Source organism: Polyangium fumosum (genome assembly GCF_005144585.1).
Classification (GTDB): domain Bacteria; phylum Myxococcota_A; class Polyangia; order Polyangiales; family Polyangiaceae; genus Polyangium; species Polyangium fumosum.
On sequence record NZ_SSMQ01000024.1, the window covers coordinates 115344 to 159730 of the forward strand.

43 protein-coding genes and 1 pseudogene (1 of these 44 only partly in view) are annotated in these 44387 nt (G+C 69.5%); 22 read left to right on the forward strand and 22 right to left on the reverse strand.

All coding sequences use genetic code 11. The features are described from left to right. Together E8A74_RS23250 and E8A74_RS23255 are read left to right on the forward strand one after the other, a co-directional pair. On the forward strand, positions 1 to 203 hold the 3' end of the coding sequence (locus tag E8A74_RS23250; RefSeq protein ID WP_136931245.1) for a hypothetical protein. Its footprint begins 511 nt before the window's first position; only the last 203 of its 714 coding nucleotides appear in the window; the start codon falls outside the window, past its left edge; its stop codon occupies positions 201 to 203. Positions 204 to 252: 49 nt separating this feature from the next. Next, on the forward strand, positions 253 to 1425 hold the full coding sequence (locus E8A74_RS23255; protein ID WP_136931246.1) for a hypothetical protein: 1173 nt from the start codon (positions 253 to 255) through the stop codon (positions 1423 to 1425). Between the two features lie 4 nt (positions 1426 to 1429). Here E8A74_RS23255 and E8A74_RS23260 read toward each other — a convergent pair whose 3' ends face one another. The 3 genes from E8A74_RS23260 to E8A74_RS23270 all read right to left on the reverse strand — a co-directional run bounded on the left by E8A74_RS23260 (position 1430) and on the right by E8A74_RS23270 (position 4998). Then, positions 1430 to 2386: a DUF3105 domain-containing protein gene (locus E8A74_RS23260; protein WP_136931247.1), complete on the reverse strand. Its 957-nt coding sequence runs from the start codon at positions 2384 to 2386 to the stop codon at positions 1430 to 1432. 42 nt (positions 2387 to 2428) lie between these two features. Further along, positions 2429 to 2890: a TraR/DksA family transcriptional regulator gene (locus tag E8A74_RS23265; protein WP_136931248.1), complete on the reverse strand. Its 462-nt coding sequence runs from the start codon at positions 2888 to 2890 to the stop codon at positions 2429 to 2431. Positions 2891 to 3000: 110 nt separating this feature from the next. After that, entirely contained in the window at positions 3001 to 4998 is a 1998-nt protein-coding gene (locus E8A74_RS23270; RefSeq protein ID WP_136931249.1) for a hypothetical protein, read from the reverse strand. 102 nt (positions 4999 to 5100) lie between these two features. Between E8A74_RS23270 and E8A74_RS52575 the strand changes: the two genes are divergently transcribed. Further along, on the forward strand, positions 5101 to 5826 hold the full coding sequence (locus E8A74_RS52575; RefSeq protein WP_170229310.1) for a hypothetical protein: 726 nt from the start codon (positions 5101 to 5103) through the stop codon (positions 5824 to 5826). On the opposite strand, the gene E8A74_RS23285 is transcribed toward E8A74_RS52575, so the two are convergent. The 3 genes from E8A74_RS23285 to argC form a co-directional block, all read right to left on the reverse strand. Beyond that, positions 5792 to 7030 (reverse strand): NAD(P)/FAD-dependent oxidoreductase, encoded by a 1239-nt coding sequence (locus tag E8A74_RS23285; protein ID WP_136931252.1) that lies wholly within the window; start codon positions 7028 to 7030, stop codon positions 5792 to 5794. The two genes, E8A74_RS52575 and E8A74_RS23285, sit on opposite strands and share 35 nt — an antisense overlap. Before the next feature lie 14 nt (positions 7031 to 7044). Then, a complete protein-coding gene (gene argJ / locus E8A74_RS23290) occupies positions 7045 to 9171 on the reverse strand; it encodes a bifunctional glutamate N-acetyltransferase/amino-acid acetyltransferase ArgJ (RefSeq protein WP_136931253.1) in 2127 nt (708 codons plus the stop codon). 61 nt (positions 9172 to 9232) lie between these two features. Continuing rightward, positions 9233 to 10279, reverse strand: a complete 1047-nt coding sequence (gene argC / locus E8A74_RS23295) for an N-acetyl-gamma-glutamyl-phosphate reductase (RefSeq protein ID WP_136931254.1) — start codon at positions 10277 to 10279, stop codon at positions 9233 to 9235. A 153-nt stretch (positions 10280 to 10432) separates the two neighbouring features. Here argC and E8A74_RS23300 point away from each other — a divergent pair, with 153 nt between their 5' ends. The 3 genes from E8A74_RS23300 to E8A74_RS23310 all read left to right on the forward strand — a co-directional run bounded on the left by E8A74_RS23300 (position 10433) and on the right by E8A74_RS23310 (position 12997). Further along, on the forward strand, positions 10433 to 10825 hold the full coding sequence (locus E8A74_RS23300) for a hypothetical protein (protein WP_136931255.1): 393 nt from the start codon (positions 10433 to 10435) through the stop codon (positions 10823 to 10825). A gap of 28 nt (positions 10826 to 10853) precedes the next feature. Next, on the forward strand, positions 10854 to 11336 hold the full coding sequence (locus E8A74_RS23305; protein WP_136931256.1) for a hypothetical protein: 483 nt from the start codon (positions 10854 to 10856) through the stop codon (positions 11334 to 11336). 80 nt (positions 11337 to 11416) lie between these two features. Continuing rightward, complete coding sequence (locus E8A74_RS23310; RefSeq protein WP_136931257.1) at positions 11417 to 12997, forward strand: protein kinase domain-containing protein; 1581 nt, start codon at positions 11417 to 11419, stop codon at positions 12995 to 12997. A 62-nt stretch (positions 12998 to 13059) separates the two neighbouring features. Here the strand turns inward: E8A74_RS23310 and E8A74_RS23315 are convergent, their stop codons facing one another. Together E8A74_RS23315 and E8A74_RS23320 are read right to left on the reverse strand one after the other, a co-directional pair. Then, positions 13060 to 13362 (reverse strand): hypothetical protein, encoded by a 303-nt coding sequence (locus E8A74_RS23315; RefSeq protein WP_136931258.1) that lies wholly within the window; start codon positions 13360 to 13362, stop codon positions 13060 to 13062. 20 nt (positions 13363 to 13382) lie between these two features. Next, on the reverse strand, positions 13383 to 13829 hold the full coding sequence (locus tag E8A74_RS23320) for a hypothetical protein (protein WP_136931259.1): 447 nt from the start codon (positions 13827 to 13829) through the stop codon (positions 13383 to 13385). An 853-nt stretch (positions 13830 to 14682) separates the two neighbouring features. Between E8A74_RS23320 and E8A74_RS23325 the strand changes: the two genes are divergently transcribed. Continuing rightward, a complete protein-coding gene (locus tag E8A74_RS23325; RefSeq protein WP_136931260.1) occupies positions 14683 to 15963 on the forward strand; it encodes an agmatine deiminase family protein in 1281 nt (426 codons plus the stop codon). 4 nt (positions 15964 to 15967) lie between these two features. Here the strand turns inward: E8A74_RS23325 and E8A74_RS23330 are convergent, their stop codons facing one another. From E8A74_RS23330 to E8A74_RS23345, 4 genes are all read right to left on the reverse strand, one after another. After that, the gene (locus E8A74_RS23330; protein ID WP_136931261.1) at positions 15968 to 16792 is read right to left on the reverse strand and encodes a carbohydrate-binding family 9-like protein; all 825 of its coding nucleotides are present in this window, start codon (positions 16790 to 16792) and stop codon (positions 15968 to 15970) included. A 12-nt stretch (positions 16793 to 16804) separates the two neighbouring features. Then, complete coding sequence (gene ffh, locus E8A74_RS23335) at positions 16805 to 18469, reverse strand: signal recognition particle protein (protein WP_136931262.1); 1665 nt, start codon at positions 18467 to 18469, stop codon at positions 16805 to 16807. Positions 18470 to 18550: 81 nt separating this feature from the next. Then, a complete protein-coding gene (locus E8A74_RS23340; protein WP_136931263.1) occupies positions 18551 to 18964 on the reverse strand; it encodes a hypothetical protein in 414 nt (137 codons plus the stop codon). Next, complete coding sequence (locus E8A74_RS23345) at positions 18961 to 19506, reverse strand: hypothetical protein (protein WP_136931264.1); 546 nt, start codon at positions 19504 to 19506, stop codon at positions 18961 to 18963. The genes E8A74_RS23340 and E8A74_RS23345 overlap by 4 nt, the downstream gene beginning before the upstream one ends. Before the next feature lie 138 nt (positions 19507 to 19644). On the opposite strand from E8A74_RS23345, the gene E8A74_RS23350 reads away from it, so the two are divergent. After that, positions 19645 to 20361, forward strand: coding sequence for a hypothetical protein (locus tag E8A74_RS23350; RefSeq protein ID WP_232379704.1), 717 nt, complete (start codon positions 19645 to 19647; stop codon positions 20359 to 20361). Positions 20362 to 20370: 9 nt separating this feature from the next. Here the strand turns inward: E8A74_RS23350 and E8A74_RS23355 are convergent, their stop codons facing one another. After that, positions 20371 to 21249, reverse strand: a complete 879-nt coding sequence (locus tag E8A74_RS23355; protein WP_136931265.1) for an alpha/beta fold hydrolase — start codon at positions 21247 to 21249, stop codon at positions 20371 to 20373. Positions 21250 to 21323: 74 nt separating this feature from the next. Here E8A74_RS23355 and E8A74_RS52580 point away from each other — a divergent pair, with 74 nt between their 5' ends. Both E8A74_RS52580 and E8A74_RS23360 read left to right on the forward strand, forming a co-directional pair. Then, positions 21324 to 21494: a hypothetical protein gene (locus E8A74_RS52580; RefSeq protein ID WP_170229311.1), complete on the forward strand. Its 171-nt coding sequence runs from the start codon at positions 21324 to 21326 to the stop codon at positions 21492 to 21494. A gap of 408 nt (positions 21495 to 21902) precedes the next feature. Further along, a complete protein-coding gene (locus E8A74_RS23360; RefSeq protein WP_136931266.1) occupies positions 21903 to 22823 on the forward strand; it encodes a hypothetical protein in 921 nt (306 codons plus the stop codon). Between the two features lie 79 nt (positions 22824 to 22902). Here E8A74_RS23360 and E8A74_RS23365 read toward each other — a convergent pair whose 3' ends face one another. The 4 genes from E8A74_RS23365 to E8A74_RS23380 form a co-directional block, all read right to left on the reverse strand. After that, positions 22903 to 24078 carry a serine protease gene (locus E8A74_RS23365; RefSeq protein WP_136931267.1) on the reverse strand — a complete coding sequence of 392 codons (1176 nt, stop codon included), beginning with the start codon at positions 24076 to 24078 and terminating at the stop codon, positions 22903 to 22905. Beyond that, positions 24075 to 25805 carry a serine/threonine-protein kinase gene (locus tag E8A74_RS23370; RefSeq protein ID WP_170229312.1) on the reverse strand — a complete coding sequence of 577 codons (1731 nt, stop codon included), beginning with the start codon at positions 25803 to 25805 and terminating at the stop codon, positions 24075 to 24077. Before E8A74_RS23370 ends, E8A74_RS23365 begins: the two co-directional genes overlap by 4 nt. A gap of 91 nt (positions 25806 to 25896) precedes the next feature. Next, positions 25897 to 27855: an NADH-quinone oxidoreductase subunit H gene (locus tag E8A74_RS23375; protein WP_136931269.1), complete on the reverse strand. Its 1959-nt coding sequence runs from the start codon at positions 27853 to 27855 to the stop codon at positions 25897 to 25899. 9 nt (positions 27856 to 27864) lie between these two features. Further along, positions 27865 to 28677, reverse strand: a complete 813-nt coding sequence (locus tag E8A74_RS23380) for an ABC transporter ATP-binding protein (protein ID WP_136931270.1) — start codon at positions 28675 to 28677, stop codon at positions 27865 to 27867. Between the two features lie 102 nt (positions 28678 to 28779). On the opposite strand from E8A74_RS23380, the gene E8A74_RS23385 reads away from it, so the two are divergent. Genes E8A74_RS23385 through E8A74_RS23395 form a run of 3 tightly spaced genes read left to right on the forward strand, consistent with a single transcriptional unit; the run spans position 28780 to position 31091 of the window. Next, on the forward strand, positions 28780 to 29493 hold the full coding sequence (locus tag E8A74_RS23385) for a polyhydroxyalkanoate synthesis regulator DNA-binding domain-containing protein (protein WP_136931271.1): 714 nt from the start codon (positions 28780 to 28782) through the stop codon (positions 29491 to 29493). A gap of 30 nt (positions 29494 to 29523) precedes the next feature. Continuing rightward, positions 29524 to 30228, forward strand: coding sequence for a sigma-70 family RNA polymerase sigma factor (locus E8A74_RS23390; RefSeq protein ID WP_136931272.1), 705 nt, complete (start codon positions 29524 to 29526; stop codon positions 30226 to 30228). Beyond that, a complete protein-coding gene (locus E8A74_RS23395; RefSeq protein WP_136931273.1) occupies positions 30225 to 31091 on the forward strand; it encodes an anti-sigma factor family protein in 867 nt (288 codons plus the stop codon). The genes E8A74_RS23390 and E8A74_RS23395 overlap by 4 nt, the downstream gene beginning before the upstream one ends. 114 nt (positions 31092 to 31205) lie before the next feature. Here the strand turns inward: E8A74_RS23395 and ggt are convergent, their stop codons facing one another. Continuing rightward, positions 31206 to 32999, reverse strand: coding sequence for a gamma-glutamyltransferase (ggt, locus tag E8A74_RS23400; protein ID WP_136931274.1), 1794 nt, complete (start codon positions 32997 to 32999; stop codon positions 31206 to 31208). Between the two features lie 114 nt (positions 33000 to 33113). Between ggt and gshB the strand changes: the two genes are divergently transcribed. The 4 genes from gshB (at position 33114) to E8A74_RS23420 (ending at position 35729) form a co-directional block, all read left to right on the forward strand. Further along, positions 33114 to 34064, forward strand: a complete 951-nt coding sequence (gene gshB / locus E8A74_RS23405) for a glutathione synthase (protein ID WP_136931275.1) — start codon at positions 33114 to 33116, stop codon at positions 34062 to 34064. Positions 34065 to 34227: 163 nt separating this feature from the next. Beyond that, complete coding sequence (locus E8A74_RS23410; RefSeq protein ID WP_136931276.1) at positions 34228 to 34542, forward strand: hypothetical protein; 315 nt, start codon at positions 34228 to 34230, stop codon at positions 34540 to 34542. Positions 34543 to 34564: 22 nt separating this feature from the next. Next, positions 34565 to 35053: a 2-amino-4-hydroxy-6-hydroxymethyldihydropteridine diphosphokinase gene (gene folK / locus E8A74_RS23415; protein ID WP_136931277.1), complete on the forward strand. Its 489-nt coding sequence runs from the start codon at positions 34565 to 34567 to the stop codon at positions 35051 to 35053. Positions 35054 to 35105: 52 nt separating this feature from the next. Further along, positions 35106 to 35729 carry a hypothetical protein gene (locus E8A74_RS23420; RefSeq protein ID WP_136931278.1) on the forward strand — a complete coding sequence of 208 codons (624 nt, stop codon included), beginning with the start codon at positions 35106 to 35108 and terminating at the stop codon, positions 35727 to 35729. A gap of 3 nt (positions 35730 to 35732) precedes the next feature. On the opposite strand, the gene E8A74_RS23425 is transcribed toward E8A74_RS23420, so the two are convergent. From E8A74_RS23425 to E8A74_RS56050, 4 genes and pseudogenes are all read right to left on the reverse strand, one after another. After that, a complete protein-coding gene (locus E8A74_RS23425; protein ID WP_136931279.1) occupies positions 35733 to 36137 on the reverse strand; it encodes a CBS domain-containing protein in 405 nt (134 codons plus the stop codon). A 79-nt stretch (positions 36138 to 36216) separates the two neighbouring features. Then, positions 36217 to 37314 carry a mannose-1-phosphate guanylyltransferase gene (locus E8A74_RS23430; RefSeq protein WP_136931280.1) on the reverse strand — a complete coding sequence of 366 codons (1098 nt, stop codon included), beginning with the start codon at positions 37312 to 37314 and terminating at the stop codon, positions 36217 to 36219. Further along, positions 37284 to 38186 (reverse strand): undecaprenyl-diphosphate phosphatase, encoded by a 903-nt coding sequence (locus E8A74_RS23435; RefSeq protein ID WP_170229313.1) that lies wholly within the window; start codon positions 38184 to 38186, stop codon positions 37284 to 37286. Before E8A74_RS23435 ends, E8A74_RS23430 begins: the two co-directional genes overlap by 31 nt. Before the next feature lie 252 nt (positions 38187 to 38438). Continuing rightward, positions 38439 to 38846: pseudogene (locus E8A74_RS56050) on the reverse strand (Hsp20/alpha crystallin family protein); the annotation flags it as partial. 332 nt (positions 38847 to 39178) lie between these two features. On the opposite strand from E8A74_RS56050, the gene E8A74_RS52585 reads away from it, so the two are divergent. From E8A74_RS52585 to E8A74_RS23460, 5 genes are read left to right on the forward strand one after another with little or no spacing between them, the layout of a single operon-like run. After that, positions 39179 to 39856: a hypothetical protein gene (locus tag E8A74_RS52585; RefSeq protein ID WP_170229314.1), complete on the forward strand. Its 678-nt coding sequence runs from the start codon at positions 39179 to 39181 to the stop codon at positions 39854 to 39856. A gap of 38 nt (positions 39857 to 39894) precedes the next feature. Then, positions 39895 to 40563 (forward strand): succinate dehydrogenase cytochrome b subunit, encoded by a 669-nt coding sequence (locus E8A74_RS52590; protein ID WP_170229315.1) that lies wholly within the window; start codon positions 39895 to 39897, stop codon positions 40561 to 40563. A 12-nt stretch (positions 40564 to 40575) separates the two neighbouring features. Then, entirely contained in the window at positions 40576 to 42486 is a 1911-nt protein-coding gene (locus E8A74_RS23450; RefSeq protein ID WP_136931283.1) for a fumarate reductase/succinate dehydrogenase flavoprotein subunit, read from the forward strand. Then, a complete protein-coding gene (locus tag E8A74_RS23455) occupies positions 42486 to 43283 on the forward strand; it encodes a succinate dehydrogenase/fumarate reductase iron-sulfur subunit (protein WP_136931290.1) in 798 nt (265 codons plus the stop codon). The genes E8A74_RS23450 and E8A74_RS23455 overlap by 1 nt, the downstream gene beginning before the upstream one ends. Before the next feature lie 47 nt (positions 43284 to 43330). Continuing rightward, the gene (locus tag E8A74_RS23460) at positions 43331 to 44227 is read left to right on the forward strand and encodes a DUF1152 domain-containing protein (protein ID WP_170229316.1); all 897 of its coding nucleotides are present in this window, start codon (positions 43331 to 43333) and stop codon (positions 44225 to 44227) included. The last annotated feature ends 160 nt before the right edge of the window (positions 44228 to 44387 follow it).

Sequence of the window (44387 nt, forward strand, 5' to 3'; positions counted from 1 at the left end):
TGCTCGTCCGGATCTCCGCCGCGCAAGGCTGGAACGAGGAGGCCGAGGGGTTCTACGCGGCGCTGCTCGTGTGCCGGCCGCTCTGGATCCCGTACATCGTGCAGCTCTCCGAGCTCCAGGCGAAGACGGACCTGAAGCGGGCGTTCAGCACGATCGAGACGGCGAAGAGCCTGCTCGGCGCGGATTTCTGGCTCGCGACCTGAAGGCGTTACGGAGTATAGGGGCCCGCCCTTCCCACGAGCGAGCTCCTCCGTGAAGCACTCTGCCCTCTTCCTCACGCTCGTCCTGTCCGTCGCTTCGGCCTCGGGTTGCCGAAGGCACGGGGCGGACGGGATCAACTTCGAGCACCAGCACGACCTCGCCTACAAGGCCTTCGTCGAGGACGCGCCCCCCGCCGAAGCGTCGCGCGTCGAGATCCACGAGGCCCTCGAGCTGCCGGACGCCTTCTTCTACGATCAGCATGCCGCGACGCCGGAGACGAGGTTCACGGCAGCGCCGGGGTATCCGAGCGAGGAGCACCCCCATCGTGTCGTCGGCATGATCTCCCTGAAGGAGCGCGTCGACGTCTCGGGGTACGACGAAGAGGGGCTCAAGGCCGCGTGGAACAACGAGGCCCTGCGCGCGCGCCGGGAAAAACTCCTCGCCGCGGAGGCGGCGCGCCATGGCGCAAACGCTCTCTACTTGACGAGCAGCGTCACCGATCGCTGGGCTCGAATGCCCGAGCGGAAGCGGACCTATTACGCCGTCTCCCTCGCCCCCGAGTCGCCCAAATACCCCGACGTCGAGACGCTCCTCGGGCGGCTCGCGCTGGCCAAGGACGGCTACCACGAGGTCAAACGATTCACCGCGAAGCTCGAAGACCTCCGCGACCGGGCGCCCGAGACCATCCAGCTCAAGCGCGGGCATTGTTACATGCTGGCGATCGCCTTCCATCCCGAGCCCATCGAGCGGAAGTTCAGCGAGGTCACTTCGATCAACTTCACGTACAAGGTCCCCAATCCGGAGGTCTTCCCCGGCATCCCGCACAACGACGCCAGCGCCGGCGGCTTCAGCAAGCTGCACGACGGGCATAAGGACCGGTTTTACTCGAAGCATTTCCTCGACGGGATCTGGTCACGCACGGGCGCCGGGGATATCGCCTGCCCCGTCTATCGGGCCCAGCCCGCCGAGCTCTCGTTCACGACGTTCGACGGCAGCGCGCTGAAGAACCCGCCCAAATTCGAGGCCGGGCGGGGCACCGCGGATTTCGTGGTCTACGAGCACAAGCTCACCCCCGAGAAGTTCAACGAGAAGGCCTGCATACGCTGCTACGATGTGGCGCGGGAATGCAGCTACCGAGAACCCCTGTCCGCGTGCGCCGATCTGAACAAATGCCTGCAGACGGCAGGCGTGGCGCTCGGCGTCTGCGCCGATCGATATCGCTAATTCGCTAATCTGTGCCCGCGTCCACGGGCGCGACGCCGCAATCGGCCGGGACCCCGCTGCCCGGGGCGAGGACGTCCACGCCGTCGTAGCAGAAATTCTCGGGCCCCTTCGCATAATACGTGTCGAGGAAGGCGCCGAGCGCGGCGGTATCGAGGCAATCGGCGCGGAGGAGGCCGCCCCACGCGGCTGCGGCGAATCGGACGTCGAGCGCGGGATCGGGGACGACGATGATACGCGCCTTCAAGGGCGCGACGCAGAGCGGATCGGCCGGGCGCGCGTCGAGGAATGCCGCGAGGGTCGCGAGCTCGGATTCGCAGCCGCCCTCGCAATGGTACGAGAGGACGACCGCGCCGTGTTCCATCGAATGGACGAGGAAACCACGCGGGACGGGCGCGTCGTACCATTTGAACGCAGCCCACGAGGGGTAATGCGGGCCCGAGGTCGGAGGGTTCGTCGCGTACACGACGGGCGAGCACATCGGGACATGCGGGGCGGGCGCGATGGGCACGGCCATCGTGGTGACGGGGCAGGCGCCGGCATCGCCCGGTCCCGCGTCGGGTTCGCTGCCGCCGGCGCCGCCGACGCCGCCGCTGCCGCCAGCGCCGCCGACGCCACCGCTTCCGCCAGCGCCACCGCTTCCGCCGACGCCGCCGCCAGCGCCGCCGGTGCCGCCGACGCCAGCGCCACCGCTTCCGCCTCCGGTGCCGCCGACGCCGCCGCTTCCGCCGGCACCACCCGCGCCTCCGCTTCCGCCGCCCCCCTGCCCTCCTGCGCCGCTGGACGAGGAGGACGACGATGCAGACGACGAGGACGACGAGGACGACGAGGCCTCCGCGCCCGCATCCACGGGCTCAGGAGACACCCTCTCGTCCGGCGAGCACGCGAACACGACGACGGGGAGCGCGAGCGCGCCGAAGACCACAGCGCTGCGCCCAAACGAGCGTTCTCGGCGGCGAATCACCCCCGAGACTCTATCAGGCAGGCGTCCCCGTCGGACCGGTTTTCAGATGCCGCCGCGCGTACGCGCCTCGCGTTCGAGCTGCTCCTGGTACTCCACGCTGAAGCGCGCCCAGGGCCGCGAGCGCAGACGCGGGAAGCCAATCGGCTCGCCCGTGCCCTCGCACAGGCCGTACGTGCCCTCGCTGAACTTCGCGAGCGCGCGATCGATCTCCGAGAGGAGCTGCACGTCCCGTTCGAGCAAGCGTGAGGCCATCGCCGTCGCGCCCTCGATGTTCGCCTCGTCCATCTCGTCGCCGACCTCGCGGCCGGTGTCGCGCTCTTGCTCCTGGCGCGTCTCGATGCTCGCCAGAATCTCCGCGCGTCGCGTCTCCAGCAAGGTGCGCAGCTCCTCGCGCTGCTCTTGCGTGAGCTCGGGTAGCTCGTCGATCGACTCGCGCGTCGCCGGCCTTGCAACGGGCCTTTGCGGCACGATGCTCCCGATCCCTACTCCCTTTCGAGCGTCCATGGTTCCCTTTGCCGTTCGGCGAGTGTTTTCCGGACGAACGGGCAAAGGACATGCCCCCCGCCCTGCGCACGAATTTCACGTCGCGCCGAAGGACGGGGAGCCTAGCAGGCTCAACGGCGCGCGCCGCCGACCCCGAGCGTCTTGATGAGCCAGCCGATGTCTTCGAGCGCCGCCTTCGAAGCCGTGAGGGCGACCTCACCACGGGGTGCGTCCACGGTGCCCGAAGAGCTCGACGTGATGAAGATGGGGGTATCGCCCTGGTGCGGCATCGTGGCGACCGCGCGCATGAGCTGCTCGACGCGCGCATCCTCACGCGGGCCGAGGACGTCCTTCATGCGCTCCAGGTTCTTGACCAGCGGGGCCATCGACATGAAGCCCGCGCCCATGAAGGTGCCGCGACGAAGCGGCTCGAGATCCGTGCGAGACGCGATCGTCCCCGCGTCGGGCGCGCCGGTCTTCGCCGCGAGCAGGCGCTTGACGAGCCCGTCCGGCTTGCCGCCCCCGAGGGCGAGCCACGTGCGCGACTTGCCGTCCGACATGAGCAGGACGTGCAACTCGAAGGTGACGAGATCCTTCTTCGTGGCGCCCTTGATGTCGAGCAACGGCGCCGGGACGTTCTCCATCCGGATCGAGAGATCCAGCGAATCGGACCCGAGGGCCGCGGGGCCGGGGCCGATCTTCACCTTGGGGATCGCCTTCGAGAGCTCCGGGCCGAGCTCCTTGCGCAGCGGATCCTGAAAACCCTTGCGGTTGTAGACGTCCGCGATCTTGCGGAGCTGCTTGGCGAGGTTCGCCGAGCCCTCCTCGTAGCCCGCGAGGCCCCAGCCGATGTAGCCGTTCATGAGGGCATCGGCCTCTTGTTGCGGCGTGCGCTTGCCCTTGACCTCCGGCACCTCGTTGCGGCCGTTCGCCCCGACCGTCTCGACGTCCTTGCCCATGGGCCAGTCGAAGAGCTCGCCGACCGCGCGATGATCGGCCTCGGAGCCGACGTTCACCTTCGCGAGGACACCTTCGACGAGGAGGCGCGCCGTGCGCAGGAGAGGCTGGAAGCGCTTCGGATCGGAGCCGCGGCCGTAGAAGACGCTCGCGCTGTCCTTGGGCGCGCGCCAGAAGATCGCAGGCGGCGGGCCAGCGCGCTCGGGGCGCTCGCCCATGAGGCCGCTCACCCAGGAGTTTTTCCCGCGCATCGAGAGCGAGGCGCTCGCGCGAAGGCACGTGGCCGGGTCCATGGCCACGTCGAAGGTGAGTTTGTCTGCGTCCGAGGCGAACGCGACGATCTCGTCCGCGAGGCCCGTGGCAGCGTCGACGACCGCGCGGTCGAACTTGGGCTCGCCGAGGGAGAGCTCGGCCTGCGCGATCACGGGCAACCCCTGGACCTGCGTGCGGAGGAGCGAGCCGTAACGGGCCTCGGCCGGCGCAAAGCGCACTTCGAGGTGCATGTCCGAGGCCGCGCCGGCCTGCGTCGGCAAGGTGCGCGTGAGGTAGGGGGCGAGCGTGGTGACGTCCTTCTCCTTCGGCCCGCACACGAGCCGCGCGGGCGTCGCGCCCGCGGACGCCGCGATCACGCACGTCGAGCTCGACCTGCCGCCGATGCGGAACATGCCGGGGCCGAGCTCCGTGACGGGGCCCGCGCCCTCGACGGCCATCTTCGCCTTTTCGATCGAGGTGAGGCCGAGCGAGAAGGCCACGAATGCGCCGGGGCGCTTCGATTGCGTTTCGAGCGAGGCCAGCGCGAAGACCGGCGCGTCGAGCGAGACGACGGCCGCGAGGCTACGCACGTCGACATTGCTCGACACAACGTCGCGCAGGAGCTTGCGGAGCTCGCCCTCGACGCCGCCCATGAGCGGCTCCGGCGAAATGGCCGCGCAGCCCCCGAAAGCATTCAGCGTGGCCGCGGGGCTCTTCCAGCCGAAGAACGCGACGACGTCCTGCGGTTCGGGCACGGGCGAGAGGTCGTAGGCCGTCTCGGTGGGCGTCGCGACGGCGATTTGCGCTGCGCCTTTTTCCTTCGGGGTATCGGCCGGTGTTTTCGTGGGTTCGACGGTCGCGGGCGACGGGCCACACGCGAGGGCAAGGAGGGCAACGGCCGGAAGGAGCGACGTACGCATGGGCCGCCTTATACGGCGGGCGGAAGCGGGCGTCGAGGAGAGCCCGAATCACGCGCAGGCTCGGGCTTGCGTTCCGCGCCGCCTCGTCCTACGCCGAACTCCATGCGCGTACGGACCCGCAAAGACCACCTGCTCCGCATCACGACCCTCGGATGTTCGGCGCTCATCGCCGTCATCGCCGCGGCGTGCGGCGGTGAGCAGACCCCGCCCCCGGCCAAGCCCGAGCCGCCCCCCGCGGCGACGCCTGCGCCCACGCCGACGGAGACCCCGACCGCCGCGCCCGAGACGCCCCCGCCGCAGCCCACGGCGTCCGCGAGCGCCGAGGCGCCGCCGAAGTCCATCGAGGAGCGCCCGCCGGTGCTGATGAGCTCCGAGAAGGAGCTGCAATCGATCTTCACGATGAGCCCGGGCGCGAAGCTCGAGCTCGGCGACGACAGCGGCCGCGCTGTCTTCCGCATCCGCGAAGGCTCGCTGAGCTCGCCGCACATCATCACGTTCAAGATCGATCCGAAGGGCAAGACGACGGGCGTGCCGATCGGGAAGATCTACCGGCTGCTCGTGCAGGTCGAGAACTCGCCGGACCTGCCCACGCTCGAGACCCAGGACAAACCCTTCGAGTTCAGCTTCCCCGCGGGCAACAAGAAGGACGCGAACCTCGCGATCGGCGAGGTGAAGGTCGACGACAAGGGCCGCGAGAAGATCACCTGGACCGTCGTCGCGCCCGAGAAGATCGACGACTCGACGGGGATGGCCTTCTTCAAGATCAAGTCGATCGGCAACTACTTCATGCACGTCACGGCGAAGGCCCCGACCGAGGCGCCCAAGTGAAGCGCGCCTGATCGAGCGCCCAGCCGAAGAGCGCTCCCCCGAGATCGAGCGCGCTCCTGCCGAGCGCGCGCCGATCGACCCGCTCCCCCGCGAAATACTCCATCCCCGCCCGCGCGAGCGCGGGTGAGCGCGTAATCCATCGCTCGATCACGGGGCGCGTGCCGCCGTAGACGAAGCGTGATGCGCGCGCGCGGAGGCGGAGATCCAAGCCGAGGCGGCTCGCGCGGAGCACCGCGGGAAACGAGGTGAACGAGAGGTCGCCCGCTTCGAGCGCGCGCGCGAGGAAGGGGCCCGCGACGGCGCCGTACTGGATCGCCTGCGCGATGCCCTCGCCGAGCGCCGGATCGATGCCCGCCGCCTCGCCCACGAGCAGCACCCGCGGCCGCGCGAAGGGCTCGTGCAAGGCGAGGCCGCGTTCGGCGAAGCGACGCAGCGACGACGCGGGCACGGGCACGCCCTGCTCGTCCGCGCGGGCGAGGAGCCGCTCGCCCGGCGCCGGTTCGGTCGCGGCGCGCTCGGGGACGCCCTCGGCGCGGAGCTCGTAGACGCCACGGCAAACCATCGGGGTTCCGTGGACGAGCGTGGGAAAATCCCACGCGTACCCGGGCAAACCCCGCGCGGCCATGTCGAAATGGAGGACGTCACGAGGGCCGTCGCCGCGGGCCGCGTGTGTGTCGACCTCCACGGCCTGGGCCATGAACGCGCCGCGCGGCAAGCCGAGCGCGCGCCGCACGACGCTGCCGACGCCGTCCGCGCCGACGACAGCGCGGGCGCGAATCTCGCCGATCGAGGTCTCGATCCGCGCGTCGTGGTCGCCGATCACGAGCCCCGTGACCTTCACGCCTTCGCGCACCCGCACGCCGCGCGCCTGGGCCTCGCGCGCAAAAGCGTGATCGAACTCGAAGCGCCGGACGACACGGCCGATCGGCGGTCCCTCGGCGCGCGCGGCGAGCCGGCGGCCCGTTGCGTCCACGGACAAACCGTGGATCGGGACCGAGGGAACGTCGACGCGCACGCCGATCGAAGCGAGCAGCCGATCCGCGCGGGCGCCGATCGCCCCCGCGCAGATCTTCTCCCGCGGATACGTCGCGCGCTCCAGCACGACGATGCGCTCGGCGAGCTGGGGCGCGGCGTGCGCGAAAAAGAGCGCCGTCGAGATGCCGGCGGGGCCGCCGCCGACGATCACGATCTCCGCGTCGAGCATGGCAGAGCGCGGGCTCAGCCCATCGGGAATTCTTCGCCCTCTTTGGGCGCGCCCGCGCGGATCATCGTGCCCACGCCGCGCGAGGTGAAGAGCTCCGCCACGACGTTGTGCGGGACGCGGCCGTCGATGATGTGCACCGTCTCCACGCCGCCTTCGAGCGCGCGCAGGATCGACGCCGCCTTCGGGAGCATGCCGCCCGTGACCGTGCCGTCACGCATGCGCGCGTCGAGCTCCTCCGCGCTCATCTCCGAGACGAGCAGGCCGTTCGAGAGGATGCCCGCGACGTCGGTCAGGTAGATGAGCTTGCGCGCGCCGCACGCGACCGCGACCTCCGCGGCCACCGTGTCGGCGTTGATGTTGTACGTGTTCCCGTCCTTGCCGAGGCCGATCGGCGAGATGACCGGGATGTACCCCTTGCCGAGCAAGAGCTCGAGCACGTCGGGATCGACCCGCGCGACCTCGCCGACGTAGCCGAGGTCCTTGCCGGGCGGCATGTTCATCTTGCGCGCCTCGATGAGGTTGCCGTCCTTGCCGGACAAACCCACGGCCTTCGTGCCCGCGCGCGCGAGCGAGGCGACGACCTCCTTGTTGATCTGGCCCGTCAGGACCATCTCGACGACGCGCAGGCTCGCGGCATCGGTGACGCGCAGGCCGTCGACGAACTCGGTCACCTGGCCCATCTGCTCGAGCGTGCGCGAGATCTCGGGGCCGCCGCCGTGCACGATGATCGGCCGAAGGCCCACGGCCTGGAGCAGGCGCACGTCCTCGGCGAAGCGATCCTTGAGGTCGGCGCGCACCATCGCGGCGCCGCCGTACTTGATGACCGCGCGCGTGCCGGCGAAGCGCTCGATGTACCGGAGCGCCTGCACGAGCGTGTCGGCCTTGAGCTCCGGCGTCTTCCGGTCGAGGCTCGGATCGCGGCGCACGGGGCCGTCGGGCGAGTCGACGAGCACCGCGGCGTAGTCCGCGTTGATTCGTACGTAGTCGTAGGAAAGGTCGCAGCCCCAGGCCGTGGCCTCGCCGAGGCCCGAGCCGACCTCGATGTCGACAAAGACCTCCTCGCCGCGAAGGAGCGCGCGGAGGGCGTCGGCGTCGAACGGCTGCGGTTTGCCCTGCGCGTAGACGAGGACGTTCTGCAGGCGCACGCTCGCGACCCCCGGATCGAAGCGAATGTGCTGCTCGGCGGCGCGCGAGCCGACGGCTGCGAGGACGCGGCCCCAGTTCGGGTCGGTGCCGAAGAACGCGGCCTTCGCGAGGTTCGACTCGGTGACGGCACGCGCGAGCGCGCGCGCCGAGGTGAGATCCTCCGCGCCGCGCACGGTGACCGTGATGAGGTGCTGCGCGCCCTCGCCGTCGGCGGCGATGGTGCGCGCGAGCTCGCGGCAGATGTCGATGAGCGCCGCCGCAAAACTCTGCGCCTCGGGCGAGTCGCGGCGCGTGATCGGGTCGTTCTCCGCCATGCCGTTCGCGAGCACGAGGACCTGATCGTTCGTCGACGTGTCGCGATCGACGCTGACCATGTTGAAGGTCTCGTCCACGGCGGCGTGGAGGATCCCGTCGAGCACGGAGACGTCGATGGCCACGTCGGTCACGAGGAACGCGAGCATCGTGGCCATGTTCGGGTGGATCATGCCCGAGCCCTTGGCGATGCCCGCGATGCGCACGCGGTCGCCGCCGAGGAAGATCTCGCGCGAGGCGAGCTTCGTGCAGGTGTCCGTCGTGAGGATCGCCTCCGCCGCAGGCGTGGGATCCTGGCCGAGCTTGGCGATGAGGGCGGGGACCGCGGCGGAGACTTTTCCATGCGGCAGAGGCACGCCGATGACACCCGTCGAGCAGGTGAGGACCGCGTCGAGGGGGACGCCGAGCGCGTCGGCGACGGAGGCGGCCATGCGCTGGTTCGCCTGAACGCCTTCCTCCCCCGAGAGGCAGTTCGCGTTGCCGCTGTTCGCCACGATCGCGCGCGCGTCCTTGCGAGGCAGCCGCGCGACGTTCCAGTCGACGCACGCCGCGCGCGACTTCGAGCGCGTGAAGCACCCGGCCGCGACGGCGGGCACCTCCGAGAGCACGAGCGCGAGGTCGGAGCGTTTGACCTTGATGCCGGCGGAGGCGCCGGCAAACGAGAAACCTAGCGGAATTTTCACGGGCCACCTCGGGATAGGGGGAGCCGCGGCGCGCGGGCGACGCGGGGGAGCCCTTCGTGGGTCAATGCGGCGAAAGCGGCGGCGCGCCGATCATGGCGCAGAGGTTCTGGAGCGCCTGCGAGGCGGCTCCCTTGAGCAGGTTGTCGAGCGCAGAGGTGACGACGACCGAGCCACGCTCGGCGTCGGCGCGGACGCCGAGGCGCGCATACGGGGTGTACGCGACCTGGGCGAGCGTGACGTCCTCCGGCGCGCGCACCTCGACGAGGTCCGCAGGGGCGTACGCGCGGCGGAAGAGCGCCTCGATCTGCGCGGGCGGGACCGCGCCGGAGAGGCGCGCGAAGGCCGTGACGAGGAGGCCTCGACGCACGGGCAAGAGGTGCGGGACGAACGTCACGGAGGCGCGCGCGCGGCCCGCGCGCGAGAGCGCTTGCTCGATCTCGGGCGTGTGCTGGTGGTTGCCCACGCGGTAGGCCGAGAGGTTCTCGTCGACCTCCATGAACAGGAGCCGCTCCTCGACCTTGCGGCCCGCGCCCGAGACGCCGCTCTTGCCGTCGACGTACATCGACCCCGGGTCGATCGCGCCCGCCTCGACGAGCGGCGCGAGCGCGAGGATCGCCGCCGTCGCGTAGCAGCCGGGGTTCGCGATGAGGCGCGCGTCCTTCGCGCCGCCCGTGCGCGTCGAGGCGGAGGCGACCTCCGGCAGGCCGTAGTGCGCCTCGGCGAGCAGCTCCGGCGCGGGGTGGTCGAAGCCGTACCAGCGCGGATACGCGGCCGGATCCTCCAGGCGAAACGCGCCCGAGAGATCCACGACGCGCACGCCGTGCGCGAGCAGCTCCGGCGCGAGCTTGGCCGAGACCTCGGCGGGCGTCGCGAGCAGCGCGACCTCGCTCTGCCGGGCGACGGTGATGGCGTCGCTCATCGGCGCGACAAGGAGCTTCCCGACGCTCGCGGGCACACGCACGCGCTCGCCGAGCTTCGATCCTTGCCAGCGGTCTGCGGCGACGCCCACGAGCGAAAGCGAGTCATGGTCGGCGACGAGCCGCGCGAGCTCGCTGCCGGCAAAGCCGCTGACGCCGAGGATCGAGACGGGGACTTTGGACGCGCTCACGGGCGCGGTTCCCTACAGAGCGATGGCGCCCTTGTCAAACGGTTGTGCGTGCTCGCCGCGGGATGGCACCTCGGTTGCTCGTCCGAGCCGCAAGCGAGGTGACCTGTGCGGATCCGAAGCAACGTTGGCGCCCCGGACGGACGATATAGGCAAGTGAATCGCGACGGAAGCGGCGCGTGGCTCCTCGCGCCCGTCATCGCATTGTCGATGCTGGTCGCGGGCTGCATCGCGATGTTTTCGAACGGGCCGCCCTCGAACGTGGGCGGCTACGACGTGGCGTATACGGAGGCGGTTCCCGTCGATGTAAGTAAGTACCCGGCCGTCGCGTATCAGGACCGGCTTGCTTACCTCGTCGAGGGGCGCTGGTACTGGCCGACGGACAATGGCTGGGTCGTGTTCGTCGAAGAGCCGCCTGAGCTCGCGAGTTACCGCACGAATGTCCAGACCGCGCCGCGCGCCGTGCCGCCGCCCGCGGTCGAGTACGGCTACCCGCCGGTTCGTCCGACGAAACCGCGCGAGATCCATCGCGAGTACCGGCCGCATTGAGCGGCGAGACACAGGGGGAGGGGTTTCCATGCGCAATTCCATCATCCAATGGGCAGGCCCTTGGGCCTTGTTGCTTTCGCTCGCCCCCGCCGCGATCGGGTGCCAAGCCGAGGGAGCCGTGTTCGTGCCCATCGGCCGCAACACGGGGACGGTGACGCAAAGCTGGTCGATCGGAGGGCGCTTCGACGCGAGCCGCTGCCGCATGTTTGGCGCCGATCGCATGGAGCTCGTCATCCGCGACACGGCCGGACGCACGGTGGCGCGTGCTTATCAGCCTTGCCGAGAGCTGCAAATGACGGTGACGCTGCCCGAGGGGACGTACGTGGGCGACGCGACGCTCATCGGCTCCGACGGGTCGGACGTGAGCACCACGCTCAACCTGCAGCCGTTCCGCATCCTTCGAAACACCGACACGCTCGTCGATACCGACTTCCCGACGTCGTCGATGCTGACGGTGCTCTCCGTCGACGCAGCCGCGACGAGCGCGCCGGTCGACGAAGAAGCCCCCTGATCCAAGGGACGCGCAGCGGAGGCACGAGCCCCGTCCGAGGACAGACGCGTCGGCCTTGATCTGCGTCCCCCCTTTCATCCATGCTCTCCGCGCTCGCCTCCGGCTCCCCGGCAAGGCGGCGCCTCGCCCACGTGCTCGTCCCCGACGTGCTCTTTCACGGCCGCTACCGGGTCCTCCGCTGCATCAAGGCGGGCGGCATGGGCGCGGTCTACGAGGTCGCGGACGAAGCGACGCGGCGAAGGCGCGCGCTCAAGGTGATGCTCCCCGGCACGATCGAGGACCCGGTCCTGCGCGAGCGATTCTCGCAGGAGGCCACGATCACGGGTGGCATCGAGAGCGACCACATCGTGCAGGTCTCCGACGCGGGCATCGACGAGGGCACGAGCATGCCGTTCCTCGTGATGGACCTGCTCACGGGCGAAGAGCTCGGCAGCATGCTCGTGCGCCGCGGCGCGCTGCCGCCGGCCGAGGTCGTGCTCTACCTGGGACAGGCGGCGCTCGCGCTCGACAAGACCCACGCGGCGAACATCGTGCACAGGGATCTCAAGCCCGAGAACCTGTTCGTCACGACGCGCGACGACGGAAGCCCGTGCGTGAAGATCCTGGATTACGGCGTCGCGAAGGTGATGGTCGAGACGACGTTCCAGCGCCGCACCGCGATCGTTGGCACGCCGCTCTACATGGCGCCCGAGCAGGTCCAGGGCGACGGCGCGATCGGCCCGCGCGCCGACGTCTACGCGCTCGGCCACCTCGCGTACACGCTGCTCTCGGGCGAAGCGTACTGGATGAGCGAGGCGAAGAGCTCGCTCTCGCTCTTCGTGCTCTTCAAGCGAATCATGGCGGGCCCGCCCGAGCCCGCGACGACCCGCGCGGCGCGGCGCGGCGTGCGCATCACGCCGCCGTTCGACGCGTGGTTCTCGCGGACCACGAACCTCGAACCGCAAAAGCGCCCCGAGCGCGCGACGCAGGCGATCGCCGAGCTCTGCGAGGCCCTCGGCATCGTGCCTTCGAACGCCACGATCGCCGTGGCCCTGCCCCCGCCGTCGAGCCCGCGCAGCACGCAGGCCATGCCCGCGCGTCCGCCGCCGGTCGCCGACAGGCCCTTCTTGTACGCCGACGCGCCCGCGCCGCCCTCGGTCGCGTCGAAGCCACCCAAAAGCAAGGCGAAGCCCGTCCACGAGTCCTGGGAGGACAACGTCCCGCTCTTCCGCGATCCAGCGACGGGCGCCTACAGCGAGCGCTACTTGCGCCTGACGCTCGACGAGGCGATCGCGAAGGCGAAGATGACGGGCACGAAGTTCTCGATCGTCGTCTTCGAGCTGCCGCTGCGGGGCCTCGATCCGATCCGGGACAAGGCGACGATCGACGCCGACGTGCGCGAGCTGGTGAGCACGTTGCACGGGCTCTATGGGCGAAAGAACTTCCTCGGCCGGTATGGGCCGTCGAGCCTCGTGCTCATCGTGCCGGACGCGGGCAGCAAGTTCTCGCGCGCGTTCGCGAAGGCGCTCAGCGAGAAGCTCCGCGACGAGTTCAGCAAGCGCAAGGAGACGCGGCGGCTCATGCTGCGGCTGCGCGTGGGCGCGGAGCGGGTCGATCCGCTGGAGAAGTCGGCGAGCGATTTGATCGAGCGGGCGGCGCGGGCGGCTTTGGGCGACGTCTGAGGGCGCGTGCAGCACGCATGCTCCCCGGCGAGAAGAACGCGTAGAGGTGCTTCGTCGGGCGCTTATGGTTTTTTGCGGGTTTCGCTCGGAGGAGGCTGCTGGTTCATCTTCGTAGCCAGCTCCGAGAACTTCGGACCATCCAACGGCCCATAGTCGAGGCCCTCGGGAATGAGGTCGGGGTTATCAGAGAAAATGGGGACCACGAGCCTGTCCAGCAGCTCCGAAAGAGCATAACCGACAGCATGCCGAACGACGCGCTCCTCGCCTTTGTCGCAACGAGATTGCGCAATTTCAACCATTTCATTAAAAAGATCAATGCAGCCCCGTGCGCGCACCAAAAGCTGCTCCGCGGTATCTTTATCCATACGTAGCTTCCTTTCTCCGATCAGGAGTGTCGAGGGCATCCATGCCGCTCGAGACATTCTTGTTGGCACAACCGGAACGCCGAGCCATCATCCCCTCTGGGCAACACCGTGTCGGCGCATTCTTCAATACACATTTGTTTGATCTTCTTACAATCTTCCTTGCTCGGCCTGTCATCGTTCAACGACACGGCCGCGACCACGACGAGGACCGCGACCGCGACGACAATCATCGTCCCGCCCGACCCGACGACCACCGGGATCAACCGTATCACCTGAGGCAGTGCCCACGTGTTCGCCAGCATGCCTCGTGTAGGCAAGAGGCCGCCGCGCGAGACCAGCTCGTCAGGGTCCGGCGAAAACCCCGCGTCCGCCATCGTCCGCAGCGCTTCCCTCATGCACTGCTGGACGCCGGTATCGTCGAGCCGCGGGCCCTTGGACTTCACCTCCGTGACGTGGTCGCCCGTCATCTCGACCGCGAACTCGATCTCGTACGCGTTGTGCCGAAGCCGCTGGCCCCCCTCTCTGACGCACGCTTGAAGCGCCTGGACCGTCCTCGGAGGGAGCGCGAGCCCGCTGCCCTGCCTGGGCGCGGCGGCGTGCTCGTCGCGCGCCCCGCATCCGATCGGCACCAAACACACCGCCATGCACGCAGCGACCAAGGTCGCCCCCGCGAGCCGCCGCTTCCTCATGAGCCCCCCTACCCGTCCCGGTGCGCAACCCGTGACGCAGGTGGGCGAAGCTACGGCGCCCACGAGCGCTCGGTCAACCGTTTTCCCGCTGTTTTCCTGGCGTTTCTCGCGTCCACATGCCGCAAGTCGCCCCGCAACGGCTCGACGACACGCTTGGAACGGTCGAACCGCGTCGGCGCGAGGTTCCGCAGGCGCGTCGACCGCGGCCGTTCATGGGTGCAACGTTGCCGCGGCGGCTCGGAGGATGAAGACGAGGCGTCGACGCGTCGCTCCCTCGCTCCCTTTGGATGAAACGCTCCCGCGCACCATTGCCACGGAGGTTCAAGCGTCGTCCGCTCGCCCTACGGAAGCTCACGCCGCGCACCTCCGGCACCGCTCGCGGCGATGCAAGCGCTCCCGCCCCCGGCCCACCCGCCGTCGGCACACCCGTGAACGTTGCGACCCCGTTTCCGCCGCCCCAACCGCCCCCGCAACACGTTGCAACGCCGCTTCGGCCGCCTCGATCGCCCCCGCAAGCCGTCGCCGCCGCGCTTGAGCCTCCCGCGTCGAAGCCGAGGCTCCCGCCGTGGCGGCTTTCGCCGACCGCGACCTCGATGGCCCCACGCAACTCGTGGTACGAGTCACGCCTCCCATGCGTCGAATGGCCCTCGCCCTCCTCGGCTTCGTGATCGCGGCGTGTACGACGCCCCCCGGGGCCGCCGTCCCGCAGGCGGAGCCCGGAACCACGTATTCGTTCCCGGCCGAGTTCGAGCCACATACGTCGATCTGGCTCGCCTGGCCGACCTACGAAAACAAGGCGGGGCACCCGACCGAGCGCGTCGTGGAGGACATCGTCCGCGCGCTCCACGGCCACGTGTCGGTCGACCTGCTCGCCCAGGACGAGGCGGAGGCGGGCGTGATCCGGGAGCGGCTCGCGCAGGATGCCGTGCCGTCCGATCACGTACGCATCCACGCCATGCCACACGCAGACATCTGGCTGCGCGACATGGGGCCGATCTTCGTGAAGACGAGCGGCGGCGGACGCGCGGTCGTCGATTACGCGTACAATGCCTGGGGATATCCCGGTTTTGATCGATCGAGCCCGATGGGTTTGATGGAGGACGCCGTCGATCGAAACGTGGCGGCATTGCGGGGCCTGCCGGTCGTGCGATCGAGCATGTCGAGCGAAGGGGGCAATCGGGAGTCGAACGGCGCGGGGACGTTCATGCTCACGGAGCAGGTGGAGCGGCAACGAAACCCGGGGATGTCACGCGCGCAAATCGAGGCGGAGTTCCGGAGGACGCTCGGCGCCAAAGCGTTCGTGTGGCTGCCCCAAGGAATCGCCGAGGACGACGCGACGTGGGAAGGGCCGCTGCCGGGCGGCATTTACACGCCGCTCACGCCGGGCGGGCACATCGACGAATATGCACGTTTCGCCGATGCCCACACGATTCTGCTCGGCGAGGTGACCGAGGAGGAGGCACGGGCGGATGTGATCCACGCCATGACACGCGAGCGGCTCGAACGGGCGCGCGCGGCGATCGAGGCGTCGGTGGATCAGGACGGCCGTCCATTCCGGATCGTGCGTGTCCCGATGCCCGAGCCGCTCTATGACACGCTCGGCCCCGGCGACGGCGTTTACGAGTCACTGAAGAGAATGCAGTACACGAGCGGCGTGCCCTTTCCGAAGGGCTCGCCGGTGCGGATCATCGTGTCGACGAGCTACCTGAATTTCCTGGTCACGAACGGCGTGGTCCTCGTGCAGGTCTATTCCAAAGAGGGGAGGCCTTCACGCGTGAAAGAAAAAGACGCGGCCGCGCAACGGATCCTCGGGGAGGTGTTTCCCGGGCGGAAGATCGTCCCGATCGACGCCGAGGCCGTGAACCTCGGCGGCGGCGGCATTCATTGCATCACGCAGCAGGAGCCGCGCTGAGCGGCTACTCGCGCACCCACTTCACCCGGCCAAACCGCGCCGCCTTGTGAAAATTCCCCATCCCGAGGATCGGGGACCAGGCGACGCCGCCGTTGTTCTGCATCGCATAAAAATTCATCCGCCAGGCATCCCCGGGCGCGGGCGGTGAGGCTTTTGCCTTGGCGAACGATTTCCAGGGGATCCGCGCCTCCACGGTGTATCCCTCGTCCTTGTCCTCGTCCGCGTCGATCGTGCCGCGGAGGACGACCGCGCTCGTGAGCCCGGCGCTCCAGTCCTGGTGCCCGAAGGGACCTGCGTTTCCGCCCCGAGGACGATTGTAATCGTCGAACTGCGAGTCGAAGACCAGGTTCTGCGGGTTCACCTGGATCTCGTAATAGTCCTTGTTGTCGCCGTCGCCGTCGGGGTCGATCATGACCTCGACGGTGTCGCGCTCCCAGAGGTGCGGATCCAGCGCGTCCGTGGGAAAACCGCCGCGGATCGTCGTGTCTTTCACGTCGAAGGCGACGTAGAGGAACTGGTCGTCCCAGAGGAGACGCGCGTTGCCCTGCACCGGGATCCGCGGGTTTACCGCGCCGGACGCGACGTCGACGAAAGGACCCGTCTCCGTCGCCTTCGCCCACGCAGGCTCGTCGAGCTTGCCGTCGATCGTGATCGTCTCGCCGGACGAGATCGCCTTCACGGTGATCTCTTTGATCACGCGGCGCGGATCCTCACCGGGCGCGCTCTTCGCGCCCGTCCCGCCCGCTTGTTGTTCGGGTTTGCCGCCGCCCGGATCCCGCGAGCACGCGGCGAGGGCGAGCGCGCACGCGACGAAGACGAATCGACGCATGCGCGCTCCTTGTTACTTCCGGCCCTTCTTCCGCGCGTCGCGCTCGCGCTTGCGCTGCGACTTCTTCGCGTTTTTCTCGGCCTGGCTGAGGGTGCGCATCTTCGTCATGCTCGGCCCCTCGGCGCCGCCGCCCGGCATGCCCGGCATGCCCATCCCGGGGAAGCCCGGCATGCCCATGCCCGGGAAGCCCGGCATCCCCATCCCGGGGAAGCCGCCCGGCATGCCCGGCATGCCGCCCATGCCCGGGAAACCCGGCATGCCGCCGCCGCCCATGCCAGCCATGGCCTTCTGCATGTTCCGCATCTGGGCCATCTGCTTCATGCCGGGGATCTTGCCCATCATGCCCATGTTCTGGCCGAGGCCCGACATCATCTGCTTCATGAACAGGAACTTCTGCACGAGCTCCGCGACGGCCTCGGCGTTCGTGCCCGAGCCCTTCGCGATACGCTCGGCGCGCCGCGGCTCACGGATGAGCGCGTAAGGATCCCGCTTCTCGAAGCGCGTCATCGACTGGATGATCGCCTCGATCCGCACGAGCTCGCGGTCGTCGAGGTTCACGTCCTTCGGCAGGCCGCCGGGGAACATGCCGCCGAGCGGGAGCTTGTCGACGAGGTCCTTGAGCGACCCCATCTTCTGGATCATGCGGACCTGCTCGAGGAAGTCGTCGAGCGAGAAGTCGCCCTGGAGCAAGCGCTCGGCGTCCTTCTCGGCCTTCTTCTGATCAACGACCTGCTCGAAATCCTGCATGAGGCCAACGACGTCGCCCATGCCGAGGATGCGGCTCGCCATGCCGTCGGCGCGGAACTCCTCGAACTTGTCCGTCGTCTCGCCGACGCCGCTGAAGAGGACGGGCGCGCCCGTGACCTCCTTGATGCTGATCGCCGCGCCGCCGCGCGCATCACCGTCGAGCTTCGTGAGCACGACGCCGCTGATGCCGAGCCGCTCGTGGAACGAGCGCGCGGTCTTCACCGAGTCCTGGCCGATCATCGCGTCGACGACGAGGAAGATGTTCTCCGGCGCGACGCGCGATTTGATCTCCGCGAGCTCCTGCATGAGCTTCTCGTCGATCGCGAGGCGGCCCGCGGTGTCGTAGATGATGACGTCACGGCCGAGCTTCTTCGCCTCGGCCTCGGCGGCCGCGCAGATCTCGACGGGCGACTTGCCCGAGATGTTGAAGACGGGGATCTTGATCTGGTTGCCGAGCACCTTGAGCTGCTCGACGGCCGCCGGGCGCTGCATGTCGGCCGCGACGAGCATGGGCTTCTTGCCCTGCTTCGCGATGTGCCGCGCGAGCTTGGCGCAAGTGGTCGTTTTACCGGAGCCCTGGAGGCCGACCATCATGAGGCCGGTCGGGCGGCCCGACGCCCACACGATGGGCTCACCCTCGTGCGACATCATGGCTTCGAGCTCGTCGTGGCAGATCTTGACGAAGTGATCACTCGCCGAGACCTGCATGGTCTCGCCTTCGTGTTTCACCTTCGCCTCGAGCGTGCGGCCGACGGCCTTCTGCTTCACGCGGCTGAGGAAGGCCTTCACGACGCCGATCTCGACGTCGGCTTCGAGCAAGCTGAGCCTCACCTCGCGGAGCGCGGGCTCGATGTTGGACTCGGAGAGCTCCGTGAGCCCCGCGAGGCGGTTGCGGGCCTGACGAAAACCTCGGGCGAGCGTGTCGAACATACGGGGGCGCTCTTTAGCACGAGGCGCGCGCGTCCGTACCCCCTCGCGCGCGTTTTCCCTTGCCTGGTTCCCCAGACTCCGTCAGCGGCGGCGAAGGCGCAGCTCGGTCGCCGCTTTTTCGCAGGCCGGCATGGCCTCCTCGCTGCTCTTGCGGATCTTCTCCTCGGCCGCGGCGAGGTCGGCGAGCAGGGTCTTCGGCACCGGGCCCGCGCCGCCGAGCGCGCGCTTGACGGCCTCGGTGCCCTCCTTGCCCTCGCCAAGGAGGCGGTAGGCCTCGACGCAATTGTCCCGGGCACGCTGGGCCTCGGGGCTCGGAGCAGGCTTCGTTTCGAGCGCCGAGAGCAGGTTCTTCCGTCCGGCCAGGTCCTCGGCCGGCGCGTCGCGGAGGGCCTCGATCGCCGCGAGGAGCGCGCGCTCCTGCTCGGCTCCGGCAGACGTGCAGCCGAGGGCGGAGGCGAGGCCCAGGGCGAGGAGGGGCGGGCCTCGGCGGATCAATCCGCGCCCGCGCGCTTCGGCGCCGGGCCCATCTGGATGCGCTCGCCGATGTACGAGCCGACCATCGTGAAGAGCACGCCGATCACCGCGAGGATGACGTACATGAAGAGCGGCAGCGTCCGGACGGTCTGCGACTTCATGAGCTGAAAGACCGTGGGGATCGCGACGAGCAGCGTGGCGACGACCGGCTCGGCCACCGTCTTTCCCGGCGAGATCATGCCGAGCAGGATGCCCCCGACGAACCACACGGGCACCGCGATCATCATCCCGTAGCGGCCCTCGAAGTCGAAGGCGCTGACGACCATCGGCAAACCGACGACGATCGCCGCCGTGAGCACGGCCTGGACGAGCAGCGCGATGCCGGCCCATGCGACGCTGAAGCCGTCGCTGCCGCGCCGCCCTTCACCGCCTTCGTCACGGCCTCGGCCGAGATCCATCGACGCGCCGCACGAGACGCACCGGCCGCTCGGCGGGACGGGCGAGTTCGTCGCTCCGCAGGAGGGGCAGACGACGGAGGAGACCTTCTTCGCGGACGTTGCCACGCGCGTAGGCTAGAAAAGCGAGGGCAAGAGGGCAAGAGATCCCCCGCCCGGCCGCGAGGAACCGGACGGCAGGCAGCGGAAATCCGACGCGAGGACGAAGGAACCCGGACCGCCCGGCGATGTCCGTCGGTTATACTCGTGACCGGACACCGCTACCCGACCCCCACCGCCCTGCTCGTGCCCCGCGATCCGTCGCCCACCCTGACCGCGCCCCGCCCGCCGGCCCTCGACGCCGCGGGGTCGGATCCCGACCTCATCGCGCTGCCCGCGCCGCCGAAACGCGAGCGCACGGCGACGGTGGTGTTGATGGCGCTCACGACGCTCGCGGCCGCCTGGATGGCGTTCGTGCTGTCCGGAGAAGCACGTTACGCGCTCACGCCGGGCCAGCTCATGGAGGTGCCGGACCTCGCGACGCTCACGCCGGGCGCGGATCTGGAGAACCGCTACGTGCGCGCGACGGGCCTGCTCGGCACGACGGGGGCGATCCGCTACGGGCGCGCGGCGGAGGGGGACTCGTTCCGGCTCGCGCCCATCGCGGGCAACGAGAAGATCTGGGTGGAGATCCGCGTGCCCGAGGGCTTCGAGGGTCCCCGCTTCATGCCGCCGACGAGCTTCGCCGGCCGGCTCGTGCCGTTCCGCAAAGCAGGCCTGCGCCACGCGCGCCTGCCCGAATCCGTGCACGCGCAGACGAACAAGGCCGTGCCCGACGACGCCTGGGTGCTCATCGACGGGAGCTCGCCGCGCGCGTCGCGCTGGGCCGTCGCGCTGGTCGCGCTCTTCCTGGGGTTCGCCGCGTGGAACCTCGCGGGCATCGTGCGCGTGCTCGCGCGGGTGCGCGACGGCGAAGCGCGGTAGACGCGCGCGTCAGGGTGCGCCGAGGAAATCGAGCAGGATCGGGTTCACGACCTCGGGTCGTTCGAGGTGCACGAAGTGGCCCGCGCGCGGCACCGTGTGCACACGGATGCCCGCGAGGAAATGTCGCTCCTCCATGCCACGCGCGAGCTCGACGCCGATGCAGCCGTCGTCCTCGCCGTGGATGTGGATCGCGGGCACGGTCGTCTTCGTGAAGAGGAGGCGCCGTGCCTCGCCGAGGAGCACGCGCGACGAGAAGAACGCGCGGTAGTAGCCGATGACTTCGGACACGCGGGGAGCGATGCCTGCCTTGATGAGATCGAGGTCCTCGCGGGACGCGGTGTAGCCAGGAGACCAGTCGCGCCAGAGGCGATCGATGAGCGCGAAGTCGTTCTTCGCGAGGCCACGCTCGGCGACGCCGCGGAGCTGGAAGTAGGCGATGTACCAGGAGCGACGAAGCTGCGCGGGCTGCGCGAGCCTCGGCAACGTGGCGCGGAGGTGCGGCACGGCGATCGTGACGAGATGGGAGAAGCGCGCGGGCGCGAGCGCGGTCGCGGCGTAGGCGGCGACGGCGCCCCAGTCGTGGCCGACGAGGCGCACGGGCGAGCCGGGCGAGAGCCGATCCGCGAGCGCGCAGAGGTCGCGGCCGAGGGCTTCGGCATCGTAACGACGGCTCTTCGGGATGCCGCTCGGCGCGTAGCCGCGCATCGTCGGGCACGCGACGCGGAAGCCTCGCGCGATGAGTGGATCGATCTGAGCACGAAACGAGCGCGCGTCGTCGGGGAAGCCGTGCGCGCAAAGGACGAGGGGCCCGTCGCCGTGCACGGTGCACGAGAGCTCGACATCGCCGAGGTCGATCGTCTTCGTCACGAGCGTCTTCGTCGCCGCCATGGCGAGAGGCTACACGAGGCGCGCGTGACGGGGGGCGAACCGCGCGACGTGCGTCCGCGTGCTAGCGATCAGGGATGAAGCTCGAGCTCGGCATTCCGGTCTGGCTGCTCTGCGGGATCCTCGGCGCTTGGATCGCCACGACGAAGGGTCGCGGCGGTTGCTTCTGGTTCCTCACGTGCGCGGTGCTCGGCCCGATTGGGCTCGTCTTCGCGGCCGTCGTTTCGAAGCGAACGCAGAAGGACTGACGACGGACGCGTACGTCCCGCTCGACTCGCATCGACGTGTCCGGACGCGCGTGCACACGCTCTGGTCGTGGGCGAATAGACGGGGGCAAAATCGGCGCACGCCGGGACGCGCGGGACGAACGCGCGCGAACCGCCGAAGACGGCTTCGATCGTCTCGGGGCGGATGCGGCTCCCAAGCGAGACGATTCGTGGAGAACACGCGCCGCGTGGTCCGAGAATTCCCCGCATGTGCCTCTGCGCGTTCACGCGGGCTGGATGCGCGAGGCCCGAAAGGCCCACGGCCGCTGCCTTGCATTGCGACGTGAGCGAGCGCTTCGACGACGAGCGGACGGCTCGTCGCGAGGCGTCTTCCCCACGCGCGGCGCGAACCGAGCGAGGGCGGCACGCGAGACAAGGAGAGGTATCTCGATGAAGAACTCGATCAAGCTCCTCCTGGCTGCGACGATCGCCACGAGCGCACCCTTCCTGAGCATCGACGAGGCATCGGCGAACGGCGGACGCTACGACGGAAGTCCGCGCTTCGGCGACGTCGACGCCAAGCTCCTCGACAACGGCGATCTGCGGTTCGGCTTCGAGCAGTCGAACATCCGCCGGCAGAACATCCGTTACTCGCTCGACGCCGACCTCCAGGCCACGTACCGATGCAAGGATCGACGCGGGCAGTACGCGGGCGATCCGATCGTCGTGCGCGACTCGTGGAAGGATGCGAAGAGCTTCCAGGCGAACCGGCAGGGCCGCGTCAACGGGGAGTTCATCATGCCGCGCGATCGGTTCCGCGGCGCCGACGCTTGCCGCGGCAGCGGCTACCAGCCGGAGCTCACGCGGGTGACGCTCATGAACGCGCGTCTGCTCGACGAGACGAACAACATCCCCTACTCGCGCGACCGCGTGACCTGCGACGCGCACGGCGCCAAGGACCGCGGCGACTACGGCACGCAGTACGGCGGCGGGGGCGACGTCCAGTACGGCGGCGGGGGCGACACTCAGTACGGTGGCAGGGGCGACGTCCAGTACGGTGGCGACAGCCAGTACGGCGGCGACAGCCAGTACGGCGGCGACAGCCAGTACGGCGGCGACAGCCAGTACGGCGGCGACAGCCAGTACGGCGGCGACAGCCAGTACGGCGGCGACAGCCAGTACGGCGGCGGCAACGATCAGTACGACGATCAGTACGACGCCGGTGCGGGCGACAGCCAGTACGTCCCTAGCAAGGGCGGAAGCCAGTACGTCCCCAGCAAGGGCGGAAGCCAGTACGTCCCTAGCAAGGGCGGAAGCCAGTACGTCCCCAGCAAGGGCGGAAGCCAGTACGTCCCTAGCAAGGGCAACTGAGCATCGCGATCGTCGGCTCCTCCTCCCGATCCCGGGTTTCGGTTCCCCGGGATCGGGGTTTTCTTTTCGAAGCGCGTGATCACCACGAGCCGTCGCGGAGCGGCTCGGCGCCGAAGAGCTCGGCGAGCACCTTGCGGTACTGATCGGCGAGCCGCACGAGGTCGTGGAAGACCGCGGCGACGTCGTGCTCGCTCGCGAACGCGCTCACGGGCTCGAAGAAGGAGAGGACGACGACGTCCCCCGCGAGCGACAGACGACACACGCCCGACGTCTGGTCGTTCGCCGTGAGAAGGAGTCGGTAAAACGGCTCGTGGTTCGCCGAGGGCAAACGCACGAGCGGCACGCGCAGGATCACCTGCAAGCCTGCGCTGTCGAGGCGCACGGTGACCTCGGAGGGCGTCGCGTCTCCGCCGAGCGCGCGGTGCTGGATGCGCCACGCCCGTGGCCCCACGCGCGCCTTGTTCGCGACGATCCCCAGCGCAGCGAGCGCATCACGCACGACGCGCTCGGCCCCGGGGGATTCGCTCTCGTAAGCGTGCGGCAGGAGGATCCCGCACGACTCGCAACGATCGTTGTCCGCGGAGAACGCCTCGGTGCAGCCGGGGCAGCGATGGATGAGCGTGCGCTCGCCGAGCCCTTCGGCCGGCACGTCGAGCGCGCGGAGGTCGCGCGAGAGGAGCCCGACGGGCAGGACACATCGCGATCGATCGAGCGGATCCCGGCCGCTCCGCCGCGCCGTCGTGATCACGCCGATCACGCGCCCCGCCGCGTCGATCACGGGCGAGCCGCCACGACCTGCACGCACGCCGAGATCCGGATCGAGCGCCGCGAGCTCGCCGCCGCGCCCCTCGGCACACACGACGGCCATCGCCGTCACGAGCGTGTCGCCGGGCGCCGCGATCAGCGTCGTGACGGCCTCGCCGAGCCGCGGCAACGGATCGGCGCGGAGCGGCAGCGGCACCACGCCGAGCGCTTCGAGCGGGAGCACGAACGCGAGATCTCGCTCGGCATCCACGGCGACGACGCGCCCCGCCGCGCGCCTGCCCTCCTCTGTCGAGAGCGTCACCTCGGCCTGGAACCCGACCGTGCGCCAGCTCGTCACGATCACGCCGTTGCCGAGCGCGACCCATCCCGTGCCGCTCGACGTCCCCGAGGTCACCGTCACGACACCACGACGCGCGACGCCGAGCACGCTCTCCTCCGCGCCGCCGTGCTGCATGAGTTCCCCGAGCGACGAGGCGATACGCGAGCTCATCCGGACGCGATCCTCTTCAGCGCCGTCATCATCAGATCGAGCGCCGCCTGCTTGGGCACGTCGCGGAGCGCGTGCGCCACGATTTCCTTCAGACGCTGCGACGTCTGCGCCGGCAAGCGCGTGCGCGAGAGCAGCTCCGTCAGCGCGCCGAGCGCGAGAAAGTGGCGGAGCGTCGCGTCCTGGGGCGCGAGCTCGATCTCCTCGACGTACCGCGCGAGGTGCTCGCGCGCTTGCGCCGCCGTCGCGAGCGGCTCGACGATGACCGCGCGCTCCTTCGGGAGCTGCGCGCGCACCGCGACGATCCGCTCCATCGCGAGCAGCGCGGGCTCGGCCATCGGGATCGGCGAGGAAGGACGCTTGCCGGGGGGCGAAGCGCTCGGCCAGATCGCCCGCGTCACGCTCGACGCGTTCCGGTAGAGGTACGAGACCGCGTCGGGCACGGCCTCGCCGAACTCGTAGATCGCGCGGTACACCGCGGCCCGCACGAGCAGGAGCATCGTCGCGGGCCGCTCCTCGTAGCTCAGCGCCGTCGCGAGCGCCTGCGCCTGGTGCAAGAGCTCGCAGAGTTTGTCCGCGGGCGTGAGCGCCCGGCGCGCGGCTGCGTCGTCGAGGTCCGGCGAGCCGGGACGTGTCACGCCATCGACCGCGGGCATCCCCGGCACGGTGCGCCGACGCGCGACGGGCGCCGCGAACGGGAGCGGCGTCGTGAGCGACGGGATCGCCCCGAGGCGCGCGGTTTCCGGCGGCGGCTCGCGGTCCGGCGCAGGCGGCGCGGCGAACGCGGACGTCTGCGGAACCCCGAGCCGCGCTGTCTGCGGCACGTTCTCGGGAGGCGCGAGCACCGGCGGCACCCCGTCCTCGCCGCGCCACGTATCGGAGAGGCGGAACGGCGCGAGCACCGGCGGCAGCTCCTCCTCCGCGGCGGGCCCGCGCGACGGCTCGTTCGCGAAGGCCGGCGCGAGGATCGGCGGCAGATCGTCGTCCGGCGGCGTCGTGTTGTCCGCGGGCCGCAGCGTCGAGGGCGGCGGCGGCACGACCGATCGTCGCTGCGGCGCCGGTTGCAGCGTCGACAGCGTTCGTTTCCTCCCGAGCGACTCCCACCCGCCGCCTCCGCGCGCGTCTCCGTGCGCCGCGGTGCGCGCGTCGAACGACGCCACGAAGATCTCCGCGTACCGCTCCGACGTCGACATCATCTCGCGTATCACGTGCCGCACGAGCGGCGGCGACGCCGCGCCGAGCTGCGTGACGAAGCGCAGGAGGAGCAGATCGTCCCGCAGGCACACGCGCGACGTCATCGCCTCCGCGTCGCAGAGCTCGAGCGAGAGCCGCATCGCGGGGACACGCTGGCTGCGCGGCAGGCGCGCCACCGGCGACTCCACGATCAGATGCATCGACTGCATGTCGAGCGACAGGAACACGCTCGACTCCTTGCCGATGAGCGCCCAGCCCGGCCCCTCGGGCAGGTTCACCGCGCGCGCCGTCAGATTCGTTTCTGTACCAACGACCAGGCCGAGCGCCCGCGCGTACTCGCCGCGCCGGAACGCCTCGGTCGCTCTCTCCAGCCCCGAAGGATCCAGCGACGCGTGCCCGCGCGGCACGAACCTTCGCATCGAGTCTTCGAGCGCCAGCGGAGCGCGGTACTCCCCGCAGGCGTCGCAGCGTGGCCCGTGGACGGGCCATCCGCACACCGTGCAGAACTCCCGGGCCGTTCGGCTCGCGGCTCCCACCGCGCAGAGGATAAAGCGAACGCGGCCCGACGCGGGCACAATGTGCGCGCGCCGTGATCCGCGCCGCCTTTTCCGGGGCCGTTCGCTCCGATCAGATCAGGGGGTTCAGGTGCAGGGGAGACCGCGTTTCCCGCAGATCCACCTGGATTCGTCGCACGAAATGCGCCGCGAAGGCGGCCCAGGTCACGAACGTCACCACCCCGCTCACGAGCCCCGCGTTCCGGCCAAAGCCGATCGTCGTCGTGGCGAGGCCGCCGAGCAGGACAAACGCCGAGGCCACGAGCGCGAGCGGCAAGAACCATCGCAGCGCGATCCGCGACCGCTCCTCCGCGCAGAGCCGCGGCAGCGCCCAGCGCAGCCACACCACCGTCAGCACGAGGCCCCAGCTCTTCAGCAAGAACAAGAGCGCGCCCACGATCTTCAGCGCGCCCGCGCTCTCCTGCGTCGCGCCCGCCACGCCCGGCAGTTGCCAGCCGCCGAGGAAGATCGCGCTCGCGATCCCGCAGGCCACGAACACGTGCGCCCACTCCCCGAAGTAGAACAGAAGCTGCCGCGCGCCGATCTTGGCCGGTGGCGCGAGCTCGTCTCCGTTCGCCTCGGCCTCCCGCAGCGCGCCCGACGCGCGCCCATCGGCCGTGATCATCGACGTCACGTACGCGAGAAACAACACGAACGTCGCCGGGTTTCGGAACACGAACCAGTGCCAGGGCCACCCACCCGCGTCGAACGGCGAGCCTCCCTGCCCGCCCTGCGCCGCGACGATGTCTTCGAGCCGAAGGGATCCCGTGCTCGACACGACGCACACGATCGCCACCAAGGCCGGCAGCTCCTGCAGGAACACGCGTCCTGCACCGCGCAGACCTCGCAGCACGGACCACGCCTGCCCCGCGAGCGATCCCCCCGTCACGAACCCGAGCCCGAGCAGCGCCAAGAGCGCGAGCAGGAAGAGCATCCCCACGTCGAGGTCCGCGCCCACGAGCCGCTGCGAGAACGGCATCACCACGAACGTCGCCGAGATCGCCGCGAACGCGAGCACCGGGGCGAGCTTCGACAGGATCGGATCGGCGTCCGGCGGCGCGATCGCCGAGGCCACCTCGCGATGCACCTCGGAGGCGAGCCGCGCGACCGGCGAACGCGCGAGCGCCTTCTTCCCGTTCCGTTGCGCGGCGAGCCGCGACGCCACGCGCCGCACGAGCCACGCCACGAGCGCGCCGAGCGGCGTCGCGAACACGAGCAACGTCGCCGCAGACAAACCCAGCACGATCGCCGCGCCGAGCAGGTCCGACGGCGCACTCGCGTGGAAGCCCTCGATCGAGATCGGCAGGACCCGCGGCTCTTCGGCGCCGCGCCGCACGGTCGCGAGCGGCGCGCGCTCCTCGCCGCTCGGGATCACGTCGGCCACGCTCGTCACCTTCATGCCCTCGAAGCTCGTGATCACGTCGCCGCCCTCGATCCGCGCCGCGGCCGCGGGGCTGTCCGGACGAACCGCCGCCACCACGATCCCGCTCGACGTGGGCGCGTCCGGAGACACGGTGATCCCCAGGAAATCGAGCGCCCGTTGCCCGTCGCGCTCGCGGGCCAGCGCGATCGCGCGCCGCGGCGCCTTCGGCCGCACGTCGATCGTCACGTCCTTGACCGACCCCGTCACCGGCAGCGCGCCTTCGGCCTTCGTCTCCAGCGTCACCGTCACGTTCCCGTGGAATGTCGTGTGCGCCGCGTCGTCGCCCTGCCCGCAGAACCGCGCCACGAGCGCCTCGCTCACGGCGGCGCTCACCTTGTCGGTCGAGATCCTCGCCTTGTCGACGACGATCGTCTGCCCTTCGATCGGCGCTTCTCCGGGCCGCTTCAACGTCCCGCGAAACGTGATCGTCGCCTCGCGCGCCTCTCCCGTCGGCAGGTTCGTCCCGAGCACCTCCAGCCGATCGCCCGACTCGAGCTCACGCGGCGCCACGTCGACCACCCGCAGGAGGTCGGGCGCGGTGTCGTTCACGTTACAGCCGATCGCCAAGAGGCAGGCGAGGGCGAGCGTGATCCTTCCATGTCCGGGCATGGCCCGGGCTTATCCATCGCGCCGCGGCAAAGGGCCAAGTTGAGGGCGAACCGGCAGGAAATACCGGGCGTTGTCGAGCTCGTTCACGCCCACGTAGAGCTCCGCCTCGAAGACCTCCTTGAGGCGCCGGTACGTCATCACCTCCTCGATCGTCCCGTGCGCCACGAGCCTGCCGGCCTTCAAGAGCGCGATCCGATCCGCGTACTGCGCCGCCGCGTTCAGGTCGTGCAGCACCATCACGCATGCGAGCCCTCGATCCCGCACCTCGCGCCACACGAGCTCCGACAGCGCCAGAAAGTGCCGCACGTCGAGGTGCGCCGTCGCCTCGTCGAGGAGCAGCACCGGCGCCTCCTGCGCGAGCGCCCGCGCGATCGCGACCCGTTGCTGCTCGCCGCCCGACAGCTCCGACACGCGCCGATCCGCCAGCGCTTCGAGCTCGCACGCGGCGATCGCCCTCGCCACGGCCTCTTCATCGTGCCTCGACGCGCGCATCCATGCGCCCTGGTACGGCGCGCGGCCCATCATCACGATCTCGCGCACCACGAAGCCCACCGCCGGCTCCGACGACTGCGGCACGAGCGCGATCTTCTTCGCGATCTCCCGACGCTCCAGGCGCGCGAGTGGCTCGCCGAGAACGTGTACCTCTCCACGCTGGGGCTGAAGCGCGCCCGAGATCACCTTCACGAGCGTCGACTTCCCGGCCCCGTTCGGCCCGAGGATCGCGCAAATCTCGCCTTTTCGCACGGAAAGGTCGATGTTCTCGAGCGCCGCGCCTCCCGATGCGTAGCGAACCGACACCCCGGATAGTTCGATGGCATTCATGGCATCCGCGACATTTCCGGCCCTCGGACGATTCACGCTGTCATCAGCTTGCACATATGAGTTACAGGTGGTCCAATTCAGTCGAGGCGCGAAGGGGAGATCATGGATACGGTGAAGGAGACCTCGGGGGCCAGTGCGACGCCGCGGCGCGTCATCAAGCGGTACTCCAACCGTAAGTTGTACGATACCAAGGACAGCCGCTACGTGACCCTCCAGCAGATCGGGGAGATGGTCCGTGCGGGCGAAGAGGTCCAGATCATCGACAACGCGACCAAGGAGGACAAAACCGAGGTCACGCTGGCGCTCATCATCTCGGAGGACCTCAAGTCCCAGCCGCGAAGCGTGCCCCTCGGGACGCTGCGGGACCTGATCCAGGAGCGCGGCGAGCGCCTGCTCAACACGCTCCGCGAGGGCCCGATCGGTCGGCTCATCCCGGGCGGCGGAACCGAAGACGTCCCCGCGGAGGCGGCCGCGCCGGCCATCCCGGACAAACCCCCCACGCAACCACCGCCGGCGCCTGCCGCCGCCGCTGCTCCGGCCGAGGCGGACAAACCCGCCGCCTCCCATGGCGCGAAGGCGCGTCTGTCCGAGATCGTCGAGAGCTCAAAGCAGACCCTCGACCAGTGGCAGCACGCCGTGGACGAGCGGATCCGTCACATCCTGCCCGGCGTCGGCCTCTTCCGCGACCTTCAGGCCGACGTTCACCGCCTCTCGCAGCGCGTCGAGGAGCTCGAAGCCATCGTGCGCAAGCTCGGTGGTGAGCCGACCAACACGCCCGAGACACCCGAGAAGCCTGAGACCTCGACCGAGGAATAGTCGGGGGGGTGCTCCTGTTGGGAGACCGCGATGGCATTTTTCTTCAGTAAAAAGCCAGCTTCGGTCGCCCAGGACCTGAGCTTCTCCGGCGCTGGGGACGGCGCGCCGGGGGTCGACAATTTCGAGGTGGAGCTGCTTGGCCACCTCGACACGCTGTATGCGGTGAGCTGCCGCATGACACGGAGCACGACCGAGGCCGAGGATCTCGTCCAGGACACGGTCGTGAAGGCCATGCGTGCCCGCGACCAGTTCGAGCCGGGCACGAACCTTAAGGCCTGGTTGCTTCGTATCCTCACGAACACCTTCATCAACCGCTACCGGCGTGGCGGACTCGAGCGCGACATCCTGGAAGGTCCGGATGTCGAGTCGCTGACCGACGGATGGATCGGCGCGACGACGATGCGCGGCATGCGGGATCCCGAGACGGCGGCCCTCGCGCCGCTGGTCGAGGCCGAGGTGCAGCGCGCGCTCGACGATCTGCCGCCGGAGTTCCGCGTCGCGGTCGTGCTCTCGGACATCGAAGAGCTCTCCTACAAGGAGATCGCCGAGGCGATGGGCACGCCGATCGGCACGGTGATGTCGCGGCTGCACCGCGGCCGGAAGCTCTTGCAGAAGACGTTGCGCGACCATGCTGTCGCCCTGGGCATCGTGAGCGAGGGTTCTTCGAACAAGGCCGACCAGGCCCCGACGGACCTCGCGGCGTACCGGAAGCGGAAGCGGAGTGCTGCGGTATGAATGGGCTCAAGGTGATGACCGACGAGTGCTCGTTGTTCTCGCGTTGCACGTCGGCGTACGTGGACGGCGAGCTCGATCCAGGACACGCGGTCGACATGGAGGCGCACGTCCTTCATTGCGGCACGTGCTCCGAGCGCGTGACGTTCTTGCGGGTGATGCGCGCGAGCATGAAGCGCACGGCCGCGAAGCGTGTCCCCGACGCGATGCGCGCGCGCATCCACGCCGCGATGCTCGCCGAGAAGCGTCGCGTGAAAGAGGCCGATCGCGAGGTCCACTCCGCGAAGCTCGTGAGCTGGAAATACGCGGCGACGCTCGCGGCTGCGGCTGGCGTCGCGCTCACGGTGGCGGCCGCGAAAAACCAGAAGGACGTGGTGGTCACGCCGGAACTCGCGCGGATCGGCGCGACGACGGAAATGGCTGCGGCTGGCATGGACTCGCTGCTCGACGATCTCGTCGCGCTCCACGCGCATCCCTTGCCGCCCGAGACGACGAACCCCGAAGAGCTCGTCCGTTTCGACCCGCTCGTCGGCGTGCCCGTGCGTCGGCCTGCGTTCCAGCCCTTCGTGGCGAGCTTCAACGGCGCGCGCGTGCACGCGATGCGTGATCAACGTGCGGCGCTCCTGCAGTACACGGTCGAGGGCAAACACCGCGTCACGGTGTACGTCTTCGATCCGCGCGCCGTGCCGATGATGCGCGTCACGCGGCTCGAACCACGCGTCGTGCGGGAGCGTCCCGTCTACGTGGGCAAACTCCGCGGCTACTCGGTTGCGGCGGTCGAGAAGAGCGGCGTCGGTTACGCGCTCGCGACGGACTTCGACGACGAACGCAGCGCGCAGCTCGTCCTCGCCGCCACGCAGCAGTAACAGCCGCTCGACGCTCGGGGGTACGCTCAGACAAACCGAGCGACGCCCCCAGCCCCCCGAGGGGTTCGCGGGAACGAACCCGACGACCCCCTCCTCGTCCCCGACAAACCCTTCCTACTGCACGAGCCCCGCGCCGCCCTTGCGCGGATCGGCGCCGACGGTGAGCACCCGCGCGCCGTCCGGGCCCTCCTGGATCGACACGGCCTGCACCGCGGAGAAGTTCGGCTTGCTCGTGTCCACGACCTCGCCGCGCTTCTCCAGGTCTTGCAGCACCTCCGTCCCGATCGCCGCGTCGATGAACAACCCGCCCGTCGGCGGCGTCTCGAAGCGCGGCGCGGCCACGGCCTTGTCGACCGGCATGCCGAACACGAGGTGCGACAGGAGCACCTGCGTCGTGCCCGTCGCGATGCGCGTCCCGCCCGACCCGCCGAACGCGAGCACGGGCTTGCCGTCCTTCGTCACGATCGTCGGCGTCATGCTCGACGTCGGCCGCGCCCCGCCGCGCGGATAGTTCGGCCCCTTCGACATGCCGAACAGCTTCTCCACGCGCTCGGCCGTGAAGTCCGCGAGCTCGTCGTTCAGCAAGAACCCGCCTTCCGTCACGAGCTGCGCGCCGAACATGTTGTTCACCGTGGTCGTGATCGACGCGACGTTCCCCTCGGCGTCCACGGTCACGATGTGCGTCGTACCCGCGTCGGTCACCGGGAAGTTCTCGGCCTTCGTCGTCGACGTCATCGAGATCCTCGCGCGCCGCGCCTTCATCCGCTCGGGGCTCACGAGCTTCGCCACGTCCATCTTCACGAACGCGGGATCCCCGAGCAGCCGCACCCGATCCGCGACCGCGCCGCGCATCGTCTCGGCGAGCAGGTGCGTGTACGCCCCCGTGTTGTGCCCGAGCGCCGCGAGATCCGCCTTCGAGTGCATGTGGAGCGTCTCCAGCATCATCACGCCGCCGGCCGAGGGCGGCGGCATCGTGACGACCTCGTAGCCCTCCCACTGCGTCCGCAGCGGCTCTCGATCGAGCACCTTGTAGTCCTCGAGATCCTTCTTCGTCATGCGGCACTTGCCGGCCCGCGCCGTGGCCAGGATATCGGCCGCGATCGCCCCCTCGTAAAACGCCTTCTTCCCCTCGGCGCCGATCCTCCGCAGCGTCGCGGCGAGCGCCGGGTTCTTCACCATCTCGCCCGCCGGCACGATCGCGCCGGCCTTCGCGAAGAGCCCGTACCGCGGCGACGAGAGCAGCCACTTCTCGTTCCACTTCAGCGCGCGGGTCATGTGCGCGCTCACGGGAAAACCTTTCTCTGCCGCGTCCGCCGCGCCGCGCACGAGATCGGCCATCGCGAGCTTGCCCCAGCGCGCGTGCATCTCCGCGATCCCCGCGACTTCGCCGGGCACGCCCGTCATCACGCCGCGGTGGTCCTCGGGCACCGGCCGCTTCGTGAGCTCCGTCGGCACGAGGTCCTTCGGCGCGGTCTCCCGGAAATCGAGGATCCGGATCTCCTTCGTCTTCGCGTCGTACACCGTCGCGAACCCGCCCCCGCCGAGCCCGCTCGACACGGGATGCACGACGCCGATCGCCAGCGCCCCCGCGATCGCCGCGTCCACGGCGCTCCCGCCGCGGGCGAGCACATCCATCGCGATCGCCGACGCCGTCGCGTTCTCCGTCGCCACGGCGTACTTGTGCTTCGTCGGCGCAGCGGGCGCGGCCAGCGCGGGCGCCTGCGCGGTTCCTTGCGGGATCAGGTTCGCGGGCGGCGCGGCGGGCGTGGGCGCGGCGGGCGGCGCCTTCGCCGTGGCCTCGTCCGGCGAGCGCGCGGCCGGCGCGCTGCAACCCGATCCGGGCAAGGCGACCAGCAGCGCGAGGGCGGCGGCAAACGATGCCGTCGAGAGGGCACGGAGAGTTCGCATGGCACAGCTCCATCTGCGCGGGCGCCCCGCGCGTGCGCTAGGATGCCCCGGCCGTGCCGCGGGGATCAACCGTGGCCGGAGAAAGCCCTCGATCCCCGACGGGAGAGCCAAACCATGCGCTTCGTGTTCGTGATGGACCCCCTGACCCGCGTGACGCACGACAAGGACACCACCTTCGCGTTCATCCGCGCGGCGCAGGCGCGTGGTCATCAGAGCTTCCACTGCTTGCCGCAGGACCTCTACGTCTCGCAGGGTTTTCCGTTTGCCACGGCGCACCGTGTCGAGATTCTCCCCGATCCGCCTTACATTACGCTCCGCCGGGACGAAGGCGCGCAACGCCTGCCGCTGCACGACGTCGAGGCCGTCTTCATCCGCAAGGATCCGCCCTTCGACCAGGCCTACCTCTACGCGACGCTCATGCTCGAGCCCGCGCGCGGCAAGACGCTCATCATCAACGATCCGCGCGGCCTGCGGGACGCCAACGAGAAGCTCTACGCGCTCGGCTTCTCCGAGTGGACGCCGAAGACGCTCGTCACGGCCGATCGCGACATGATCCACGACTTCGTCCGCGACGTCGGCGGAAAGGCCGTCATCAAGCCGCTCGACGGCGCCGGCGGCTGGGGCGTCATGATGCTCCGCTCGGACGACAAGAACGCCCGCGCCATCGCCGACATGCTCACCGGCGAGGGCCAGCGGCTCGCCATGGTGCAGGAGTTTCTCCCGGCTGTGTCCCAGGGCGACAAACGTATCCTCCTGCTCGACGGCGAGCCCCTCGGCGCGATCCTCCGCGTCCCGCGCAGCGACGAGATCCGCTCGAACATCCACGTCGGCGGCAGCGTCGTCCCGACCGAACTCACGCCGCGCGAGCGCGAGATCGTCCGCTCGGTCGGCGCGCGCCTCAAGGCCGACGGCCTTTACTTCGTGGGCCTCGATGTCATCGGCGAACACCTCACCGAGGTGAACGTCACGAGCCCGACCGGCATCCAGGAGCTCAGCCGCTTCACCGGCCAGGACCAGTCGGCCCGCGTCATCGAGTGGGCCGAAAAAAACGCCCGTTTGCGTTAGTCCCGAGGGGGACGCCTCGCGTCCCCCTCTCGGCCAGGCAAAGCCCGGCCGATTCACCCCCTCGAGGCGAGCTCGGCAGGCGAGCTCGCAAAGCGCCGAGCGGCGCTCTCCCGTCTCCCCCCAAAATTTGGCCCGCGCGGCTCCCCTCGACCAGGGTTCGTGCATGGCCCCGCCCGCCCACGCTTGCGCCGTCTGCGCCGCCGAGGCCTCGGCGACGACTTCGCTCGTCCGCGTCTACATCGAGGGACGCACGCTCCACCTCTGCCGCAGCCACGCGGCCACCGTCGTCGCTGCGCGCCCGGAGACCTTCGAAGAACTCCGCGCGCTCTTCGTCGGCGTCACCATCCGCGCCGGCAGCGGCATCGAACGCAGGTCGCCCATTCCGCGCCGCTGGGGCGAGGATCGGCGCGCCTTCCCGCCGCGCCCCGAAGGCCGCCGCGCCTCGAATGGCCGCCGCGCCACCGATCCCCACGACTGACCCCGCGCCTTACACGACACACATGCTGCACGCCCGGCGCATCGCCCTCGCCCTCGGCTCGAACCTCGGCGACCGTGCCGCCACGATCGAATGCGCCATCGCCGACCTGCGCGACACGCCGGGGTTTGTCGTGGTCGACTGTTCGCCGCTCTACGTCACGCCGCCGGCGGGCGGACCTCCTCAAGGGGATTACTTGAATGGCGCCGTCCTCGTCTCGACGGCCTTGCCTGCGCGTGACGTCCTCGCGCGGACGCAGGCCATCGAGCGCTCGCTCGGCCGCGTCCGGCCGGATCCCGTCCGCTGGGGGCCTCGCACGATCGACATCGACATCCTCTGGATTGAGGGGGAATGCATCGACGAGCCTGGCCTCGAAGTCCCGCATCCGCGCCTCGAAGGCCGCGTCTTCGCGCTCCGCCCGCTCCTCGACGTCGCCCCCGACGCGACGCACCCGCGCACGGGGAAACGTTACGACGAGCTCCCTGCGGCGCACTTGCCAATGATGCGTGCATAAGACGCACGGAAGCGTCCTCGACATAGCCGCGGGGAGCGGGTATGGTCGCGTCATGCATAAGCTTCGTGTTTCCTTGGTTGGGCTTTTTCTTTTGGGCGCCGCGCAGGTCCTCGCCGCGTGCGGCAGTGACGTCACGAATAACGGGCAAGGTGGCGCGGGCGCGGGCGGCAGCGGCGGCACGGGCGGCGCGGCGCCGGGCGATGCCAGGCAGGTGTGCATGGATTACTGCCACGTCGGCGAGGTCAACAACTGCGGCATGCAGCTCGGCGATTGCAACGCGTTTTGCGACGAGGCCTTCGCCGACATCCCCCCCGAATGCGAGGACCAATTCGGCGCGCTCTTCGCGTGTTACATCCCCGCCGCGAAGGATTGTCCGAACGACCCTCCGCCCGAGTGCAACGACGAGCAGGAGGCCGCGCTGATGTGCCAGATGGCGAACGGCTGCCTCGAAGCAGAATGCTTCGCCGGCGCCGGTCCGAACGGCGAATCGAGCTGCGGCTGCTCCTCGACCTGCAAGGGTGAGCCCTACTCGACGAGCTGCGAGACCCCCGCAAACGGCGGAATGACGACGTGTACGTGCACCACGGGCGACGCGGTCGTCGGCACCTGCACGAACCCCGACGCCGAGACGTGCGGCCCGCAGACGAGCTGCTGCGCCGAGCTCTTCAACCTCTGAGCATCAGCCCACTTCGGGCTCGGGCGGCATCACCTTTTCCACGAAATACCTGAGCACGTCGAGCGGGGTGATGATCCCGACGAGCCGTCCGCTCCGCACCACCGGCAAATGGTGGATCTGCCCCGTGCGGAGGATGGCCATCACCTCGTCCGTCGTGGCGAACTCGTCCACGACGATCGGCGGATGGCTCATCACGTCGCGCGCCGCGGCCCCGGGCGTCTGCCCTTGCAGCAGCGTCGCCATCAGATCCGTCTCGCTCACGAATCCGACCACGCGCTCGTGCTCGTCGACGACCGGGACGCCGCCGATCCGCGCGTCCACGAGCAGGCGTGCGATCTCTTCGAGCGGCGTCCCGAGCGAGACGGCGTCGGCGTGATGCGTCATGATGTGGCGCGCGTGTCCCTTCATGGCCGGGGGTAGAATGGAGCCTCGCGCCCGCCCTGTCCACCCCTCGCGCGCGTCCGTCCCCGCAGGCTGAATTTTTGGTTCAAACGAGGCGGGTTCGTCCGCGCGACTTGAGCGCCGCCACGACCTCTTTCACGTCCTGCGCCCGCGCCCGCGGCACCACGAGCAAGGCGTCGTCGGTCTCCACCACCACGAGGTCCTCCACGCCGACGAGCGCAATCACGCGTTTGCCCTCCTCCGCCCCGGTGCGCAGATCGAGCACCAGGTTCCGCCGCGCGTCGACGAACAGCGCGCTCTGGGGTGCAGCATTCTGCTGCGCGTCCTTCTCGGCGAGGTCGAACGCGGTCTGAAAACTCCCCACGTCGCTCCAGCCGAAATCGCCGGGCACGACCGCGAAATGGTCGATGTGGTCCATCACGCCGTGATCGATGCTGATCGAAGGCAACGTCGGGAAGATCTTGTCGAGCGCGGCTTGCTCCTCCCCCTCCTCGGCGGCGCGGTCGATCGCGTCGAGCCCCTCGGCGAGGGCGGGCATGTGCGCGCGGATGGCGTCCACCATGTCGCGCACCCGGAAGAAGAACATCCCCGCGTTCCAGAGGTGCTTACCGCCGGCCACGAAGGCTTCCGCGCGTGCAGCGTCCGGCTTTTCGACGAATCGCGTAGCCGGAAGCGCCTCCACGCCGCGCGCTTCTCCTTCGAGCTCGATGTATCCATACCCCGTCTCCGCGTGCGTGGGCTTGATTCCGATCGTCGTGATCGTCCCGCGCGCGGCGGAGGCCACGGCGCGCTCCAGCGCGAACCGGAAGCCCGCGACGTCGCGCACGTGGTGGTCACTCGGCAGCACCATCAGCACCGCGTCCGGGTTCGTCCGGGCAATGTGAAAGCTCGCCCAACCAATACAAGGCGCCGTGTTCCGCGCGGCGGGCTCGACGAGCGTGTTCTCGGCGTAGAGCTCCGGCAGCGCCTCGGCCGTCTGCTCCACGAGGTGCTTGCCCGTCGCCACGAAAAGCCGCTCCCAGCCGACGAGCGGCGTGATTCGCTCCGCCGTCTGCCGGATCAGCGGAGACTTCCCGACCAGGGGCAAAAGCTGCTTCGGCCGCGCGGCGCGCGAGGCCGGCCAGAAACGCGTGCCGGCGCCGCCGGCGAGGATCAGGGCGTAAATGGAAGGAGCGGATTGCATGGTTTGTCATCCATGGACATAACGGCCATCGCCGCAGGCGCCGGCGCCTCCCGCGTCGAAGCCTCGCCAAACGAACGGCCGTACGAGACCGTGGCGAAGCCCAAGGGGAGGACCCAGAACGCGAGCCGCGCGAGGGCGTGTTTTTCGAGCAAGCTGCGCGCGAGGCCTATCGCGACCGTCGCGCCGAGGAAAGCCGTCACGAGGCCGAAGCCGATCGCAGGCGCGCCGATCTCCGTGACCTCGGGCCGCGCGCCGAGGCCCGCGACGAAGGACACGAGCAGCGTGATCCCCGTGAGCGCGAAGGCCAGATCGAGCGCCCGATCGGCCTTCGTGCCCATCCACATGGCGATCACGAGCGCCGCGCCCACGTCCGAGCCGCCGGGCAGCGCGCCCGTCCCGTGTACGAGGCCGAGCAACGCGGCGAGCGAGAGCGACGGCGCCTCCACGCGCCCGGCCGGCGCGAGGCTCATCGTGGCCACGATGAGCCCCGTCCAGACGAGGCCAAAGCCGACGGCGATCGGCGCGCCGGTCCAGAGCTCCAGGAACGGCGCCGCGAGCGCGCGCGAGAGCAGGCTCGCGGCCGCCGCGACCACGAGCACGGCCGCGTCGTGCGCGCCTTTCGACGAGCGCAGGAGCGAGGGACGCGCGACGGCCCGGAGCCCCTCGGAGACCGCGGCGACGAGGTGCCGCCGGGCGCCGACGAGCAGCGCGGAGGCCGTCGCGACGTGCAAGATCGATTCGAGCGCCGCGGCGCTGCGGCCTGGATCGAGCCACAGGCGGACGACCGCGTCGTGCCCCGAGCGCGAGATCGGCAGCGCCTCCGCGAGGCCCTGAATCCCGGCCAAGAGCACGACCTCCGCGAGCGGCAGCACGCGGCCAGTGATAGCAGCGCCGCGGCGCTGTTGTCCATCCGGGCCGCTTCGGCGTCAGGCCGCCTTCTCTCGTGAGCCGCCCTGCGTCATGCCCTGTTCACTGCCGCCCGCGCCCGTCGTGGCCTGCGAGGTCCCGTGCGTCCCGGCCGCTCCTCCGCCGGCCGCGGACGTTTGTCCTGCGGTCGTGCTCGCGCCCGTGCCCGACGCGCCGCTCGCCGAAGTTTGTGGACGCACGCTCGATTGCGCGCCTTGCTCCTCGGCGCGGGCTTCTCCGCGCTTCACGCTGATGCGCTTCGGCTCCTCCGCCTTCGATTTCGGGATGAGCACCTCGAGCACGCCGTTCGAGAGGTTTGCGTCGATCCGCTCCGGATCGATCCCCTCGGGCAGCGTGAACGACCGGGTAAAACTCCCGTACGAGCGCTCGTAGGCCCAGTACCGCTCGTTCTCGTCGCGCTGCTCCTCCTCGCGCCGGCCGCTGATCGTGAGCCGCCGGCCGGAGACGTCGATCGAGACGTCGTCCTCCTTCAGGCCCGGCAGATCCGCGCGGATCAAATATCCATCCTTCGTCTCGCGCACCTCCATGTCGGGCAGGAAGGCCCGGCCTTGCGGCAAGAAGGATTCCATTTCGGCGAATGGATCCCACGCGAGCATCTCGCGCATGCGCCGGAATGGATCCCCGTACCCGAGCGAGCGGAACGGATCCGCCGTCGCGAGCCTTTGCTCGCGCCCTGGCTCCCGGGCGCCTGCCTGTGTCATTTCCCTCGATGGCCCCTGCCCTTCTCGACCTTCTCGTCTGCGCATGAAACCAGCCATGACGACCCCCTCCTGTTCGAAACGGATTCGCGCGCGCTTCATGCACGTTTCGTGCGCAGGCCGGACACGGTGACGATTGCACAGCGCCGCGGAGGAGCCTGCCTCGGCGCGTTACGGCCGGGCGTCCTGGAAGGAGGGTCGCGCTCCTTCGCGCATGAAGGTTGCACGGATCGAACGACATGCGCCGTTTGCTCCTCGCCCTCGCGCTCGCCGTGACCGGATGCGGCGGCTCGTATTATTATCAGCCCGCCGAACAAGCCAACGCGACGGTATCGGGATATCCGGCGGCGCGGTACGACATCCCGCCGGGCACGGGCCAAGGAGACGTGCGGGTGAGCTCGTTTGGCGTGACGGACGTGCGCCTCTCCGAGGACGAAGAGCCGGTCCGCGCGCTCCACGTCCGGTTCGTCGTGGCAAACGAGGACGGCGCCGAGCCCTGGACCGTCGATACACGCGAGTTCCGCGTGCAATTCGCCGACATGGCGGGCGAGACCGCGCCCGTGCTCGCGAACGCGACCCACGCGAGCATGCCCGTCGTCGTGATCCCGCGCGGCGAATCGACGACGATCGACGCTTATTTTCCGCTCCCGGACTCGCTCCGGGGCGCCCGCGACCTGCCGCAATTCGACATCGTCTGGCGGGTGCACACCGACGATCGTATCGTCACCCAGCGGACCCCGTTCGAACGGCGCAGCGTCGAGCCTCCCCCGTCCACGGCGGCGTACGGGTTTGGTTATGGCTGGGGCGGCGGGGCATATCCGTATTGGTGGTACGATCCGTTCTTTTATCCGCGCTCGGTGGTCATTCACCGAGGCCCGGCGCAGCCGCGCGTCTATTATTACGGCTATCCGCGCTGAGGAATCCGGATCGTCGTGGTGCAGGGAGGGGGCCCGGGATGGCGGCGACCGTGAAACTCGCGGCGACGAGCGTCGCGAAAAAAGCGCTCATGGCAGCGAGCGGGGTCGTGCTCACGGCGTACGTCGTGCTGCACCTCGCGGGCAACCTGCTTTATTTCGCGGGCCCCGAGGCGCTCGACGCGTACAGCGCGCTCCTCCACGAGAACCCCGCCCTGCTCTGGTCGGCCCGCACCGTCCTCTTCGCGTCGTTCTGCATCCACGTGGTCGTCGCGCTCGACCTCTCCATGCGCCGGCAGGTCGCGCGCCCGATCTCGTACGGCCGCTACGAGCGCGCCGCGAGCAGCCTCGGCGCGCGCACGATGCTCTGGACCGGCCTCGTCCTGCTCGGGTTCGTCATCTACCACGTCCTCCATTTGACCCTGGGCCTCTTCCATCCGGCATATTCCCCGGGTCGCGTCTATTCGAACGTCTCGGTCGCTTTTTCCTCGATCGTGCCCACCGTGATCTATGTGGTCAGCATGATCGCGCTCGGCATGCACGTCTCGCACGGCGCGCTCGCGATGACGCAATCGCTCGGCCTCACCTTGCAGCGTGACCGGCTGCGCGTTCTCCGGCGGCTCGCCGCCGTCCTCGCGTTGGTTGTCGCCGTGAGCCTCGCCGCCATTCCGATCACCGCGCTCGCGCTCTCGCTGCTGCGGGGGCGTTAGGGGGAGGTATTCATGCACCTCGACGGCAAGATCCCCGGCGGCCCTCTTCCGCAGAAATGGGAGCGCCGCAAGCTCGACTATGCGCTCGTGAGCCCGGCGAACCGCCGCAAATACACGGTCCTCGTCGTCGGCACGGGCCTCGCGGGCGCCTCGGCCGCGGCCACGCTCGGCGAGCTCGGCTACCGCGTCGAATGCGTCTTTTTCCACGACAGCCCACGCCGCGCGCACAGCATCGCGGCCCAGGGCGGCATCAATGCCGCGAAGAACTACCAGAACGACGGCGACAGCGTGCAGCGCCTCTTCCAGGACACGATCAAGGGCGGCGATTACCGGGCTCGCGAGGGCAACGTCTACCGCCTCGCCGAGGTGAGCCTGCGCATCATCGATCAATGCGTCGCGCAAGGCGTCCCATTCGCCCGCGAGTACGGGGGCAAACTCGCGAACCGCTCCTTCGGCGGCGCTCAGGTCTCCCGCACGTTTTATGCGCGCGGCCAGACGGGCCAGCAGCTCCTCCTCGGCGCCTACCAGTCCTTGCTCCGCCAGGTCCAGGCCGGCACCGTGCGCCTCTCGCCTCGCACGGAAATGCTCGACCTCGTCGTCGCCCACGGCAGAGCCCGCGGCATCGTCGCGCGGGATCTCGTGACCGGCGAGATTCGCACGTTCGTCGCCGACGCGGTCGTCCTCGCCACGGGCGGCTATGGCAATGCGTATTTCCTCTCCACATACGCGCGCAACTCGAACGCGACCGCGATCTGGCGCGCCCATCGCCGCGGCGCGTACTTCGCGAACCCGTGCTTCACGCAGATCCACCCCACGTGCATCCCCGTCAGCGGCGAGCACCAATCGAAGCTCACGCTCATGAGCGAATCGCTCCGCAACGACGGCCGCATCTGGGTGCCGCTCCGCGCCGGGGACAAACGCTCGCCCGAACAGATCCCCGAGGCTGAGCGTGATTATTACCTCGAACGCCGCTACCCGAGTTATGGAAACCTCTCGCCCCGCGACGTCGCCTCCCGCGCGGCCAAGGCCGTCTGCGACGAGGGCCGCGGCGTCGGCCCGAGCGGACTCGGCGTCTACCTCGATTTCGCGGACGCCATCCGCCGCCTCGGCGCGGACGTCATCACCGAGCGGTATGGGAATCTCTTCGACATGTACGCCGAGATCACGGGCGAAGACCCCTACCGCGCCCCGATGCGAATCTACCCAGCCATTCATTACACGATGGGCGGCCTCTGGGTCGATTACGACCTCATGAGCACGATCGACGGCCTCTTCGTGGTCGGCGAGGCGAATTTTTCCGATCACGGGGCGAACCGCCTCGGCGCGAGCGCGCTCATGCAGGGCCTCGCCGACGGCTATTTCATCGTCCCGCTCGCCGTGGGCAGCTACCTCGCGCGCGCGAAGCCGCCGGCGATCGACGGCGCGCACCCCGCGTTCGAGGAAGCGCGCAAAGACACGGCGGCCCGCATCGAGCGGCTCCTTTTGGTGCGCGGCAAGCGCACCGCCGCCTCGTTCCATCGCGAGCTCGGCAGGCTCCTCTGGGACACGTGCGGCATGTCGCGCAACCGCAAAGGGCTCGAACGCGCGCTCACCCAGATCCCCGAGCTTCGCGAGAAGTTTTACCGGGAACTCCTCGTCCCCGGCCAGGGCGAATCCTTGAACCGTGAACTCGAAACCGCCGGCCGCGTCGCCGATTATTTCGAGCTCGGCGAGCTCACCTGCCGCGACGCCCTCCACCGCGAAGAATCCTGCGGCGGCCATTTCCGCGAAGAATACCAGACACCGGACGGAGAGGCCCTGCGCGACGACGAGCATTTCGCCTACGTCGCCGCGTGGCAATGGCGCGAGGGCGAACCGCCCATCCTGCACAAGGAGCCGCTCGTGTTCGAGGCGGCCCCGCCCATGCAAAGGAGCTACAAATGATGCGGCTCGCGCTCGAGGTCTGGCGGCAGCGGAGCCCCGAGACGCCTGGACGGTTCGTCCGGTACGAGACCACCGAGGCCTCGCCCGACATGTCGCTCCTCGAATTGCTCGACGTCGTCAACGAGGGCCTCGTGCGAAAAGGCGAAGAGCCAATCGCCTTCGACAGCGATTGCCGCGAGGGCATTTGCGGCACCTGCGGATTCATGGTCAATGGCCTCGCGCACGGCCCGCTCCAGGGCGCAGCCGCGTGCCAGGTCTACCTGCGGAACTTCCGCGACGGAGAGACGCTCTGGATCGAGCCATTTCGCGCGAAGGCCTTTCCCCTCCTCAAGGACCTCGTCCTCAACCGGAGCGCGCTCGATCGGATCATCGCCGCGGGCGGTTACGTCACCGTCAACACGGGCAATGCTCCGGAGGCCAATACCTCGACGATCCGCAAGGACTGCGCCGAGCAGGCCATGGACGCGGCCGCGTGTATCGCGTGCGGGGCCTGCGTCGCGGCTTGCCCGAATGCCTCGGCCGCGCTCTTCACGGGCGCGAAGATCACGCACCTCGGAAACCTCCCGGAGGGCCAGCCCGAGCGCGGGCGGCGCGCGCTCCGGATGGTCCGGGCCGCGGCGGCGGAGGGATTCGGCCATTGCACGTTTGCCGGGGAATGCGAGACCGCGTGCCCGAAGAGCATCCCCCTCCAGGTCATCACGCAAATGAACCACGACTACCTCGCGGCCCGGCTCTCCGGCGAGGGACGCGCGCAGCCGCGGCACATCGAGCCCGGAACACCAAAACGACACCGCTGATGCGCTCGCGCTGCGCGCCGCCGCCGTGGTATCCTCGGCGCCGCGCCATGCATCCGACCTTCCTCGCGCGGCTCGCCGACCCTTCCATCAAGACCGTCCTCCTCTGCGGCTGCGGCGGGGGCTTCGATTTCCTGCAAGGCGCGACGCTCTTGCCCGAGCTCGAGCGCCTCGGCAAGCGCGTGATCCTCGGCAGTTATTCGTTCGGGCAGCCCGAGCGCATCGACGACGCGGCCGTCGTGTACACGGCCGAGACGGGCGCCGTCGTCAAGCAGGTCCTCGCGCATTCGAGCCCCCCGCCCGATTACGGCCCGGAGGTCCACCTCGCGAGCTTCCTCGACCAGGAGCGCCCCAAGAGCGCGCCGCATTTCGTCTACGCCTATTACGCGCGGTCCTTCACCGTGCCCGCGCTCCGCGCCTTTTATGCCGAGCTCGTCCAGCGCCACGAGGTCGATGCCGTGATCCTCGTCGACGGGGGCTCGGATTCGCTCATGCGCGGCGACGAGGAGGGGCTCGGTGATCCGATCGAGGACGCGGTCTCCGTGGGCGCTGTGGCCTCGCTCGAAGGCGTCAAGCTCAAGCTGCTCTGCTCGATCGGCCTCGGCGCCGACCGCTTCAATGGCGTCTCCGACGCCGCCAGCCTGCGGGCCATCGCCGAGCTCACCAAAGCCGGCGGCTTCCTCGGCGCCGTGAGCCTCGAACCGACGAGCCCTGGATTCGACTTTTACAAACGCTGCATCGAACTGCGTATTCCGAACCCACGTAGGCACGCGTTCCGACGGCACGTGGGCACGCGTTCCGACGGCACGTGGGCACGCGTTCCGACGGCACGTGGGCATCGATTCCGATGTGACATGGCCACCAGGTCGCAACGGACCCACCCCTCGGCCGATCCTGCGGTTTGCCGGAGGGTACGCCGGCAAACTTTGAGAGGGGATGGCGCTTGACGGTGGGTCGACGCCGGGCTCGACCCATGCATGCGCCGCGTGGTGGACGCACCGCGGGCTGGGGCTGCGGCTGGGTTTGTCGGAGCAGGGACGCGCGATGGTCGTGACGAAACGGAGCCTCTCGACGGCCCTCGGGGCGCGAGAGGGGAGATGTCGGAGC

Bases quoted from the DNA above. Each gene is read 5' to 3' on its own strand.
- E8A74_RS23265 (WP_136931248.1), bottom strand. From the start codon at position 2,890: ATGGACGCTCGAAAGGGAGTAGGGATCGGGAGCATCGTGCCGCAAAGG.
- E8A74_RS23270 (WP_136931249.1), bottom strand. From the start codon at position 4,998: ATGCGTACGTCGCTCCTTCCGGCCGTTGCCCTCCTTGCCCTCGCGTGT.
- E8A74_RS52575 (WP_170229310.1), top strand. From the start codon at position 5,101: ATGCGCGTACGGACCCGCAAAGACCACCTGCTCCGCATCACGACCCTC.
- E8A74_RS23285 (WP_136931252.1), bottom strand. From the start codon at position 7,030: ATGCTCGACGCGGAGATCGTGATCGTCGGCGGCGGCCCCGCCGGCATC.
- E8A74_RS23305 (WP_136931256.1), top strand. From the start codon at position 10,854: ATGCGCAATTCCATCATCCAATGGGCAGGCCCTTGGGCCTTGTTGCTT.
- E8A74_RS23310 (WP_136931257.1), top strand. From the start codon at position 11,417: ATGCTCTCCGCGCTCGCCTCCGGCTCCCCGGCAAGGCGGCGCCTCGCC.
- E8A74_RS23315 (WP_136931258.1), bottom strand. From the start codon at position 13,362: ATGGATAAAGATACCGCGGAGCAGCTTTTGGTGCGCGCACGGGGCTGC.
- E8A74_RS23320 (WP_136931259.1), bottom strand. From the start codon at position 13,829: ATGACGGGCGACCACGTCACGGAGGTGAAGTCCAAGGGCCCGCGGCTC.
- E8A74_RS23325 (WP_136931260.1), top strand. From the start codon at position 14,683: ATGCGTCGAATGGCCCTCGCCCTCCTCGGCTTCGTGATCGCGGCGTGT.
- E8A74_RS23330 (WP_136931261.1), bottom strand. From the start codon at position 16,792: ATGCGTCGATTCGTCTTCGTCGCGTGCGCGCTCGCCCTCGCCGCGTGC.
- ffh (WP_136931262.1), bottom strand. From the start codon at position 18,469: ATGTTCGACACGCTCGCCCGAGGTTTTCGTCAGGCCCGCAACCGCCTC.
- E8A74_RS23355 (WP_136931265.1), bottom strand. From the start codon at position 21,249: ATGGCGGCGACGAAGACGCTCGTGACGAAGACGATCGACCTCGGCGAT.
- E8A74_RS52580 (WP_170229311.1), top strand. From the start codon at position 21,324: ATGAAGCTCGAGCTCGGCATTCCGGTCTGGCTGCTCTGCGGGATCCTC.
- E8A74_RS23360 (WP_136931266.1), top strand. From the start codon at position 21,903: ATGAAGAACTCGATCAAGCTCCTCCTGGCTGCGACGATCGCCACGAGC.
- E8A74_RS23365 (WP_136931267.1), bottom strand. From the start codon at position 24,078: ATGAGCTCGCGTATCGCCTCGTCGCTCGGGGAACTCATGCAGCACGGC.
- E8A74_RS23375 (WP_136931269.1), bottom strand. From the start codon at position 27,855: ATGCCCGGACATGGAAGGATCACGCTCGCCCTCGCCTGCCTCTTGGCG.
- E8A74_RS23380 (WP_136931270.1), bottom strand. From the start codon at position 28,677: ATGAATGCCATCGAACTATCCGGGGTGTCGGTTCGCTACGCATCGGGA.
- E8A74_RS23385 (WP_136931271.1), top strand. From the start codon at position 28,780: ATGGATACGGTGAAGGAGACCTCGGGGGCCAGTGCGACGCCGCGGCGC.
- E8A74_RS23390 (WP_136931272.1), top strand. From the start codon at position 29,524: ATGGCATTTTTCTTCAGTAAAAAGCCAGCTTCGGTCGCCCAGGACCTG.
- E8A74_RS23395 (WP_136931273.1), top strand. From the start codon at position 30,225: ATGAATGGGCTCAAGGTGATGACCGACGAGTGCTCGTTGTTCTCGCGT.
- ggt (WP_136931274.1), bottom strand. From the start codon at position 32,999: ATGCGAACTCTCCGTGCCCTCTCGACGGCATCGTTTGCCGCCGCCCTC.
- gshB (WP_136931275.1), top strand. From the start codon at position 33,114: ATGCGCTTCGTGTTCGTGATGGACCCCCTGACCCGCGTGACGCACGAC.
- E8A74_RS23410 (WP_136931276.1), top strand. From the start codon at position 34,228: ATGGCCCCGCCCGCCCACGCTTGCGCCGTCTGCGCCGCCGAGGCCTCG.
- folK (WP_136931277.1), top strand. From the start codon at position 34,565: ATGCTGCACGCCCGGCGCATCGCCCTCGCCCTCGGCTCGAACCTCGGC.
- E8A74_RS23420 (WP_136931278.1), top strand. From the start codon at position 35,106: ATGCATAAGCTTCGTGTTTCCTTGGTTGGGCTTTTTCTTTTGGGCGCC.
- E8A74_RS23425 (WP_136931279.1), bottom strand. From the start codon at position 36,137: ATGAAGGGACACGCGCGCCACATCATGACGCATCACGCCGACGCCGTC.
- E8A74_RS23430 (WP_136931280.1), bottom strand. From the start codon at position 37,314: ATGCAATCCGCTCCTTCCATTTACGCCCTGATCCTCGCCGGCGGCGCC.
- E8A74_RS52585 (WP_170229314.1), top strand. From the start codon at position 39,179: ATGCGCCGTTTGCTCCTCGCCCTCGCGCTCGCCGTGACCGGATGCGGC.
- E8A74_RS52590 (WP_170229315.1), top strand. From the start codon at position 39,895: ATGGCGGCGACCGTGAAACTCGCGGCGACGAGCGTCGCGAAAAAAGCG.
- E8A74_RS23450 (WP_136931283.1), top strand. From the start codon at position 40,576: ATGCACCTCGACGGCAAGATCCCCGGCGGCCCTCTTCCGCAGAAATGG.
- E8A74_RS23455 (WP_136931290.1), top strand. From the start codon at position 42,486: ATGCGGCTCGCGCTCGAGGTCTGGCGGCAGCGGAGCCCCGAGACGCCT.
- E8A74_RS23460 (WP_170229316.1), top strand. From the start codon at position 43,331: ATGCATCCGACCTTCCTCGCGCGGCTCGCCGACCCTTCCATCAAGACC.